This is a genomic window from Catenovulum sp. 2E275 (assembly GCF_025515275.1).
Taxonomy (GTDB): Bacteria; Pseudomonadota; Gammaproteobacteria; order Enterobacterales; family Alteromonadaceae; genus Catenovulum.
Genome location: NZ_JAOPFU010000001.1, coordinates 1 through 57671 on the forward strand (window position 1 = coordinate 1; position 57671 = coordinate 57671).

The window sequence follows — 57671 nt, forward strand, 5'->3', positions numbered from 1 at the left end:
TGCGTACGTAATAGCTGGCTATTACTAGCGAATTCAACGTAGTTATCGGGGAAAATAACCACTAGAAAGCAATTTGTTATCCAGAGTTGAGGTTAACTATCCCAACCTTTTTTCACTCGTGAATAACGGTATCGCCATACACATAAAGCAAATACGATAAAAGCGATATTAATAGCGATTGAATTAGGCACCAATGCATCGGGGTAATGTACCGCAAAGTGCGTCACTGATAGTCCAACCAACAACACAGCTAATATATTAAGCAAAGTTAAGTGGGTTTTAACCAAAGCTTTTTGCATTAAAGAGCCGATTAAAATAGCCACTAACACCAACCAAAACACGGGTTTAGTTGGTATCGCCAAGGTAAGCTCTAATAAAGCAGCACAAATAAACGCAATGGGTGTGCCCCATACAAAGCCCATCCACAATTGATTAAGCGCATCTTGCTTCTGCCTTTTTGCCAGCCATAAATTAATCCCAGTGACCGAGATAATGGTGAGTGCAAAACCCATTAAGCCAAAAAAGATTTTCATCGCTTCAGGGCCAAAATGACCAAAGTGGATACGATACACAGAAAAAATAGCCTGCTGCCCTGCTTCACCGTCTGAATAACCGACTTTATCTATATATTGGCCGTACGAGTCAAAACGGTACTGTTCTGAATATATCAGCTTGTCGAGATGCTGCGATCCAAGCAAGATGTATTGATTATCTTTGGTGGCATTTTCAAGAGTGATAAAAATAGGCTGAGTGTTTGGCTCCATCGCTCTAATTTCAGTGATAGCACGCGCCATATTCGCCACTTTTGGTTGGTTTTCAACTTGAATAGACGAACCATAAATATCAGCAAATAAATCCAGCTTTTTACCCTCGTAAAGCGTATCAGCATAAATAGAGGTTAAAAACGAGGCTAAACCAAAATACACCCCGGTTAACGCTATCATTAAATGAAATGGCAAACCCCATACACTCATTCTATTGTGTAAATCGCCTTGTGTAAGTTGCTCGTTATTACCTGTTCTTAGGCGAAAAGCATCTTTAAAAATCCGTCTATGAGCCACAATGCCTGAAATAATTAATGCACTTAAAATTGCGCCGAGCGTGCTTACCAGCATCATGCCAAGATCTTCGGGTAAGTGCAGCGCGGTATGCAAATCAACAATTAAATCGGTAATTGGCGTGGTTGATGGCTCGCTTAACTCACCGGTGGGCGATATATTCCACGCTTCACCGTCGGCACTAATCCTTGCACGGGGTAAATCTTGTGTAGGTAAGCGCAGCACAATATTGCCCTCTGTACTACCGCCTTTCATCTCTAAAAAGCGTTCATAAGCGGTTTGAATGCTGCTGGGGGTGTAATTTAAATCATCAGCAATATGCGGCTGTTCCCAGCGCAATAACTCTTGAGAAAATACAGACAAAGTACCTGAAAAACACACCCAGTACATCAGCACACTAACCGCAAGGCCTATCCAAGCATGGCTTTTTAAAGCACTTTTATTGGTATTTGGAGAAATAGAAAAACTCATACTACACACTATAAATAAACAAATAGCTCAACCCACTGAGCCCACTTAATACACAAACAGGGCGCCACAATTTGCTGTCAGCACACAACCAATACGCCGCAGCCCCCCATAAAATAGGCATAGTATAAATACCTAAAGCAATTTGATTTACTTTGCTCATGCTCAATGTGGTCGTCCACACAACTGTCACGAGCATAGCGCAAACGGCACTTAAACCAACACACGCAGCCGCTTTTATTAACGCATTCACACAAACGGCAAAACGAGGTTGAGTTAGGCCACCAACAAAAGGCAAGCTCACGCGTTTTATGTCTTTATCAATACGCTGGCGCGCAAAATAAATCCAACTCCATGCTTGTAAAGAAAAAGCCACCACCGCATAACAAGTGCCAAGTTCTGGGCCATATTGCTCAACCCATAACATTAAAGCGCCAAACATCAGTGCCAGCGCACCGAGTTTGGCTATACGTTTAAAAACGATTTGATTGCTTTGCCATGCATGGTAAAACAACCCAATCGCCAATGCGCTGCCAATAAAAGCAGCGATAGACAACAACATAATTTTCCTACTAGAAACTTAATATTAGAAGCTAAATGATGCCGATAACTTCATTGTGCGCGGTTCACTTAATACCAAGTAGTTAGAACCCGGATAGCCACCCACAGAGGCCCAATAATTGTTATCAAACACATTATCAATACGAGCACGTACCGTAATATCTGTCATACCAACCAAGAAGATATAACGCGCACCTAAATCAAAACGGTTTGATGCATCCACTTCTAACGAGTTATCTGCACTGGCATATTGTTCTGAGGTATAAGCCGCACGCGCATCAAGCGTTAAACCCGGTAGCGCATTAACGTCCCACTCAAGATTGACGTTAGCTTGTAATTCCGGCACCCCAATCGCAGTTTTACCATCAAGCAGACCGTCTTGTGTTTTTTTCATTTCAGCGTCAATCCAAGTAAAACCACCGATAACACGAAGATTTTCGGCTGGCATACCAAATACGCTGACTTCAAGCCCTTGGTTTTCTTGTTCGCCATCTGTGCTAAATACATTATTATTAATCACAGATGTTTGTTTTGAGGTATTAAATACACTTAACGAGCCGCCGTACTGACCAGCATCATATTTTAAACCAATTTCAATTTGCTCTGCGCGATACGGGTCAAACACTTCACCGGCGTTTTCAACCGCTTCACCGCCGCTGGTTGTCGGCGCAACTTCACCCGGTAATAAGCCTTCAATGTAATTTGCGTAATACGAAAGTTGCTCTGACGATTTTAAAACGACACCAACAACCGGAGTAAATTGTGACTCGTCATAACCCGAAAGTTCATCACCCGTGTTGTAATTATAAGTATTGGTTTTAATGTTCTGGAAACGACCACCTAAAGTAACTAACAATTTCCCGTCGTTAAATGACAACATATCAGCCAATGCAAAGCTTGAAAGTTCAGTTTTTTCAGTGACCAGAGGGTTATTTAAGTCGCCGCCAATAAAAGCATCCGCAACAGGCATTTCGGCTGTTGCTGGATTATCAAGTGTGCCAGCATCAAAACCTGCAAAGCTCGAAAACGCATACGCATTTTCTGCTTCAAGCGAGAATACAGACGCAGATGATATTAATGTATGCCCGACTGAGCCAGTATTAAATTCAATATTAATCCCGACTTCGCCCGACTGAACATCTTCATTACGCACGTTATCAAAACGGTAAGCAGTAAGATCACCGTTATCTTGTGCTGTTGGGTTAGCAAAACGGTTTTCTTCTTCGCCGTTTCTAAAACCATAAGCTGCCCATGCAGTGATGTTGTCGGTAAAATCGTATTCACCGCGTACGGCACCAAATAGCTGGCGCTCATTTGTATATGTCCAATCTTGAGCAAAATTAGTATCGCTATCTGGCGCGTCAAGAATAACACTTGATGGCGTTACAGCAGGACGAGGCGCATCAACTTGATGATCTTGAAAACCTAAATCAAGCGACACTCGAAATTTTTCGCCTTTATGATCAAGACCAATAGAGGCAACACTTAAATCTCGCTCCTGATTATCAACAGATGTTTCACCATTACGTTTAACTAAATTAGCACGTATACCTGTGCTGTTATCTTCGTCACCAAAACGGCGACTAACATCCGCAGCGCCATAAATATGACCTTTTGCTTCATACCCTAAAGTAATACGGTTAAGTGGCTCATCGCCTGCACGTTTAGGCACAATATTGACCGAACCACCTAAACCACTGCCGCCAGGTGCCGCACCGTTTAAAAAAGCACTCGCCCCACGAAATACTTCAACCCGCTCTAGCAACTCAGCCGCTACATATTGGCGCGGTAAAATGCCGTATAAACCGTTGTATGTCATATCGTCTGAATAAACAGGAAAACCACGCATAACATAAAGCTCTTGGAAATTACCAAACCCTTTAGCAACACGCACAACTGGGTCGTTTTGCAGCACATCGGCAACACTTTTTGCTTGCTGTTCACGAATTAACTCAGCCGTATAGTTGGTGCTGTTAAAAGGTGAATCCATCATATCCAAGTTACCTAAGATACCTGCGCGGCCACCACGGGAGACTTGACCACCGGCAAAACTATCACGCAGATTAACCTGTGATGCATTAATGCTAATACGCTCAATATCATCATTTTCATCTGGCTTGTTTTGCTCTGATTGCGCATAAACCGGAATACTTGTACAAACTAAACCAGCTATCACAGCTAAAGCACTTTTACGTAAATTCATCGAGGCTCCAAACTAAAAAAGAAATCATTTATCACTATATATATGATAAACGTTTTCATTTTCACCCTCAATTACATTGTTACATTAAACCCTCTGCTTCAACTTTAAGTAAAGCAGAGTGAATCTTGGCGAGATTTTAGTTAACCGCTTTACGAATTAAATGCTCAGGCAGCGTATCAGTCTGATTAAAATCTGATTTACGCCAGATTATTTTGCCTTGCTCAATTAATAATAAAACCGGTAACTGCTCTATTTTAAAATGGGAAAATAGTTGATTATTGTTATCTACTCTCATTGGAATAGTTGAATCAAATTTTTGTTGATATTCGATAATATCTTTCTGCTCTGTCCATAAATTAGACATCAGCCCGGTGATTTTAAGATTCGAATACTGTTTAGCAAGTTTATTGATAAACTGCTGACCTGCAATACAGCGCTGACTTTGCTCAGGACGGCTATCCGCTAAATACCAGTCACACCATGTTGCACTAAAGTACAGTAGCTGTGGCTGATTTTGCTTAATCCAGTCTGGCAACTGAGTGGGTTGAGCCGTAAGATGAGTTTCGGTTTGTGAACCCGATTGCTTTAACCCTGCTAATTTTTGTTCCAATTGTTGATCAACCGTATGTCCGCGATGAATCACTTTTTCATTTTTATCAATTAATACATGCATAGGTGTGCCGGATAAACCAAACAAACTGGCTAGCTGACCTGAGTGATCTTTAATAATTGGCATTTGCATATTATATTTTTGCTGCATCGCCAAAATAGCTTCGTCCGTTTCATTTAAATTAATATTCACCGCGATAAAAGCAATTTGTTCACCCAGTTTGGTATACGCTTTTTGAAAATGAGGCATTTGCTCGTTACATGGCTGACACCAAGTCGCATAAAACTTAAGGTAAACGGGCTTAACCCCAATAAAATCAGCTAATACGATTGTATTACCCTGCTGACTTGTAAATTTATGTTGCAAAATAGCCTCATCAGCCGCCCATGCAGGTATACAAACCGACAGCCAAATTAATGTGCTCGCTTTTGCCAATAATCGAATGATTTTAAACATTATGTATTCCTTAAATAATCGTTTTTAAACCGCATTATTTTCTAAAATAATGAGTTGAAATATTAGTTAACCTCAACTCTGGATAAGAAGTTAGTTATATTGCCCAACCTGATAACTGCCAACCTCCGCACCAAAGGCAGCAACAAAGCGATTCCAGCTATTGATAGTACAAATCGCCAATGTAATATCAACAATTTGTTTATCACTAAAATACAACTGCATCTGCGCTCTAAGCTGGTCTACCTGTGGGCCATGTTCTAACTGAGTTAACGCTTCTGTCCATGCTAATACTGCTTGTTCTTGTGGGGTAAAAAATTCAGTTTGCCGCCATGCACTAAGAGTATATAACCTCTGTTCAGTTTCGCCTTGTGCACGGCTATCTTTACTGTGCATATCTAAACAATAGGCACACTGATTTATTTGTGACGCACGCATTTTAATTAGTTCAATTAATGTTATATCTAAATTGGCTTGTTTTACCTGATTTTTAAGGTGAATTTCGATTTGCATTAATAGTTTGACCGCTTCAGAATTGGCTTGTAAATAATTTAATTTGACCGGCATAATGTTAGCTCCTAACTGTTAAGATTATGCCAAGCTTAATCAATCCCAACAGACTTGAATTGTAAATTTTCGACATGAGCCAAATGACAAATCAGACACAACTGGCACATTTGGGATTTTCCCGTTATCAGCCAAGTGCTGCATTAGCACCTTGGGTAGACTGGTTTTGGCAAATTGAACGCATCGACAGTCACTACAATCAAGTTGAATATATGCATCCGGAAGGTGGCAGTGGGATTATTTTTAATTTTGCCGATCCACTATTATTTAATTCATCTCGTCATCATTATGGTGGGATAATTAATGGCCCAGCCAGCAAAACAACTCAATTTCAAATTACCGGAACGGTGAATGCTTTGGGTATTAGGTTTAAACCCGGCGCTTTACCTGCGTTAATTAATATGCCGGCTTCTGAGCTAACTAACTTTAGCCTTTCGTTAACTGAGCCAAAAGTAGCGCCTGAGCTAAATAATTGGGCTGAACAGTTATCAAACCTAACGAACACACTCACTAAAATACAATGGCTGGAGCAAAAGTTATTGCCTTTGTTTGTTAGCCATAGTCAAAAATTGGCTAAATTAACACCTGCAATCCAACTCATTTGCCAGCAAAATGATAATGATGGATTAGCGCCTAACCTATTAGCCGAAAAAATTAATTTAAGTCAGCGCCAGTTTGAACGCTTATGTTTAGAACAACTTGGCATGTCAGCCAAAAAATTTTCTGGCGTTCGCCGGACCATAGCGGCCAGAAAATGTTTAAGAGAATCGAACCCAGCAACAAGCCTAACAGAATTAGCTATGATGCTTGGTTTTTATGATCAAGCACATTTTATTCATCAGTTTAAACAAGTGATTGGCATCACACCGGGGCAATTCAGAGATAAAATTAATAAACAATAACCCGCTTTTAATTGGTTTACGCTTTGCTCCGATTAATTGAAATTACGAGTATCAGAGCCATCACAGACGGTTCAATTCAAAGCATATCATTGTGGGAATGTAGACACCTTTCAAAATGATACAACAAAGAATTGGGCTGTCTGTGAGGCTCCTGAAAACGGGTATCGACTAAACTATTACTCTGCTGGTCGATAACGGCTTAACCAATGTGCGTAAGGCGCAGGTAATACCCAAGCAGGATCAGTTACATCAAGCTGTTTAGCTGCATGATAACTCCAGTTTGGATTGGCTAAATGAGCACGCCCGATCATCACTACATCAAGCTGTTGGTTTTGAACTGTAGTGTTTGCTAATTCAGGTGTATCAACACCCCATGCAGTCGCCACCGGAATATCCACCTGTGATCGAATTTTTTCAGCTACCGGTGCTAAAAATGCAGGCCCCCAAGGAATATTGGCGTCTGGCGTATTAAAGCCAATGCTCACACTAATAAAATCAGCACCGGATTCTTTAAACCATTTACATACCTGAATCGACTCATTCAACATAGTTTCATCATCGCCGTCGTATTCAATTACACCAAAACGAATGGTTAATGGTAAATGTTCCGGCCAAACTTCACGTACCGCTTGTAATGTTTCTAATAAAAACCGGCTACGACCAGCTAAATCACCGCCGTATTCATCTGTTCTTTTATTAGCATGTGGAGAATAAAAACTCTGAGCCAAATAACCATGGGCAAAATGCAGCTCTAACCATTCAAATCCTGCAGCTAAAGCTCGCTTAGTGGCCGCGACAAAATCTGCTTTGACACGCTCAATATCCGTTTTTTCCATAGCGGTTGGCACTCTGGGTAAATGCTCACCGAAAGCAACAGCAGATGGCGCAATAGGTTGCCAGCCAGTAGGATCATTTTCCGCAATATGATCATCCCCTTCCCAAGGTTTATTCGCACTCGCTTTACGACCGGCATGCGCAATTTGAATACCCGCTACTGCACCACCCGCTTTAATTGATTTTGCAATATTGGCTAAACCCTCTACCTGTCCATCTTCCCATAAACCCAAACAAGCCGGGCTGATTCGCCCTTCCGGCGAAACACCGGTTGCTTCAACAATAACTAAACCTGCACCACCGCGGGCTAAATTAGCATAATGTGCCTGATGCCAATCATTGGTATAACCGTCAACCGCACTATATTGACACATAGGTGGCACCGCAATGCGGTTACGTAAAGTTACGTCTTTTAAAGTAAATGGCGTAAATAACTCACTCATAATATTCCTCAGATCTCGCCTATTATTTCAATAATTTAACTAAAGCTTTGCCGACAGCCTGTGCAGACTGAGGGTTTTGCCCTGTTACAATTCTTTGATCGATTACAACTTTGCTTTGCCAAGGTTGCGCAGCTTCAAATTGTGCCCCTCGATTTTTTAACTCAGTTTCAAGTAGATAAGGTACAACTTTATCTAATTTAATTTGTTTTTCTTCTTCGTTGGTAAAACCTGTTATTTTTTTACCATCAATTAGATACTGACCATTATTTAACTGTATATTTAGCAAAGCTGCTGGACCATGACATAGCGCAGCCACAATTCCATTATTCAGATAAATATCACGTGAAATGTTATTGATATTCGGATCCTGAGTGAAATCCCACATTGTTCCATGTCCTCCACTATACAATACCGCATTATAATCCTTACCATTCACTTGGCTGAGCTTAAGAGTGGTATAAACTTTAGCCATCAAAGCTTTATCTTCTAGAAATGTCTGAGTATCTTTTTCATTTTGATTAATACTTCTAGGATCGATAGGCGCAGGCCCACCTTTAATACTCGCAATATCGACCTCTATTCCTGATTTAGTCAATTCATAATATGGATGAGTTAGCTCTGTTAACCAAAACCCAGTTTGTTCTTCCGTATCTCCCATTTGAGCGTGACTGGTTAATACAATTAAAACTTTTGGTGCGGCACAAACAGCTGTAGTAAATATGCTAAAAAGCATAAAGGTAAGTGTTTTGAAGTATTTCATAGATTGCTCCCACAATTAACGTTGACTTTAATATAGGGACAAGATTAACTTAACAAAAATGAATAATTTTTATTTGTAAGTTCCAAAAAATGAATATCGAGAATAAAGATTTTAATTTGCTATATTTATTGTCGTTTCTAACAAAAGGTGAGAACGATTATACTGATATAAGAATTAATTACCTGTCAAAATAAGGCTTACAGAGGGATCAAAACCACTCACGAAAAAAAATTATAATGATATGAGAATTTAAGCCACTCATCCTCATCAAAATCATTTAAGAGCAGTAATATATACTCAACGGTATTCTGCTGAGTATATTTGAAAGTTTATTCTAAATTATCAACTGAAAACCAAAGCCGATTATCTTCTAGTGGGGTCTCATCTGAAAGTAGTGGGTTTTGGACTTTTAAGACGACTCTGTCTTTGATTTTACTTTTAGAAAGTCCCGATTGAATTAAAGGATGTTGATAAAAAAATTGATCAAATTCACCTGACTCTATGGCTTTATATAAACCAGTTTCAATTGCTTTATATAATTTTGTATTGTTTTTATTCACAAAAAAATATGCAGGTAATGGGTAAACAATCATTAACTTAGCTTCAACTTGTAAAGGTAAACCAGGATGCGCATCCATTTCGGCCCAAGGTGAATAAACGCTACGTGGTAGATAATCAAACCGTCCACCTTCTAACATATAAAACAAATTTTCGTACTTGGTTGTACCAACTACGTTTAAACCGGCCTGCTTTAAAATTTCCGCATCGACCCAACTGGAAACCTGGCCAGCTTTAAGCTGGGCGAGTTGATGTAAAGAACTGATTCGGTCAAATTTAGCTTGTTCACCTTGACGAATCAAAAATATTCGATGACCAAGTAAACCTTTAAATAATGGCACTCGGATGGGTAAAAATTTATCTTCGTATTCTTTAGATGTACCAACCCAAGCAATATCAATATTGTCTTGCTCCAAGTCATTTAATAGTTTTGTTTGAGTTAAATACTCTGGTTCAGCTTTAAATTCATACTGGGTATCACTGTAAGATAAAGCAAGTTTAAGTAAACTTAACTGATACTCTTCTTTAGCAGAGTTGATTGTATTATGCCTGATAGTTTCAGCGTGCAGGACAAAAGCAGGTAAGCTCAATAAACAGCAAGCAACAACAAAATGTTTGATAGATTTCACTTAACCAACCTCATGATTATTTTTTAATAAAAGATAGTTAGCCCTTTGCCTCAGAGCCTAAATGAGACAAAGGGGTTAGGGTTTATACTTAGTTAAATGTCCAGTTGGTTTTAGGACCCACTTCAGTAGTCGATAGCTTATATAATTGAGTTAAATCAGCTCCGATACCGGACTGAGCACCAGTGCCACTAATAAGAGCTTGACTATTCACGCTAATAGCAGCTTCATCTAAACCACCTGATGTTGTTGAGAAATCAACCGAACCACCATCTGTTAATGCATTTACAAAAAAGTGATTGTTAGCAATAACTGAATTTGAATTGATTACACAGCCTGCACTATCAAAATCAGCCGAAACAGTCGCTTCAGATTTAGCACCATTATCGTTGGTCATTTCTGCTGCAATTAAATTATTAGTCGTATCTAACCAAGGGGATAAGTCTTTACATTGACCATCTTTATCATCGAATGCAATTGCTTGAGCCGTATTAAAAATAGTATTGTTATTCATCACTACTTTTAATTCAGATTCGGTATAATTAGCTATAAAGGTTTTATTTCCTGAGTTATCAAGGTAATCAGCATGGATAAAAAGTGCTCCTCTGTCACCTCCAGTGTAAGCATCATTTTCAACATAGTTGTTGCTAATCATGTGGCCTAAATTACTAAAACCAATACCACCTGATTTTTGTCCTGAAATAATAATGTTACTTTCAACTGTATTAAACGCACCATCTTCTAATGAAATCATGCCGATTGAATTTAAAATTGTATTCCCTTTGATAGTATTATTTGAGCCTTGTACTTTAATTAAACGCTCTTTTACCTCAATATCATCAAATAAGTTGTACTGAATTAAATGTTTACCATCACCAGTTGAATCATCCCCAGTTGAGCGCCCTAATTGAATAACATAAGACCCACTATGTGCACTACTGCTAGGTTTTATATTGGTAAAATGATTATACTGAACAATATTGCTTTCATTTTTGCCAATATCTGGATCAATATAAATAGAAATAGCACCACTTTTATCATTATCGGTATCACTACCAGAGAATAAATTACGTTCGATAATGCTGTTAGTGCCTTTTAATTCAATCCAGTTAAAACCTGTTGTACCTGTATGGTCTTTAAAGGTTGAGTTTTTTACAACAACATTATCACCATTCATCAGCAACATCGCATCGGTTGAACTTGATGAGTCACATTCAGTATCACCAGAACCGGCACCAACTAAAAAAGCATCATTATTTTCAAAAACTAGACCATCAATCACAAGGTTATTGGCTTTTAATGCAATACAAGTAGCACCCGATATAACTGCACTGCTGTCTTTAGTACGGGTTAATTTAACCCCATTCACCGCCACAACAACTTCATCACTAATGTCTGCATAACTTCCACCACTTGCGCTGGCTAATGCAACAACATCATTTTCAGCAATTTTAGTCATAGCATCCAATAATTCTGCACCATTTTTAACTACGTATGAATACACAACATCATTCGCTGTTTCAGTTAATGCTTTTGTGCCATTTTGATAATTCACTGTAACAGAGATAGTTTTTTCTAAATCAGAATTTTGCACTATATAGTTTGAACTGGTTGCGCCACTAATTTCAGTATCATCAGCAAACCACTGGTAAGTGGCTGTTGTATCGGCAACACTTAATGTTGCAGTTAAAGAGTCACCTAAAATAATATCTGTAGATTTGCTCAGCGTTAAACTATAAGAAGCAGGGTCAATAATTGGATTCGTTTTTACTGATATAGGCATTTCAACAAGCCCTAACGCATCTGTGTATTCTGCTTGTACAGAAATCTGCTGTCCTATATCTGTTACTAAAGTTGTATAAGTTTCCGTGGTTGCTCCCGCAATTTCCACATCATTTGAAAACCATTTATAACTGATTTCACTCTCAACCCCATCAGCATCATCTACTTGGGCACTTAAAACAGTGCCAAATGCAATTACGCCATCATCAGGGATCCCAGTAATAGAAACCACACCATCGCTAATCATTTCAGGAACTGCTTGTGTGGTTTTAATTAATATACTTTCGTTATTACCACTATCATCTTTATATTCAGCTTTAACAGAAATATACGCACCAACATCATTAGCAGATAACTGGTAAGTATTTCCTGATAAGCCATTAATCACCTCTGAATCCTGCATCCAAGTGTAACTTACAGATCCACTTATCCCATCGGCATCTGCTACATTTACAGATAATTCATTGCCAACAGCAACTTCCCCAGTTAATTGAATTGTGCCTTTAGCATTTGCCGGTTCAAAATCGTCATATACGCCATTACATCCAGAAAGTAATAAAGTGGCAATTGATATAGAAATTAATTTTTTATTCATCTTGATACCCTATGTGTTTAATTAAGACCAGTATAAAACCAACCAATGACTTACAATAAGTATCATTTTGTAAAACAAAAAAGTCAACAATTATTTAATACAAAGAAAACAAAAATCCAATCAACCCCGAGTTTAAGAGCTTTAATTGTATTTTTATTAAGCTAATTAATAGTTAAACCTGCTTTAAAAACAAAATAAACATGCAAAATCAAGTTTAACAAACAAGATAAAAACAAAAAATGTAAAACAAATTTAAATTTTAATGTATTAATAATTAACTTTATTGTGTAACATTAATTATTATTTGTTTTACAAGTAAGTCACTAAAGAGGTCTAAATGAAAAATAAAGTGCTATTCCCACCTATCATGATTGCAATACTCAGTGCGTGTGCCACAACTTCATCTGAAGATATTCAGAGCAGCTCGACTGTACCAGCAACTCAATTTGATTTAAGCCAGTGGAAGATTACACTTCCAATAGATGATAATAAGGACGGCAAAATAGATGAGGTAGATGTAAAAGATCTTCAAAAGTTCTCACATCCTGATTTTTTCTATTTGAATTCAGGTGGCGGTATGGTGTTTGCAGCGCCCAATAAAGCCATTACAACAGCTAATTCATCAAATACTCGCAGTGAATTAAGACAAATGCCTAGAGGCACTAATACCAAAATAAAAACAAACTATCCGTTAAATAATTTTGCAATCGCAGCACACCCACTTGCGAATCGTTTTGCCTCTGTCGGTGGTAAAATGCAAGCCACACTCAAAGTTGATCATGTTGCCAAAAGAGCAAAATATCCAAACAAGCCACCTGCCTTTTCTGTTGTAATTGGTCAAATTCATGCAGGTAAAGACCAAAATCTAATAGAAAAAAATTTAGGTTTTGGCTGGGGTAATGAACCAATCAAAGTTTATTATAAAAAATGGCCTGATCATCAGACTGGTTCAGTATTTTGGACTTATGAGCGAAACTTAGCAAAAGATGATCCTAACCGCACAGATATTGCTTATCCGGTATGGGGAAATACTTGGGACTTACCTGACGATCCAAAACAACAAGGGATCGCATTAGGTGAAGCGTTTAGCTATGAAATTAATGTATATGAAAATATTATGCATTTAACATTTTCAGCTAAAGGCAAGCCAACAGTAAAGTATGAAATTGATTTATCAAATAATATTGATGCTTATGGTAACGTCGACGAATTAGATAATCCATACGGTTATACTGGCGACTGGCATTATTTTAAAGCCGGAGCTTATAATCAATGTAGCTCAAAAGATGCACCAGGCGGTTGGTATACAGCCTGCCTAGGCACAGGCGATTGGGAGACAGACAAACAAAATGGGGATTATACTCAAGTTACTTTTAACCAATTAACACTTAGCCAAGCAACTAAACCAGAATAACCCCAGCTTTATCATGGCTGTATTTATAAATACTCTATTTTTCTGTGGCATGATTTGCTACAGAAAAATAGTAACTAAAGTAACCTAGCCGGCTTATTCCCCTAAAAGCATAGTTATTTTTCTACAAGATATAAAATTTAACTCAATTAATGTGGTATACAGCCAAAGAAAACCAAACACAATAAATAAGGGGCTAAATAAGAGAAAGGTTTAGGCTAATAATCAGATCTGAATATTAATGTTAAAATAAGTCTTATGTAATAGATTAAATCCGAGGCTAGCTGATATTCCAACTAAAAAACGACTATCATCCAAAGTTATAGTTATTCAATAAAAAAAGCTCGTCCCTGAGCTTACACGACACTACTCTTTACAAAAGTCTAAAATCATCATTGAGCATAATAAAATTGGCACTGCTCAACTTCTTCAGCCGCACCTAAAATAACAGGAACTCTTTGATGAAGCTCAGCTAACTCAATATCCAAAATACCTTGCTCACCGGTTGATGCCTTGCCTCCGGCATTTTCGATTAATAATGCCATCGGATAAGCTTCATATAACAATCTAAGTTTAGCGGGCTTATTGGGATCTCTTTTATCCTGAGGGTATAAAAATATACCGCCACGTGTTAACACTCGGTGAACATCACCAACCATGGCACCATTCCAACGCATATTGTAACGCTTTTTTCTGATCCCAACTTCACCTTTCAAAAGATCATTAATGTAGTATTGAATAGGTTCAAACCAAAACCGAGAATTAGCCATATTAATTGAAAACTCAGCCGTTGTATTAGGCACATTCACTAATTCAGAAGCAGCAATAAATTCCCCAGTGGTTTTATCAAGCGTAAAACTGTGGGTACATTTACCAACCGTAAGCATTAATACTGTTGCAGAACCATATAGTACATACCCTGCCGCTAGTTGGCGGCGACCAGATAAGTAAAATTGTTGAGGATCACCGGGGTTTAATGCGGAATTAGCAGGTAATATGGTAAAAATAGTGCCAATTTGCCCGTTGATATCAATGTTAGTTGAACCATCTAAAGGATCAAATGCAACATTAAAATGACCAGTTTGATTTGCCGCCACAACGCTTTCTTCTTCTTCAGAAGCAATAGAACAAACAAAGCGATTAGAGGTTAGGTAATTTTTTAATATATCATTGGCGATAATATCTAATTTTTTTTGGGTCTCTCCTTGAACATTCTGTACTTCTGTAACGCCGAGCACACCGCTCAAAGCCCCTTGCCCAACCCTAAATGAAATATCCTTACAAGCAGCAATTAAACTGAACAATACCGATTGAAGTTCAGCATTAATCTGCTCATCTTCCAAAATATTAATCAAACGCTTCATGCTGGTTTCTCTGTTCGGTTAAGACAATTCAGATCTTTAAATGTAGTAGCTAAACGATCAGCCATACTTTCTTCAGCTTTGCGTAACCAGACTCTAGGATCATAATATTTTTTATTTGGCTTATCCTCACCGTCAGGGTTACCAATCTGACCCTGTAAATATCCTTCATTTTCAAGGTAATATTGTTTTATACCGTCCCATGTTGCCCATTGAGTATCTGTATCAATATTCATTTTAATCACACCGTATGATATGGCATCCTGAATATCTTGTAATGCAGAGCCAGATCCACCATGAAAGACAAAATCTAAACTATTAGCATCCAAATCAAACTTTTCACTAACGTATGCTTGAGAATTTTTTAAGATCTGCGGAGTCAGTTTTACATTACCCGGTTTGTAAACACCATGCACATTACCAAACGAAGCGGCAATGATGAAATTAGGACTAACTTCACTTAATTTTTCAAAAGCATAAGCCACATCTTCAGGTTGAGTATACAAAGAAGCACTATCAATACCGGTATTATCAACACCATCTTCTTCACCGCCAGTACAACCTAACTCAATTTCAAGTGTCATTTCCATTTTACTCATTCGAGCTAAATAAGACTGGCAGATTTCAATATTTTCTTGTAAAGATTCTTCAGATAAATCAATCATATGTGAGCTAAATAGAGGTTTGCCATGCTGTTTATAAAAAGCTTCACCTGCATCTAATAAACCATCTATCCAAGGCAATAAATTTTTAGCGGCATGATCCGTGTGTAAAATAACAGGCACACCATAAGCTTTAGCTGCATAATGCACATAATGAGCACCAGCCACAGCACCAGCTACAGAGGCTTCAATACCTTGTAAACCAGAGCCTTTACCGATAAAAAAGCCTGCTCCGCCATTTGAAAACTGAATGATCACAGGAGAATTTGCTTTTTTTGCAGCTTCCAAAGTTGCATTGACCGAGTTAGTACCCACAACGTTGACCGCGGGGTAAGCAAATTGATTACGTTTGGCATAAGTAAAAAGCGCAGAAACTTGCTCACCTGTCATTACACCACCGCCAGCTATCATGTTTAAAATAGCTTGGTCTGTATAGTTCACTTTTTTAAAATTCATTTTTAGACTCCAGTTACCAGTTGTGTCTCTGCCTGAACACTTGCTTGCTGACAAATATTAACAAAGTGTTCAGGATCTAAACTTGCACCACCAACCAATAATCCATCAATATCAGGCTGGCTTAATAATTCTTTGGCATTGGTTTTATTCACGCTGCCACCGTACAATAAACGAATTTTTTCTGCGGTATCAGCCCCATAAAGAGCAATTAATTCCTGACGAATAAATTGATGAACTTCTTGCGCAATTTCCGGAGATGCCGCTTTACCTGTACCAATAGCCCAAACAGGTTCATAAGCAATACAAAGTGATTTATTTTTTAAGTCTAAACCTTCTAACCCTTCCGCCAATTGGCGAGTTAATACATCTCTTGTAATTTGATTTTCCCGCTCTTCACTATTTTCACCAATACATAGCACTGGAGTTAAGCCGGTGTTTAACGCACGCTGAACTTTAATTTGACAGCTTGCATTGTTCTCTCGAAACATAGAACGGCGTTCAGAATGGCCAATTAAACAATATTTACACCCTGCTTCTTTTAGCATCTGGGCAGATGTTTCACCGGTAAAAGCACCAGATTCAAATTTACTCACATTCTGACTACCTATTCTAATTTCAGAATGTTGTAAAAAATTCAGCATATCCCGAATATATATATACGGAGGGCAAACCACGATCTCAGCTTCGTAATGTTTACGAATAAAAGAAACCACCGAACTACATAACAAATCTATGCCGCCATTTAGTTTCCAGTTGGCAATAATGATTGGGCGTCTTATATGCATTTTTTAATACCTATAAATATCTATTAAGGGAGACATCCGTGTCATGTCGAGAAGACGACTAAATTTGGCTAGCCTGTTCACAAGCTTGGGTTATTTGTTGCCATTGCTCGGCATCAATCCAAGCTTTATTAGCTAACCAAGTGCCACCAGCAGCAGCTACATTAGGTAAATTAATAAACTCAGCTAAATTCTCAGGGTTGACACCTCCGGTTGGGCAAAACTTCACATCCTGAAAAACGCTTGAAACTGCCTTTAAAAATGCAACACCACCACATAAAGATGCAGGGAAAAGTTTCATTTCTCTAAAACCAAATTCGTGAGCTAACGCAATATCAGCCGTGTTAGATACACCCGGAACAACCGGCACACTGCACTGGCTTAACGCGGTTAATAATTTAGGGGTTATTGCTGGTGTAATAATAAAGTCCGCGCCCGCTTCAATGGCTTTATTTAAAGTATCTTCATTTAAAATTGTGCCTGCACCAACTTGTAACTTAGGAAAAGCTTGTTTAATTGCGCTTAAAGCAGTTAATGAGCCAGCGGTTCGTAAAACGACTTCAACAACGTTAATACCACCTTGCACCATTGCCTGAGCAGTTTTAACTCCCTGCTCTTCATTATCAACCTGAATAATAGGCAGCACTTTTTGATTGCCCATTAACTCGGAAAAAGTTTTCATTATTAATACCTTTTAAACCGTGTGTTAAATTTAAAACCATTTAACTCAGAACGAGTTAAGTGTTATTAAAACCATCTTCATTTAAATAAATTCAGATGGTTTCTAACGAGCTTTCAACTCAGAAAATACCCATTATCTTTGAACAAGCCCGTTTGAAACCGCTTGATTAAACCGAACTTAAATTAATCTCAGGCTATCGCTAAATTAAATGCGTGTTTTGGCACAATCGCGCCTTTATGTTGAATCACAATAGCAGCAGCTTTAGCCGCCAATAACACAGAATCTGTTATTCCTTGGCCAGATAATCTTGCACCCAAATAAACGCCATTAAATGAATCACCAGCCGAGGTCGTATCTACAACATGCTCAACTGCCTGTATATCAATTTGAATGGCCTGCTGGTTATTAACGCAATACACCCCATGCTCACCATTTTTAATAATCAATTCATCGACATTAAAAGGCTTACAAAACTCAGCAACTTGTGTAGCTGTTGTTATGCCATATAAGGTTTTAAAATCATCGACTCCAGGTAATAGCAAATTGGAATATGCAAACGCTTTTTCAAAATGAGATTTCGCTTCTTCTTTGTTATTCCAAAGTTGATGACGATAATTTGGATCAAAGGCTATTTTTACCCCTGCGCCTTTTAATTTATCTAGTAGCTCCCAAAACAGTGCTCGATCTTGTGGTTGGATCACAGCCAAAGAAATACCAGAAAAAAAGAACCAGTCGCTTGTACTCAGCTCAGCCAATGCGATTGCATCTATCCATTTCATCACTTGACGAACAGCAGCATCACTTCGCCAATAATTAAATGATCGTTCACCTTGCTGATCTAACTGAATCCAATATAAGCCCGCCAGTTTAATAGGATCCTGATAAACCAAGTCGCTTCCTAATGCCTCTTGCTTAAATAGTTGGATCATCTCGTCACTTAGTTTGTCCTGACCAACAGCGGTAAGTAACCTGACATCCACTTGCTCAAATGCTCTTTTTAAATAAACAGCAGCATTAAAAAAATCTCCGGCAAATGCTTGATTCAAACTATTGCTCTGATTAGAGGACAACTCAATCATGCATTCGCCAAATAAATAAATTTTACTCACGGTTTAGCTTTTCCTTCTCACTGGTTTTATCTTACCGCCAACCACTAAAACGGCTAGCAACATAAGAGGAACCAAAGACGCACCTAAAATAAAGAAAGGTAAATAATGTGTCCCGTCTTGAGTAATAATTGGAACAATTTGAATAGCCGTAATAACACTCACCACGCCAACAGCCCCACTAATACCCGCTAAAGAGGCAACACTCTTGCCAGAAAAATAATCACTAGGTAAAGTTTGAATATTATTTATCGCAGTTTGAAAACCAAATAGAATAATCGCAATTAATCCCATTGCCACCATAGGATGACTAGCAACAGATGTAGCTAATAACGCAGGCAACATGCAAATCCCACCTAGTGCAACAACAGATTTGCGAGCTTTGTTAACACTCCAGCCACGCTGTATTAAACGTCCTGATAGCCATCCGCCAAAAATAGCCCCGATCGCCGCGCCTACATAAGGGATCCAAGCAGATGCACCAATCTCTTTTACATCAAACCCAAATTTATCGTTTAAATACAAAGGTAACCAAGCAACAAATAACCACCAAATAGGTTCAATAAAAAAACGTCCTAAAATCACACTCCAACTTTGGCGATGTGATAGCAACTCTTTTAAAGTAGGGACATATTCATCTACTTTTAATTCATCAATTTTGTCATCTAATTCAACTGCTTTTTGACCAGTCAGAATATATTGACGCTCTTCTTCTGTAATCCAAGGGTGAGCATCAGGACCACATTTATACACAATTAACCAAGGAATTAACCAAACAAAACCTAAACTTGCAACAATAATGAATGTCGCTTGCCACCCAAAAAAAGCATATAAAGCAGCAACTAACGGCGGAGCTATAATACTCCCCATAGATGCGCCAGCCCCAAAAATGCCTTGTGCTAATGCTCGTTCACGAATAGGAAACCATTCGGCATTGGCTTTAGTGGCTCCCGGCCAGTTACCCGCTTCACCAAAGCCCAAAAGAATTCTAAATAAGCTAAATGAGGCAACTGAGGTTGCAACGGCATGTAGCGCAATAGAGATAGACCAAACAACAATAGATAATAAAAAGCCGATACGTGTTCCAACCGCATCAAATATTTTACCAAACACAGCTTGGCCAACAGCATAAGCAATTAAAAATACGCTCATAATATTGGCGTAATCATGGCTATCCATTCCTAGGTCTGCCGCTACACTAGGCCACATTACAGAAAGCGCTGTTCGGTCAATGTAATTAATAATGGTCGCAAACGAGACTAAGCTAACCACAAGCCATCTTAAATGTTTCATCTTAAATGTTGTATTTTTCACATTAAGCTCCTAAAAAATATTGCTGTACAGCGCTAAATGATTCAGATAAAACACCCGCACTACGACACATCCCCACCTGTTTTATATCAGGCGGAATACAAAGGTTTAGTTGACTATTTGAGCGAATCTCAAATGCTTCATCATCTAATACAAAAACGTTATTTTGACTCATTAGATTCTCACTTCTTAATTAATTTTAAACAATTCGGCACTGTGATTAAGCATGTATTGTTTTCCATTTATTTCAAATGGTTGAGGCTTAGTTAACTGATTTTGATAAGCAATCACAAACTCACTCATATCCTCTCGCTTAACATAAATCAGATTTATATTGTTCTGCTGCTCATAACGAATAGACTGAATGCTACTTTTGCTGTTCAAGGTAAATTCTTTCGACGGATTATATTCGCCATGGGCTTCTAAAATGCTGACAAACTGATGAGCTGATTGCCCATTCACTCTGAATATAAAAGCCTTATCTTCGCGTAAATTAAAGTTCGGATCATTAGCCCCTGTTTGAGTAAATAAAAATTCAAGATTTTTATGATTAACCGTTGAAAGCGTATAAAAACGACCATTTTGATTTAACCAAGTTAATTGACTAATTGGTTGATTTAACTCAGGTTGACCTTTTGCCGTTAACCAAAGGTGCTGATAACCATTGTTATCACCTAATGGTTTTAATTGCTCAGTATTAGGTTTGTATTTAAAATTTGACTCGATGAAGTCACCGTCATAATGATATGCCAAATCAAACTGGTGTTGCTTAAGAGATGTGACTTTAAACAGATCGACTACCCAATCAATATTTTCATCAGCTACCGTAACCAATGCGATTGTTCTGGCTAACTTAATACCCGAATAAGCGGTATCAATCGAAGCTGAAACCAGTTTTACATTTTCTGTATTAGCAAATAAATTAACTTTAGGATGATGCTGATTTCCAACTTTAGTATTTCCGTTAAAATGACTGGATTGATCAACAACTAGAGTATTATGAGCAATAGTTTGTTGAGCATATGAATCATTTTCAGGTAAATAACGACCACCGAATTTTGCCACTACATTTAAAAAGCGAGCGGCGCCATAATCAGTTAAGATTTCAGCCCCTTTATCATAAAAAGACAAACCTAACTTATCAAAATGGCCATGACCTAACCCTTGAGATGTTGCTTTAATTGTTGCTACACTTGCGGTGTTACGACTATCACTACGTAATACCACAAATGCACCTTCTGTTCCGTCTGCACCATCACCAAAAGCCTGAGTAACAAATTGATAATCAGTTTGTAGTTCTTTATCTAAAGCTGAGGCTACTTTTAAGCCATCTCCCGTTAAAATAACCTTATCTTGTTGTTTGGCAATATCTAATAAACCTGTATCACCACTAATCCCATACGCAATGGCGATCCCGTGCACAAGCTCAATGGTATCAATGCCTTTAGATTTAATCGCATCATTAATCGGAAAAAATAACCCGTTATAGCTAAGCTGTGCAGTTGTATTGATCGCTTTTAATAAAATTTGATCACGATACTCAAAAATCTGTCGTTCAGGCTGATTATTTTGAATGGCTTTTGCAAAGGTCACAAAAGGCATTAATGCATAACGTTGATAATAAGGGCCTTCGTTATAATATCCATTCGGAGAAAATAACTCGTCCAACTGGCGCATAAACCCGCCAGTGCCCGATTTATCTAAACCATAAAGTGCTTTTTCTACCCAGTCTGGTTTATTTAAAACATAACCTGTCATCCCAACTGCGCAAGTTGCCCAAGTCCCGTGGTTATGAATTTTATCAAAGGTTTGTGGCGACTGTTCTGATAAAAAAAGAGCGACAGGTTCAAGCACACCTTGTTCAATAATTTGCCTATCATCTACAGATAAAAACTCATATACATAATCGTATGCTTGAATCGTATGAACTAACCAGACGGCTTCATTTAAACCTTGCCAAAAAAGTTTACCCGGATTATTACTTTTAACCTCAGGATGCAAATCTAACTTGGGATATAATTTGGCATATTCAAATAAAATATTTTTCACAAACTCAGCATATTTAGCCTGTTGTGTAATCTGAAATAATATTCCTGCTTCATACATCAAGCGATAATTATTTTTATGTACCTCATGGGTATAACCACCACCAGCATCCTTAGGAAAGGGAACATTTATTGGTTGCTCTAATGCTTTGTCAACAGTTGCTTGACGATTCAAAAAAGCAGTTTGAAAACGACCAGGGTGATTAATCGCATTTCGCATTGAAACAATATCAGCAAAGCTATTAACTAAATTAGGATGCTGTTGTAGCTGCTGACGTTCAATTACATTTTGGAGTTGCGCATAAGCTGGAGCTACATAAGCTAAGTTAGCCGATGAAAACGCTAAGCTTAATAATAAAAATTGATTTAGTTTACATGTTTTCATTGCGCACCATTATTTAAATACATTTTGATGGAATATAGCTGTTGGTTTTTGGTCAAATATTAACTCAACCACTTCAGGTCTAGCTGTATTACTAAAAACGTTATGACGGATCAAAGTTTTGGGATCGCCTACGGTATGCTCTACTTTCACTAGAGCACTGTGTTTAAATTGGTTATATTCCATCAACGTATGTTGTACACCATGCAAATGTACCGCAGATTTCAATTTATTTCTTTTACCTAAACCAACTTGTGATAAGGTATTGTTTTTCATTTCTAAATGCGGGCCAAATGTACTTTCATCAGTACCACCTCGATATAAATCAAGCAATGCACCTTGTACTTGAGCAAACTGATTATTGTTGATTACAACATACTCAGCGTTATAAATGCCTTGATCATCAGTTTCTTGATTTAAACGCAATAAATCTCCGCTAATATCTCTAAATTGACTATTTTCAATTGAAATTAAGTCAGCAAAACTGCGAGCACCGGCATCAAAAAAATGGAATGAGTGATTAACATTTAAATCAGTTACCTTGCTGTTACTCATAACAAACTGATAGTTTTTATACATTCCCCACTTCTGTGTTCTAATCAAGACATTACCACTAGAATCAGGGCTTAAACGTCCACTTAAGTGCACACCATCTAGCTTTAACGAACCTGAATTTTGTATTTCAAATAAACTACTACGCTCAGGTAAAATTAAGACCTGTGCATTCGGCGCAGCTTTAAAGCTAATGGTTTTATTCACCGCTAAAATTTTATGCGCAATATACTCCCCAGCGGCTAGTTCAATAATATCGCCTGAATTTGCATGTGCTAAAGCCTCAGCTAACACACCGTCACCCGGAGCAATACTGATCACCTTACCCGTGTCAAATTCAATGGCTAGATCAGCTTTGCTATACCAAGCAGGACCGGTATCCGTTTTAGTTAATATCTTACTCAAGTTAGCACCAACTTGAGTATTGGCTAGAGTAAGCAATCCATTAGTATCTTGCTGTAAATCTAAATTAGTATAACTTAGTGCTTTTTGGCTAAAATCTGCCTTAAAGTTGGCTAAGTTATTGGAGAATTCAATGCCGCTAATATCATCCAAAATAGTAAATGGAGATGCCTTATTTTGATTATAAATCAAGTTATTTTTAAAACTTGAATTCTTAGGGGTAGATGTTCTTTCACTATCAGAACCTGCCCCCAGGTAAATATTATCGACATTAATGAGGGTATTATTTTCAATCACCGCATTAACAACTTGATGATAACGATTAATCGGAGAGTCAGGTACCCCATTCATCACGGTAAAACCACTACCAAAACGATATCCCGTTAGCCCTGACAAATAGTTATTGCGAATAACCTGATCCCGGTTAATTACCCGAATACCGCCAGTATGCTCAACACCATTCCCCAAAAACACATTATTCTCAATAACATTACCATTGCCATGACGTAACGTTAATGTGCCACGTGATTGATAAAATACATTATGGCTAATTTGATTTTTACCTGATTTAACTGAAATAATTTCAACTTCACCGTCGCATCTATCAAAATAATTGTGCTCAACCCGAGTAAGTGAATCTGTTAATGAATAATGACTGGTTCCAATGCGCAAAGTTTCACCACCGTTAGAACCAAATGTAGGGCGCGGACCAAAATAATTATGATCAATCAAATGGTGGTTATGCTGGCTTGCCTCAGTGTTGAGCCGAACAGCTATGGTCACACCTTTATTTCTTTTACCCCGTAAAAAGGAGTGGTCAAAACGATTATGTTTACCATAAAGTGCAACCCAATAATCAGATTCAAACCTATCTGGGTTACTATATTCATCAATCACAACCTCGCTAACTCGGCTATGATTTGCCAGTTCTTGATCATTATATTTAAAGGCAATAACCGCACTGCTGGGTGTATAACCATTTTTAAAAATTAAGCCTGAAACTACCAAATACTCTCCGGCCAAACGCAAGTTAGATTGTCCACTTAGAATCACTTTACCTTTGGTTTGAGCTGTTAAAGTAATCGGCTTATCCTTAGTACCCTTGCCTTTAAATACAATTTCAAAATCATGCCATACACCATCTGCTAAAATTATCGTATCACCTGGCAATAATTTTTTAGCAACCGCTTGATATTCAACCTGATTAACCACTTTATATTCAGCTGAAAAACCAACACTACTTATCAAACATAATAAACTACTTAGCAGTAGTTGACGCATTTTCATATTAACCCCTCATCATTTTAAGCTTAAAAAAGGAGCGCACTTAAAAGTAGGTATTAGTGCGCTCCAAGAGACTCGTTGGCAATGCCTAATGGCGGAGCATTGCCAACAACCGCTTAAAACTTAGCTTTAAAGCTTAGGAAATATTTAGGACCAGAACTAGAAATTAATGTAGGTGTAGTCTGAGTCCCGCGTGTCATATACTGAGCTTCGTCTAACACATTTTGTGCTTTAAACGACACAGAATAATTTTTACTGATCTTATATTTAGCAGTTGCATCAACATATTCAAACGGTTCAACATAGCGATTTGCGGTAGCACCAGAGTTAGGTTGGAAATATTTTGAACGAGATTTATACAATACTCTAAATTCAAAATCCCCAATATCCCAGTATACCGAGCCTGAAAAAACATTTTTAGAAAAACCAAATACGTTTGCAGGTTCAATAAAATCATAACCCTCTTGAGTTAATTCGCCCTCAGCATTATATGCATCACCAAACGCACCATCCTCATTTTCAAACGACGAACTTGCATAGTTATAAGATAACTTAGTGCCTAATCCATCAAACGGCTCAGGTAAAAATGCGAAATTATGTTGGTAAGACAACTCAATCCCTCTTAAATAAGCTGGATCGCTAGTATATGCACTCGAGTTAACTATAGTTGCAATTTCTTGCCCATCTATTGTTAATGTTTCATCTAACTGAACAGAACGGAAATTTGCAGCAAACTTTTTAAAATAAAACGCACCCGATAAATACATATCTTGTGAGGGATACCATTCAAGTGAAATATCAGCATTAGTTGACATCAGAGGATCCATATATGGATTATCACCATCAACTCGATTTATCAAATCAGTAGGATCGGTAATATCATTATCATCACTGGTTGAGATAATACGCCCGGCACCTAAATCTTGAAGATTAGGACGAGACAAAGCTTTATAAGCAGCAAACCTTAACATCACATCATTATCTAAATGGAAAGATAAATTAGCACTCGGTAATACACGAACCGATTTATTTTCACGTGTGTAAACATCGATTTCGCCTTCAATTGCCTGAATTTTATAATTAGTTGTACCGTCATCCTGTACTGTTGAAGTGATTTCATAAGCACCAGCATAACCAGTTGATTCAATCTGGGTTTCTACCACGCGAACGCCAATATTACCGGTCACATCATAACCAAACAGATTAGTATAAATATTCCCCATGGCATAAAGTGCTAAAATGTTTTCATCAATTAAATCATCACCAGCACTTCTGCGATCAGTGTACGGTTTGATGTCAACAAAAGAATATGTGCCGTCTGCTTGTAACTCACCTTGCTGAGAAATATTTGCAAAACCGCATCGGCCGTCAAATTGAGCCCACTGGTTTGCCGCAATTCCTAGATCAGAGTTACCGGATAATGCTTTACCATCCTCACTAGACATCCACTCAGGGTTAGACCAATCCTTAAAACAGTTTTCAATTAACAAATTACCAAGCACAGTATCATCTACTTGATATTCTGCGGTATCTTCGCCGGTAACAGGGTTAATAGCTCGATCTGTATCATTATCTGAATACAAAGACTCTTCTGAATAACGAACACCTGCTTTTACACTTGTAAAAATATCATTATCTAATACATATTCAGCATCAAATTTAACGGCTTTAAGACGGTCAAAACGCTCATCCATTTCACGCTCATAACGATTACGTGTGGCTTTGCCATTATTATATTCTGTTGACCAAGATTGCGGGCTAGTTGGATCAAACACTCCTACACCAGTATACCCAGCGTCGCCTTCAGCTTTTCGATTTTCATCTAAAAAAGTCAGCTCTGGTAAACGGTTATTACTTAGATCTAAAGCATAATTCCAGTAATCACCCGTGACCACTCTGGATTTCCAACTGGTGCGGTTACGCCATGATTTTGAATAAGATAAATCAAGTTCAACTCTTAATTTATCATTTACATAGTGCTCAACATTCAAACCTAAACCATTATAAGTTTCATCTTCTTCACGGTAATAACCCTGAGCTTCTAACTTAGCAATACCCGTCATGTACTGCAATGAGTGATCATCCCCAATAATATGATCATCCAATGATCTGCGAGCACTGGTTAAAATAAAATCGTGTCTATCTTCAAAATAAAAATTATTTGAATACTCTACATCAAGGTTAATATCCCAATCTGAATTTGGTTGCCATTGCAACGTCCCGACAAACGCTTCACGTTCATCTTCTTCTTCTTGATTACGAAATGTGTAACTTGACGGGGTGATAAATACCGAATCTTGATCAAACTGACTGATATTATCTCTGTCAACATTTGTATTGCTATCGTCTTCACAATCACCAGATGTTCTGTTTAACGGTGTGCCATCTGCTAATCTTGTTGCACATGAATACATGGTTGAACTAGATAACACGCTTTCTTCTGGGTTAGAAGAATCTGCTCTTTTATAACCTAATGAGAAACCAAAATCCCCAAATTGAGTGTCTCTGATTTGGTCAACATAAGATAAATTTAATTCACTGCCTAGCCCATTGTAATCATCTTGGCGGGCAGTATGAGAGTTATAAACTCCCTCAATCTCAGCAATTACCTGACGCTTGCCATAATCTAATGCTTTTAAAGGATCAACATTAATAGTACCTGCAACACCACCTTCAATCAGATCGGCCTGTTGTGATTTATAAACAACCACTTTATCACTTAACTCTGACGGAAATTTTTTAAAGTTAACCGCTCTTGAGTCACCCGCACTGGTTACAGTACGCTGGTTAAAGGTTGCATACCCTAAAAATGGTCCTAATCCACGAATAGACATTTCAGAAGCACTACCTTTACCACGGTGACCAGAAACACTGGTAATGTTTTCAATAACATCAGATAAAGATAAACCCGGTAGTTCGCCAAAATCCGCAGCGGCAATAGCATCTACAATAGCAACCGTATTTTTCTTTTCGCTTAAAGAGCGAGTCATAGTTGCTCGATTTCCTGTTACCTGTATGGTTTCAGTTGCTTCAACTTCATCGTTAGCTTGCTGAGCATAAAGCGGGTTAAAAGCAGATAGCAGTAAAATCGCAGAAATAGATTTACTAACAGCCGAAACGTTAAATTGTGTATTTATTTTTTTGTTAATATTTTTCATAGTGCTGAGCCTTAAAATTGTTAACGCCTTAGCGCGTCAAAATGACAGACACTATAATCTAACCAAAAGTTAAACATTATGTCAAACAGTATTTAAACAAAATGACTTACAATAATAAATCCATGTATTACAATAAATCCAGGTCAATTTGTATTACAAATTAATTCACATATTGCTAAGAATATGTAAAATAGACTATATTAAGTTAAAAACCATTTTTTAATTTTAGGAAATGAAATGAAAAACAGACGTATGTTTTGGAGTATAGTAGAAAAAATCGAAGCAAGAATCGATTCAGGCGAATTTGCTCCAGGCTCCAGATTGCCACCTGAGCGTGAATTTGTTGAATGCTATAATGTCAGCCGTCCTACAATCAGAGAAGCAATTATTGCTTTAGAAGTACGTGGAAGAGTGGAAGTAAAAACCGGTTCAGGTGTTTATGTGTTAGACAAAGCGAAAGAAACATCAACAGATACTAAAATCAGTGCTTTTGAATTAACCCAAGCCAGAGCTTTATTTGAAGGAGAAGCAGCAGCTTTAGCCGCTCTGTCAATAACAGATGAACAGCTAAGTGCGTTGGATAAAACAATGGAACAAATGGAAATTGGTAAAGACGTTGAACAAGCCGACCAAGAATTTCATTTGATCATTGCTAAAGCGACTAAAAATACAGCTATCCTAAACGCAATTTTAGGCCTGTGGAATGTGAGAACAACAAAAACAGAAGTAGTTGAAGCTTATAAAGAAATCTGTAGTCAAAGCAATCAGAAAAGGCTTGAAGAGCATAGAGAAATATTAAATGCACTCAAAGAACGTGATACCAATGCTGCTAGAACAGCGATGCATAAACACTTTCAACGTTTGATTAATGCACTATTTGATGCCAGTGAAGCTAAAGCATTGGAACAAATTAAAAAGAAAACAACTCAAACTCGCGGTTTATATTCACTAGACCATGTGGTTGTTGGCCGAGCAAATTAATCCCTGTTCGGCTTAAACAGCCTTTAAACCCTAATATCCTATGTTTGGATTATTTTCCTGTATTTAATAAGTTTCAGACTATTAAATACAGGAAAATACCCACCAAATAACCTCTAAACAAATCCGCTGTGTCAAGCTATAAATTACCGCTTTAACATGAAAAATGCCCTGCGCTAGCTACTTCACAGAGCATGAGTAAAAACTTAACGAGCATTAGAGCTTAAGTTACATGCTTTAAGAGAAAAGTAACCCTGCATTGATGTCAACGCAATTTCCTGTCATATACGATGATTCATCAGAAGCTAAGAAAGCAGCTAATTTTGCAACCTCTTCAGCTTTACCCTCTCGTTTTAAAGCAGTCGCACCAGCTACTTTAATTCGCACTTCATTGTTAGTAAAAGTATCATGGAAACCAGTATTGATCATACCTGGACACACACTATTCACTCGGATATCCGGGCCAAGTTCTTTGGCTAAACCACGGGTAAATGTCATGATTGCCCCTTTTGCTGTAGCATAAGCAACAGCGCCTGCACCACCACCATCTCGCCCAGCTTGAGATGAAAAGGTAACAATAGAACCACCCGTAGGAATGTGCGGTATACATGCTCGGGTTACTCTAAATAGAGAGGTTAAATTCACATCCATCACTTTAATCCAATGAGCATCTGACATTTCGTTAATTTTTACTCTGTCAATTAAGCCACCAGAAACATGAATTAAACTATCAATTTTTCCAAACTGTGAAATAGCTCGGTTGACCACTGCATCGACTTCTTCTTGTTGGGTTAAATCAGCCTGAATTGCAAGTCCCTCAACCCCATACGAACGCACTTCAGCTTCTGCTAATTTTGCCTCTTCGGCACTTGATAAATAAGTTAATACAACATTGGCACCACGTTTAGCAAACTCAATTGCACATGCTTTCCCTATATCTCGGCCACCGCCAGTAACTAATACAGTTTTACCTTTCATATTTTTCATTTCAACCTCCACAAAACATGATTGTATTACACTACAAAAACCAATGTTTTACAATAAAATATTTACACAACTGAGAAAAAATGAAATTATCATTATAAAACATATATTTAAGATGTTACAAAATATATTGTAAAATTAAACTCGATAACCACCTTGCCAAAACCCACTTAAAAATATAAATTCCACTAAAAATTGACTTACACACCATCACACAAGGTTGGAAATGAAATTAATTAATAACATGTTATTTTGTGCTTTAATCACCCCCATATTATTCGGTTGTAACACACAAAAAAGCGACCCCCCTAAAGAAACAGAAAATCAACCTGCAATAACCAACTGCACTCAGGTTTATCCTTTACGCATTATCAGTGCAACTTCAATATCTTACGAACAGCAATACCCAGCCAAATTAACAATTGATAATAATTTTTCAGACGATTCCAGATGGACAAGCACAGCTATAACCCCCTCACTAATTCTGGATTTAGGTGAAGACAGCTTATTGCACTCAATTGATCTAAGCTGGTATTTAGCTGATAAGAACATATATTATTTTGAGATACTAACCTCTCTAAACAAGACTGAGTGGGATTTACAGCTAACAAATCAAACATCTAATTTAAATACTAACCGTTTTGAAAATACAATTTTGACACCCCACTATGCTAGATACATTAAATTAACAGGCTTACAAAATATCCAAACCAGTCTTAAAGAAATAAAAGTAAATGGATGTAATAGCTCAGGCTCAGCCCCTTGGTTTAATTTGAATCCGGCAGTAGCGCCATCGGGCAATTTCGATTTATTAGACTGGAGTCTTAGCATACCAACTGACCAAGATAATAACGGCAGAGCAGATCATATTTATGAAACCGAACTCGCCAATGATTATACTCACCCCGAATATTTTTATACTGCAACTGACGGCGCTATGGTATTTAGAGCACCGATTAATGGATTTAAAACTTCAACCAATACGAGTTATACCCGCTCAGAACTCAGGGAAATGCTACGTCGCGGACAAAATAATATAAATACTCAAGGCATTAGCAAAAATAATTGGGGTTTTTCAACTTATTCCGAAGCTGTTAAACCTTTGTACGGTGGTATAGATGGCATGCTCACAGCAACTTTAAAAATTGATCACGTCACAACAACCGGTGACGATTATCAAATTGGCCGAGTTATCATAGGTCAAATACATGCATCAGATGATGAACCAGCTCGACTCTATTACAGAAAATTACCCAATAATTCAAAAGGTTCTATTTATTTAGTACATGAACCTTTAGGGGGCGATGATATTTATTATGAAATGATAGGCAACCGCTCAAATATAGCCAATAACCCCCTAGATGGTATCGAATTAGGGGAAGTTTTTAGTTATACCATTCAGGTATCCGGACATGAGCTCATTGTCACTATTAGCCGAGCAGGAAAACCCGATGTGATTCAGACAGTCGACATCTCAAACAGTGGCTATCATTTAGCGAATAATGAGTATATGTATTTCAAAGCCGGAGCATATAATCAAAATAACTCCGGTGACGAAACAGATTATGTGCAGGTTTCATTTTATTATTTAGATAATCAACACACGGGTTACCACTACTAAAAAATTTTCAGGCAAGTAGCTCGGTGACTTGCCTGAAATCACTCACTCCATTATTTAATATAAAGCTCATATTCACACACAAAATAATACCAAAAGGTTATATATTACAAACAAAATGTAATACCAATTAACATACCAAATCAAACACCCACAAAAAAACCAATATAAAACAATAAAATATATACGAAAAAATAAAAAACATTCCGACTTGATTTTTTAAAGGATAAAAAACAAACCAAAATGTAAAAAAAATGAATATTTTATATTTCCAAATGTTGACCAATTAAAGTTACTGTGAAACACTATGTCATACATGAAAAACAAAACATGTATGACACACGCAACAAAAAGTTCTAACAAGAGGTTATTATGAAATACAAACTATCTAAGATAGCTATGTCACTTCTTTCAATAACAGCAATTTCAATGACAGCTAATGCCGCAGAAGAGCAAGAAAACATTGAAACAATTGTAGTTAAAGGAATAGCAGGTAGCTTGGCGGAATCAGCAAGACAAAAACGTTTTAACGTTAGCATCTCTGATGCAGTTGTTGCAGAAGATATTGGTAAGCTGCCGGACAATAACATTGCAGAAGCTTTGCAACGTATTACTGGGGTTTCAATTAAATCAGATTTCGGGGTTGGTGAATCGGTTACTATTCGGGGTGTATCTGAAAACCTTATTTTGTTAAACGGCCGCTCAACAGCTGGCCCTGGAAGAGGTGGGATTAGTTTAGACGATTTTCCATCCAGTTTTTTAAAAAAAGTAGAGGTTATCAAGTCACCTACACCTGAAATGATTGAAGGGGCTTTAGGTGGTACGGTTAATATGGAAACCGTACGTCCTTTAGAATTAATGGAGCCTTTAATCGCTTTATCAATTGACGGTGAATATGCAGATAAAACTGAAAATATCGCGCCTAAGCTTAGCGCAGCTATGGGGCGAAACTGGAATTTAGGTGAACTAGGCACATTTGGTGCCAGCATTAATTTTGCTTATCAAGATCGAGAATTACGCCGTGATGAATTTTTTAATAAATTCAGTATGGTCGACGATATTGACTTAGATGGTGATGGTACAATTGATACTTCTGGCGGTCCAAACGGTAAATTCCAACTGAGAACAGAAAGTACGTCAGAACAAAAAACCGAGCAACGTGAAAGAACTGCGTATGGTATTTCACTACAGTGGGCTCCAGCTAATGTTGATGCAAACATTTATCTCGACTTTAACAACTCGGAGCTAGATGGTGGCCAACAAGCTTATTCTATTTTAGATGTAGGCGGTTCAGTTGTACCTATGACCAGTTCGTATTATGACGGTAATGGTATGCTACAAAACTATCAATTAGATGGGGTATTTACGATCCCTAAAACTTGGAGTGATTTTACTACATCAGAATCTTCATCCAATGCAATTGGCGGTGAATGGTATGTTACCAACAACTTGAAATTATCTGGGGAATATTCAACTTCTGAATCACAAGAACTGCAAACGGCTTCTGAGTTTAACTTACGCCCAATCAAACGAGATGATTATTTAGCAGATAATAGCCTTAATAATAATACCAGCACAGCAACCATTACCCAAAGTGGTGGTATTCCATCTATTGTTTATGCAGATCCTATCCTTTTAGATGAAGATAACATGGTTTTTAGAGAGCTATTCCATAAAACGCTTTCTTCAGATAACCAAGAAACAGCCTTCCGTTTTGACGTTGAATATAGCGACTTTGGGTTAGATTTTGTTACTAAGATTAAAGCAGGTGTTCGCACAACAGATCGTGAATTTTCAGCAGATCGCTATGACTTAAAATTTGATGGTTCAACCACACTTAAAGATGCCTATAAAAATGCCAAAGTGGATGGTATAGCCAGTCCTGTTTGGGTAGACAATGAGGTTATCAGTGGTAGTTTTGTCACCCTCAATCCAGATAATGTATTTGAGCAAAATGGACTTTCTGGTCAAAACGATTTATTAACATATCATGTTTATAATGCTGATATTTTAAGTAATGACATAGAAAAAACGTTCTCTCAAGTTAAACAAATACTTGAAGGCACAAGTTATGCTATTACTGGCAGTTTAGCCGACAATATGCATGAAGATAACAGTGCTTATAAGTTAATTGAAGAAAAAACCAACGCATTTTACACCCAATTCCATTTAGAATATGAAGATATTAGTGCTGTAGTCGGCGGACGATATGTCGAAACCGAATTAGACTCAAGCATTGTAGTTTCAGTTGATGCAAATGGTAAAAAAACCCTTGAAACCAGAAGTAATGAATACTCAGACTTTTTACCAAGTTTAAACGTGACTTACACTTTATCTCAAGAAACGTTATTACGTTTTGCGGCAGCAAAAGTAATGCGCCGAGCTGATTTTGATAACTTAAGTCCTTCATTAGTCATTAATAATGATCGTACTTCTGGCAGTAGTGGTTCATACGATTTAGAACCTTACCGCGTCACACAATATGATTTTTCACTTGAGCATTATTTTGGTCAAGGTGGTTTAGCATCAGCCGCTATTTTCTATAAAGATGTAGCTTCTTTTACTGAAAACCGTACTACCTGTGTAGCAGACTCAAGCACAGTGACCAACCAAAATACAACCCAATGGGATACTGTTTGTATTCTTGATGAAGCAGGTGTGAGTAAATCTGAAATTGTGACTAAACCTATAACAACCGCTAATGGTCAAAGTGTTGTGGACAATTTAAGAGTAGCAGGTTTAACCGGTATCCAAATCGCTAAAGATGTTAATGGCGGTAGCGGTGAGGTCACAGGTTTAGAGCTAGCTTATCAGCAACAACTCGATTTTCTACCGGGTTTAGGGGTGAATGTTAACTACACTTATGCAGACAGCTCTCAGCCAGACGGCAACCCTTTATTAAATATTTCAAACCATACTTTTAATGGTCAGATTTATTATGAAAATCAAGGCTTTCAAGCGCGTTTAGCTTATAACTGGCGTGATAGCTATTTATATTCACAAATTGAAAAACGTGTTGAAACTGTTGGTGCACTTGGCTTGGGTATTAAAAACTCAGGCGATCCAGAAGCCGATGGTTACGATCCAACAGTAGGTAATAATTACCAAAATGAGCGTGGCCAGTTTGACTTTTCAGTGAGCTATGACATTGATGATAATTTCACTGTATTAGCAAACGTAGTTAATTTAACTGGTGAACCAACCACTTATTCAAACGAACTCGGTTCAACTTGGAAATATAGTGAGTCAGATCGCCGCTTTACTGTAGGTATGCGTGCTAAGTTTTAAACTACTTTAGCATCCAAAAACCTGAATCTCTCAGTTATGAGATTCAGGTTTTTAATTTACCCCTTAACTTTAATGTTAAATAGTACCGTTTTCATAATTGTATCTGTTCATAGATAGGCTTTAGCCCGATATATCCCCCCGGAATCAGGAGATAAAATAATGTTGAAAAACATAAAATTTAGGTTTTATCCAATTGCATTAATTTTTGCCCTTGTTGTGTTTCCGCAACTGAGCTATGCGCAATTGGTTAACAACATACAACAATATAATCAGGCTGTATCATCATTAAAACCAGGTGATCAAATCATCCTCGCTAATGGTATTTGGAAAGACGTAGAGTTTGTCTTAGATGCTAAAGGTACCAAGCAGCAACCCATTCAACTAAAAGCCCAAACACCCGGCAAAGTCATTATTACTGGCCAGTCAAATTTAAGCTTATCTGGCGAACATTTAATTATTTCAGGTCTGGTATTTAAAGACGGTTATACTCCAACCGGAGAAGTAATATCGTTTAAAACTTCAGATGAGAAGCTAGCTAACCACAGTCGCGTTACAAATATTGTCATAGATAACTTTAGCCATCCTCAACGTAATTTAGCCGACCTTTGGGTTGCGATGTATGGTAAACATAATCAATTTGATCATAACACTTTAATCAATAAACGAAATCGAGGTGTCACACTCGCAGTTAGGCTGAACTCAAAAGCCAGTGAAAATAATCATCATATCATTGAATACAATTATTTTGGTCCTCGCCAAATTTTAGGCGCAAATGGCGGAGAAACACTGAGAATTGGGACGAGTCATTTTGCTACTGCAAATTCAAATACCTTGGTTAGATACAATTTTTTTGATCGAGTAAATGGTGAACACGAAATCATCTCCAATAAATCTGGCCGTAACGAATATCGTGGTAATGTTATTTTTGAAAGTCAGGGAACATTAACCATGCGTCATGGAATGCATACCCTAGTTGAAAATAACTATATTATCGGCAACCGCAAACCAAATACAGGCGGTATTCGCATTATTAACGAGTATCAAACCGTTAAAAATAATTATTTAAGTGGCTTAACTGGTCACCGTTTTCGTGGCGCGCTTGTGATTATGAACGGCGTACCAAACTCATCACCAAACCGGTATAACCAAGCAGTAGAAGCTGTAATGCAAAATAATATTGTACTCGACAGTGACTATATAAACTTTGGTGCTGGCAGCGACGCAGAAAGAACGGCGACTCCAATAGACTCCTTATTTAAAAACAACCTGATCTTAAGCCAATATAATTTAACCCCATTTACCTTGTATGATGACGTTTCAGGCATCCACTTTACCGGCAATTTAGTCAATAACGAAATGATGGTCCCAGAAAAAATTAGTTCAGGATTTAAGAAAGTGGGCTACAAAGTGTCAAAAAATCAGTATGGTTTAAATGCACCTATTGATGCTTTAACAGACAAGGTAGGCTTTGGAGAAATAAAACTTCCTGTTGAAAAAAATGCAACGGGTGCTAATTTCTACCTTAAAGAACTGTCCCCTATTCAGTTTCAAAGTGGCCAAAAAATCACTGTCCCTGCTGGAACAAACACCCTGTTAACAGCTTTAGAGAATAGCCAACCCGGAGATGTTTTGGTGCTACAAAATGGGGCTGAATATTTGCTCACGAAACTCGCCAAAATCCACCATCCAATTACGATTATGGCAAATAAAGGCTACAAACCTGTTATTCGCTCACAAAAACCAAGCTTTTTAGTGATTGAGAACGGTGGCGCACTCGAAGTAGAAAACCTCTGGTTTGACGGTGCTCAATCCCCCGATTATAAAGGCAATAATGTGATCAGAACCAGCGCTAATTCTATGAATATTAACTATTCATTATCTGTCAAAAATATCAAAGTCACGAATTTAGATGTGAATGGTTATTTTGATTTTTTCAAAGCAACCACCGGGACATTTGCTGATTTTATAGAAATTTTTGACTCTGAAATGACTAATATCTCTGGTTCGGTTTTAATTTTAAATAAAGAAACCGATGATTTAGGCGTATATAGTGTCGAAAATTTAACCCTTACCGGTAACAAATTTACCGATATTAAAGGCGAGATAGCAACTGTTTATCGTGGCGGACAAGATGAAAGTACATTTGGCCCTATGGTTAAAGTTAAACATAATCGGTTTATTAATGTTGGCAAAGGCTCAACCCACAGATCTCAAGCCTCTTTATATTTTCATGGTGTACAACAACTTGAAATTTCAGACTCGGTTTGGCATAACAGTGCCCCTCTAAGCCTTTATCTCACTAATGGCGAGCCTATCACACTTATCAAGAATGTGGTGATGAAAAATACTGGCGAAATTCAAGCAAATAGCCAAGCTTATCAAGCTGAAAATATTACTTACCAATAATACCCAAATCCATTATCAACCTAACGACTGCTTTTTTGCTTAAGTTTAACCGCATAAAAGCAGTGGAGAGTTACATGAATAACAAATTAGTAGGCAAAAATGTACTTATTACTGCCGGTGCACAGGGTATTGGCGAAGCGATTAGTAAACAATTTATTGACTGTGGAGCCAATGTCGCCATCCATTATTTATCTAGTGCAGAAACCGCTAATCGATTGGTTAAATATGCACAAGATAAAGGTCAAAAAGCGATAGCAATTAGCGCAGATTTAACTCATTCAGCACAAGCCGACAAACTAATCAAACAAAGTGTGATTGCACTTGGAGGGCTTGATATTTTAATTAATAATGCCGGTTCATTAGTGGCTCGAAAATGGCTAAATGAAATCGAGGCTGATTTCTGGCAAAAGGTGATGGATATTAACCTAACTTCTATGATGTTAGTTACTCAGGCAGCAGCACCTTACCTTGCACATAATCCTCATAGCAGTATTGTTAATTTAGCGTCATTAGCCGGACGTAAAGGAGGGCATCCAGGTTCGCTGGCTTATGCAACTAGTAAAGGCGCTATTTTAACTTTCACCCGTGCGCTTTCCGCTGAGCTAGGTGTACAAGGCACCAGAGTAAATGCAGTAGCTCCTGGATTAATTTTAGGCACTTCGTTTCATAACACCCATACCAGCAAAGAATCTGCTGAGCAAACAATTGCAAGCATCCCAATACAACGTGCAGGCAATGTAAATGATGTTGCTCGTGCGGTGATTTATTTAGCCTCTGAATATGATGGTTTTATTACTGGGGCAACGCTCGATATTAATGGCGGCGTTTACAATATGTAACGCCGCTTTAAAACCTAACAAGCTATTTTAAATATTAACCACTGAACGGGCTAACATGTATTACCCATGATGGCCTGCAACACAGGGGATAGATCAGTGTCAGCATTAATTAAAACACTTCTCAGCTTTGGACCGGCATTTTTAGCCATAGGTTACACAATAGGTACCGGCAGTGTTACAGCTATGATAGTTGCAGGTAGCACATTTGGTATGCAATTACTTTGGGTTTTACTATTAAGTTGTTTATTTTCAGGAGCGCTGATTTATGCCTACGGAAATTTTGCATTAGTCACTAACGAAACAGCACTTTATAGTTTCAAAAAACATCTAAAATTTGGTAAACCGATTGCTATTTTGATTATTGTTGGCGTTAGTTTCGGCCAATGGAATTCATTAATTGGCATATTAGGGATTTCAGCCAACATTATCTTTGAAATGATAGCAATGTACTTTCCGGCTGTTATAGCGCATAAATATCCTGTCGTAATAGCCATTGCTGCGATTGTAATTGGTATTATGTATGCAATTTTATTAATTGGAAAATATTCACTTTTTGAAAAAGTGCTCGTTATCTTTGTCTCCTGTATGGGATTATCTTTTGTATTATCTTTATTTGTTGTTCACCCCCTGCCATCAGAAGTAATAAAAGGGTTAATGCCAGTCATCCCTGATGTTGAAGGCGGCAAAATGATGGTGGCAGCATTTGTAGGCACAACAATGGCTGCCGCAACTTTTTTGTCTCGTCCTTTGTTTATTCAAGGCAAAGGCTGGGGCATGAATGATAGACATCAGCAGAAAAAAGATGCAATTCTTGCTTCTGTCTTGGTCTTTTTTATCAGCGCTTCCGTAATGGCTGTTGCATCTGGTGCATTATTCCATAATGGACAAAGAGTGACCGAAGTATTAGATATGGTTAATGCGTTAGAACCAATAGCAGGTAAAACAGCTTTAACTGTATTCTTTTTTGGTACTTTGGCTGCTGGCTTATCTTCGGTTTTCCCTTGTATGTTAATTGCCCCTCTGTTAATTGAAGATTATCGCTCAGGTAAGTTAGATACTCAGTCAAAACAGTTTAGAATCATTACTGGGATTGCAGCTGTGTGCGCATTAACTATCCCAGTGTTAGGTTTTAACCCCATAAAAGGCCAATTATTAACACAAGTATTTAATGTATTTGTTTTACCATTGGTGGTATTTAGCATTATTTTAATGATTAATAACAAACAGCTAATGAAAGAGTATAAAGCTGGATATCTGCTTAATTTTATTTTAGGACTCGCCTTTTTATTTTCAATCATGATCTCTTATAACGGCGTATTAGCTTTAGTTGAATAAATAGGATAAGCACAGATGATCTTAATTATAGGCGGGGTATCCGGTACCGGAAAGTCAACCATCGGCCAGCTATTAGCTAATCGCTTAAACCTGCCATTTTATGATGCGGATGATTTTCATCCGCATGCTAATCTATTAAAAATGAATAAGGGAATTCCACTTAACGACTCTGACCGCCAACCCTGGCTTGAAACTTTATCAAGCCAAATATCTGTTTGGGCGAAAGATGAAGGCGCTGTTTTGGCTTGCTCTGCGCTTAAACAAAGTTACCGGCAAACGCTTTCTTCTCAATGCCGTCAACAGATTAACTGGGTGATGCTAAATGGTTCAAAACAACTGTTAATGCAAAGGTTGAAAAACCGCAAAGGACATTTTTTTAAACCCGCGTTATTAACATCTCAACTTGACACACTAGAGTTACCAGAATATGGGCTCGTGATGGATATTGCGCAGCAGCCTGAAGTGATCATCAATCAAATTGTAGATAGCTTAAATGAGAAATAAATCAGCGGTATAAAGTGGGATTTAAGCTAACTTCTAATCAAGAGTTAAAGTGGAAGTTAAGTAAAAAAGAAGCCGGTAATATATTTACTGGCTTCTTTTTAAGATTAAAGATCGTCAACAAAGTCTTCACGCGCAGGACTAAACGTATCAATCAAAATGCCACCCGTTGGGCATGTTGCACCATGATCGGCATAAGGTGGAATAAAACAGCTATCACCAGCTTTTAATATTTGCGTTACGCCGTCTATATTAAAATGGAACTCACCTTCTACTACATAAGTCACTTGAGAATGGCGATGTGCATGATTATAGCCAATAGCACCTTTATCAAACCAAATTTTAACAGCCATTAGCTCTTCGTTATAACCCAACATTTGACGTTTTAAACCACCACCAATATCTTCAATTGGCGTTTTATTGCCAAAAGAAAAGTGTTCACTCTGACTCATCACTAAACCCTATAAAATTGATTAACCCGAATTCAGATAAACCTTTTCAACCAACTATTTAAATATATTAAATCCTGTTAATAAGCAATATAGCCTATCTAAAAGGCTTGAGCACTGAACTCAAAATTAATGGATAACACAATAGAATGAGCGTATTTAATTGGTATATTTAAATACGCTTTCGAGATTGCAAATACAATTTTGTGCAACCGGTAGACAGCCACAACTAAAAATAAATTACTGCTCTAGCTTTAAAAAGTAATCAAAAATTTCAGGCACATTGCCATTACCTAAGCCCGATTCAACAGCGGCTTGTAGGTTAGCAGACGTACCTTCTGCAATTTGTGCTCTAGTACCTAAATCTTTAACCATTTCAAGAAAGTAACCTAAGTCTTTATTAGCATTATTAATGGAGAAACCTAAATCACTTACCCCATCCACCGCATAGTTTTTACAAAAATGCATAAACGGAGAATTAGATGGTCCAGTCGACATGATTTCAAATAATTGCTTTCGATCAACTCCAGCTCGGTCTGCAACAGCAAAAGCTTGCGACATTGCAGTCACAGTCGTCATACCAATAAAGTTATTAATTAATTTAGTAGTGTGACCCGAACCTAAAGCACCCAAGTAAAACACATTTTCACCTTGCTGCTCTAAAACTGGTTTAACTTTTTCAAATATAGCTAAATCACCTGATGCCATAATATTAAGTAAACCATCTTTGGCATGTGCAGGAGTACGCCCTAGCGGAGCATCAATCATGCCAGCACCTTTTTGAGCTAAATCAGCACCAATTCTACGAGTAGAAGCTGGAATAGAAGTCCCAAAATCAACAACGACAGCACCTTCTTTGATACCCGCTAAAATACCCTCTTCACCATAAATTACTTTCTCAACTACATTAGATGTTGTTAGACAAAGCATTATAATATCGCTTGCTTGAGCAAGTTCTTTGGCTGTCTTAGCTTCGGTTGCACCACGTGCAACAATTTCTGCAACAGCATCTTTATTCAGATCCATTACAACTGGCTTAAAACCTTTATTTTGTAAGTTTTGAACCATGTTGCTGCCCATAAGGCCAAGACCAATGAAACCTATAGTTGGTTTTGCCATGTTAAACTCCTAAGTCAATTAGCAAATTTTTATCTGGGTCTTAAATTATTTATCTACAGTTGCTTTGACACGAATGCCTTACCCCACCGTAAAATAACCCAACACAAAAAATACTAACCAAACAAAACAAAATTGTCAATCACATTGTAAGTCAATCAAAAATAAATCCGTAATACAAAAAATATTGAGTTTATTTTTATGATTAGCTTTTGTTTAACCTATATTTTTTGATTTAAAATAAACGCTAGCGTTGCTTATCCATGTAAGAAACTTATTTTTATATAGTTTTTTTGGTGAAAGAGGATGAATACCAAGTTGGTGATAGGTTGGATAGTTTCAAACTTTAAAATGATAAAAATCAAATTAATTGTAAAACAACAATAGAATAAAAACGAAACTAAGATTGACAGGTTCGCAACTTACTTACGAACCTGTCAATTAATTAATAGCAAAAGCTTTAGTTATGAGTTTGTTCTAAAGCATAAAAAGTGGCTTGTACATAATCACTGCCGTTACCAGTATTATTTTGATTATAAACACCAGCTTTGAAATACATCCAATCATCTGCATCATCATAGCCGCTGTTATTCATATCAACTGTTTCCGTTACCGTAGGTTTACCCTCCCGTAAGATTTTTACAGTCAATAAATTTCCAGTAACATTAATTTCATAGCTGAATTTTTCATTTAAGGATATACCATCAGCTGGATTTGACGCACTGCTACTTCGTGAACCAATCATCTCATACCATTGTTCGCTATTGCCATTACCTGGCTCATGAGCAAAATAAATTGAGCCTTTACTGTTACCAGGAAGTTTACGATAATACAATCTAACCGGTTCATCATCTTCGGCATGAATTTGTCCAATAATAACCCGACCAACCTGATCAGAATTACCTGTTGTAGTTACATAATTCACCGCAAGAGTAGCCTCTAAAGTCCCATCAACACCGCCAGCTGCATTTTTAGCAGAACTGGGCGCCGAGCTAAATACCCAATTATTTTCATTTACACCAGAAGTATCAATAGAGGTATTGCCTGCACGTAACATTTCACGTAATTCAGTTCGAGTATAGCTAGTATTAGTTGACGTTTTATAACCGTCTACCGGGCATTTAAACACCATGCCACCATCAGATCCGGTATAAAAATACGCACTACTTTGGTAACCACTATTTAGTTCATTTTCTTTAATACTATCGGCAGTACCACTATTGTCAGTATCAGTCGGCACACTCAAATACCATCTGGACAAATCAAAATTTTCAGAAGGTGCTTTAGTTGGGTCTAAATCCGAATTGCCTCCGCTATTGCTATTTTCCTGCCCAAAAACTTTAACTTCCGTAATATTAGTCCAGCTACTACCTGCACTATTAGAAAATGTTTTAATACGAATTTGCTGAGCATCGATATCTGTAATGTCAAACAATTCAATATTAGTAGTATTTCCACTACTCACATCGTCAAATACTTTAGTCCAGCTACCACTTGTACCTGGTCTTGCATAGACTTCAAAAGTATAAACTCTTGAATCTCCCTGTCCCCATGCAATACCAAGCTGTGTGATAGGTGTAGTTTCATTTAACTCAACGGTTAGATTGACAGGGGATCCAGCCCCAGCCCACCTTGAAGCCCAATTGGTATTATTGTCTATCACATTAGTTGCAGGATAACTGCCATGACCACTGCCATCATCAAAAGCATTATTAATTGTCAGCTCACCATTACCAGCTTCATCATAGAGTTCAACTTCTTTTATATTGGTCCAGCTACTACCTGCACTATTACCAAAAGTTTTAATTCTCACTTGTTGAACATTAGTGTCAGGAATATCATATACTTCAAAACTTTCGGTATTACCTGAACTGTAACCATCATAAACTTTGTTCCAACTACCAGAACTCTCAGCCCGAGTCCAAATTTCAAACTCATAACTTTGGTTGTCTCCCAACCCCCAAGCGATTCCGACTTTTGAAACTGTTTTAACTGAACCTATATTAAGTTGTAAATTAACAGGAGAACCTGACGCAGCCCAGCGGGATGACCAACTCAAACTACCATCAAGTACATTTGATGCAGGGTAATTAGCATGGCTGCCACCCCAGTCTTCTGCACTGTCAATATTAATCGTTCCGGCTTGCGTCATGGCACTAAAAGCAAACCCAGAAACAAGCATCAATAGATTTGATATTTTCAATTTAAATTTCCTTCATTTAATTAATCTTAATCCACTCAATTTTCGATTTACAAAAAAACGAAACATTGCAATACAAAAAAACAAACAAAATGTATTACATCAATTCAGTAATTTAGTTTAAAAAGTTAAAATATCAAATAAAAAGTCAAATAAAATTAACCAAAACACACAACTAAATTAATAAAATAAAAACAACAAAAATCCATAAAATGCTGTTTTATAATTAAAAATAAAAACAACAAAATGTTTAACAAAAATAAATTGAAAACTTACAATAAGACTTACAATGTGACAATCAACGACAAACAAGGGTTATTATGAAGCTTTTAAAAAAATTTTGGATTAGTCTACTTTTTTCTCAAATTAGCGGAGCGTATGGTAATGATTGGATTAAGATAGATACTTTTGAAGAATCAGAAAATATTCATAGCTGGCATCAGATTGACACTAAAAACGAAACTAGGCCTTTTATTAATAATCCTCAGATCACCGAAATAAAAACAGAAAACGCCAACAATAAATATTTACTCAAAAAACCAGCAGAAAATGGCGTGATCGGTAACAGAAAAGCACTCACTTTCAAGAAGTTGCCCATGCCTGTACAAGTAGGGGAAATTTACACATTTTATACTAGAATAAATGTCGAGTCTTTTCCAAATAACCATGCTTTTGGGCTTAGTAATTTAGACAAACAAGGCATAATAAACCATGACTACAACGCTTTTGAACCTACCTTGAGAGTAACAGATAAAACTGAGTCTTCGGGGTTAGTCAATACAGGAGCGCTTATGGTAAAAACAGATCAAGGTTACGCTAATATAATCAATCCAGTTAGCCAAAAATCGGCCAAACCGTTGCAAACTAACACTTGGTATGAAATTTGGTATATCGTTAATAACTCCCCCAAATCGCAAGGGGGGCAGACTTATGACGTGTTTATGAAAGGTGGTGCAGAGTTTCCAAATCAAACCCAAGTTTATCATCAAGCAACATTTAGGATGAAGCGAGAACAAACTTTAACCCACTTTTTGATGAATTGTAATACAGGTCCTCATAATGCCCCGTATGGAAATGGAGGATTAAAATATGATGATATTTTCATGGCGAGAGGTGTTAACCTACTCTCTCCAAAAGAATTAAATAATCAAAGTTTTTAGCTTGTTTTGTTATTGCTTTTTTAAGTTAACATTGACTTTTATATAACTGTCAATGTTAACTTGAAAATAGTATCCCTAAAGCGATAACTTAAAAAATGAATATCGAGAATAAAGATTTTAATTTGCTATATTTATTTAGCGTCTTGTATGAAGAACGCAGTTTAACTAAAGCATCAAAAAGATTAAACCTAAGCCAACCCGCTTTAAGTCATAAGCTCAATAAACTCAGAGATGAATTTTCAGATCAATTATTTGTCCGTACTGGGCGGGGTTTATCCCCGACACCAAAAGCAGACCAAATGGCTCTGGAGGTATGTGGTTTAGTTAAATCCATCGAGCAATTTTATCAACAGACAAAAGACCAAGATTTTTTTAATAAACCCGATAATATTCATATATTTACTACAGATTTCATTGAGCTGTTAATATTGCCAGAGCTAATTAAACGGGTAAGAAAAATGGCACCAAAAGTGAAAATTATCACCCGAAATACAGGTGGAGGCCTACCTCTAGATGCGTTTGAGCAGGGTAAATGCGATATTGCAATAGCAGGTTTTTATCAGGATTTACCTAACCATTATTATCGTCAAAATCTGGCAGAATATCAGTTTCATGTTTTGTATTATAAAAATAACCCACACTGCCAAACTCAACTGGATCTAGAAACCTATATTAATAGTCAACATGTAGTAACCAGTTTAACTGGCGATTTAAATGGAGTAGTTGATAAAACATTAGCAAAAATGGGAAGGTCGCGTGAAGTTATTGCTGGTGCATCCAGCTTTTTAGTACTACCTCATGTTATTCGTAATTCCACTTTAATGTTAACTTGCTTAACACCAATCGCTCGGCATGCTACTAGCCTTTATAATGATTTAGCTTGTCAACCACCCCCATTAAATTTGCCAACAGTACAAATGGAGCAAGTATGGCATCCAAGAACACAAACTGATCCTTTGCGTAAATGGATACGTAGCCAAATAAAAGAAATATTTGAAACTATTAAAATAACCTAAATTACGATAACCAGAATAATTACATGTAATATAAACTCATCCTAGCCATCAATATTTTTGAGTTAAAGTACTCACCCGCAAGGTAATTGAATTTAATAGAGCTAAGCCAATAATGATTAAACTAGGCTAATAATTATTGGCTTTAACATATAATTATCTGTAGTCAGACTACAGTGATAATGACTCTGCGATATGCATATAATTGAGGTTCACCATCATCAATAATTGACAATATAATATGTATTTCTTTCCCTTTGGCATCGCTTGGGATCAATAAGTGGGTGTTAACCTCGGTCGGCTGTAAGATCACAATTTCTTTTTGATAATCACTTGCTTCTTTATAAAACTCCCATGAATATTGAATTTTATCTCCGTCAGGGTCTGAACTTTCACTAGCAGACAAAAAAATTGAATCACCAGCTTTTGCTTTAACATAAACAACTTGCTCAGATTTAATTCCGTTAACAACTGCATACGGATGATGGTTTGCATCCTTATACTGAGCTGATATTGTCCAGTCCATACGGGCTTGAAAATCATTGTTGTATGCAGTTTTCCAACGGCTAATTGCTTTGCCACCTTCCGCTGCATCACCATACATGTAATAAGGATCGAATAACTCATCCTCTCCTTTCATACATTCCATGCCTCGTATAGCAGGCTGCTTTTGCTTAGCAAAACGACCTCCCCAACCGCCTTGAGCTACTTTATTCGGATCATTTAAAGCTGGGTTTATTAAATGCATAAATGCGGGTGTATCACCTTCAGTTGCCCATTGGCGATTTGGGTAAGCTCTTCCTAAAGGACCATGCCTTTGGATATGTTCTGCTAAATAATCGTCAGACGGTTGCCAGCTATAGACGGCGAGGCTTCGAATATATAAAAGTTCAGGGAATGTTTTCGCTATCCAAGTACCAGCATTATCTTGACCTAGTACATCATATACTCGAATTCGTTTAATAATCTCCGAAAACTCTGTATCAGTCCGATTATTTTTTAAATCCCATAAAGATTGAGCTATGGTGTTACACCCTCCCCAACAAGTTAACCACAAAGGTCTGGTATCTTTTTTATCTATTGCAGCGATAATCAAATCCGATCCGGGAGAATTTTTTCCTGTACCTACATCACTCATCCCATAACCAGTTTGTCCCATAACTGAAACTGATTGTAAAAATTCAGGGGTAGGAAAGCCTTGTGCATGTTGGATGAGGTTTGGATACACTTGATCATACACTTGTAAAATTTTATCGACGTAATCAGTATTTTGTTGAGACTTTTTCCAGCAACCTGTTGAAGTAATAATTCCCTCAATATCAACTTCGTTAGCCATAACTAATTGCCGAATTAATGATTGTTGATCATCTGGATCAGCCCCCATATCAGTGGTATGAATCACTCGAGCTTTTGACGTGACCAAATTTTCGTTTCCAGATTTAGTCGATTGGGAACTACAACTAACTACCAATATCGTTAATACGAATAAGTTAATAAAGCATATCTTTTTTTTATTAATCATATATAAATTTTCCTATTCACTAGATTATATTAGTGATGAATAGTGGGTGAGATACTCTGCTCAAGGTTTAGAATGAACTTATCCAGTACAACACCAGGATCCACCATCCAGACTTTTATATCTTGAATACCGGCTTGATTTATTTGATGCTCAGATATACCAATTGATACAGCTCTCAAAGTATTTACAGTCCACGAAGTAGAATATTCTTTAGCGTACAAATCAATAATTTGTGGATTTTCTCCATTCAGAGATATCGCATATCGAACACCTTGATGCTCAGAAGTAAGTTTATGAGTTGGTAAAGCATGCGTATGTATTTTTATTTTTCCAGTACTAACTGTATAAAATTGATAACTCAAAGATGGACTTTGATTTTTTAGCTGAGTAACATCAAAGCTAGCGACTGTAAAAGGTTGAGTAGTCATAGCATGCTTTGAAGCCGCAGCAGAATTTAACTGATACCAGTAAGTTCCATTTTCCCCATCAGTTTGAGAAATATAGTTTTCAGCTTCTATTTCAACTACGTTTTTATTCTCAACCGCTATTTTTAAATTATTTGTTACTACGTTTGTCGGATTAAAAATATTAAGTGTAATATCATATTCACTATTTTTATCGGATATGGTTATCTTTGCTGGTATATCTTTACCGCTAGGTGCTAACTCCCAGTCAATACTGACAATAATCCGATTATCATTTTGACCGTTTGTTTGGCTTAATTTGACCCATGATTTATTTGCAGTTGCAGACCAATGAATCGGCTGAATACCTTTGTTAAATACATCAATAAAGCAATGAGTATCTGCAATTTTGTTAAATAAAGGTAATAGCCCTGTTTTGCCTTGTTCGAGTGGCGCTGCATTTCCCTCAATAGCAACCAATAGTTGGCCTTTGGTTTGCGCCTGATAACTGCCGACTTCCGGCATACGCCAAGGGTTTTGAGTTTCATAGGCCCATTTTGGTAAATCGGTTACAGGCATAGGACTTATCATATATTTCCATTTACCATCGGAATTGATTTCATTATAGAATTTATTTTCGTCCATTAAGTCGTTATGCGCCTCTCTAGCCTGCTCTGCTAATATATGAGTCGCAGCACGCTCTTGTTTTGCCCATAAACGACTCCGTTCCGCTAATAATTCCTTTTTATTAATCAGATATGTAGCCCTTATCGGATATAATACCATTTGATAAAATGAACTTTTATAGGTTTTAGCTAAGCGTTGATAAATTTGGTTAGCAAGCTCAGTGGTTTTTTCAAACTTGTTCAATCTTTGCATTGCTTCATCACCTTTTGCGATCATACTGAAAGTATTTGAACCACTAGTATGCATATGCTCTGGCCGCTTAACGATATTTAAGCTGAAATAGCTTTGCATAACGTTCGCAATATCTTTAGCATATTCTTGACCAAAAGTTCGTTCTGCCCATTGGCTAAAATATTTATGTTGGTCAAAATTTCTGAATGCTTCAGGATTTCGAGCCATGCGTAGGAAGAATTCAGTGCCAAACTCATGTGGTTTGATATCTCCAACATTGACAATCCACATTTTATTAGCATTAAAATCCCAAGCTTTGATCATTTCAGCATATGTCATCCCCGGCGGGGTACTATTAAACCAAAGATAGCTAGCAGGTACACCCCAATATGAAAGATGGTAATACACACCTGAACCACCACTACGTTTTTGCTCTTCAGGTGTTGAAAGTTGGCGAATATATCCATGATTATCATCAGGCCACACAATAATAACGTCATCTGGCAACTCTAAACCTGATTGATACTGCACTAGGGTTTCTTTGTAAGGAATAAAAATTTGTGGTATTTCTTTTGGATTATGGTGTACGTGTTCTGAGATCATTTTCCGTTGGTCTGGGATAATATCATGCTGAATCTTTTTTGCTTTTCCTTGTTCTGTTGTGCCTTCAGGCGCCAACATACCTACATCTGTACGACCACGCATTCCAATCGTATAGATGTTTTCGTAAGGGGCTGTTTCTTTAACTCGATTTTCCCAAAGCTTGTATATAGTGCTCTGATTCGTCCAATAATTATATTCACCATGTTCATCATTTTTGAACTCATGGCTATTAGTTAACATGGGCTCGTGATGCGATGTACTGATGATAATTGCATATTTGTCAGCCATTTCTTTATTACCTGGCATTAAATAAAATGGTGTCGTTTCACGAGGAAATTCATGCATTCCAGGCCAAATCATATTCGCATGTAACCTCAGTAGCAATTCATAAACAGAGGCATAAGTTTTAGGGCCAATATTTCCTATTTCTGGTTCAAATGTTTTACTTGCCCAAGGCAATAATCCCCAGTCTTCATCATTGATAAAAATACCGCGATACTTAATACCTGGTGATCTTTGAATGTATTGACCGGCAACATATAAAGCGGTTTTTTTGGTTGTAGGGACATCTCCCCAAAAATGCCAAGGTGAAATGCCGATTGCCTCAGATAGTGCAAATACTCCATAAGCAGTACCGCGTCTATCACTCCCAGCGATCACTAATGCTTGGTCTACGTCTTTAAATGGATTTTGAACTACTTTCGCAAAATAGGCCTCCCATTTACCAGAAATAGTAGAAACATCTAATTTGTTACTTGCTATCAGTTCATCAATCAAGGGGTTGTCACCAATAGTACCAATAATAATTGCATTTTTATTATGCGGCTTTGTTGTTAAAACCTGTGCTTTGCTACCAGTAACAGTCTCTATATCCTTTGCCAATGCATTAGCGGCTATTGAGACGACTTGTGCGTCAAATTGACTATAATAGATTGTGGAAGCTGAGAAGTTGTCTGCAATTTTAATAGAATTTTTTGTTTCGGATGATGTTATTGGCATAAACGGAATAGTTAAGTAATCGGTTTCCTGAACCAACTGCATACCGTCATAAGGCTGCCACTTACTATCAGAGGCATATTTAGAATTGGGGCTACCTTGCTCATGACTATTTATAATTCCGCACCCGCTTAATAAATTAATAAAAATATAATATGCAAATAGTTGCGCTTTTTTAGTACAGAATATATTCATATTTTCATGTCTTATTTTATTCAATTAATTTCTTAAAAGTGAAGCTCTTTAGCCTGCATTATTTATGACAGGCTAAAGAAACAGATTCAGAGCCTAAAATTTCCTTGCATGTAGCCCTAGCATAGATCCAACAAAACCTCCGACTTTTTCTGTGCTTAAAATGGTTGCATCTGCACCCATTAACACAGGTTCAGTTACTTTATTTTGACGATAGCTAAAGTTGATTTGGTCTTTATCACCCGATATAACCAACTCAATTGCAGCAACTTGATCGGGTAAATAAACATGTTTAAGCACTTGCCGTTTGCCTTCAACAACAGACTCAACAAATAAGCGGTAAGCTGTATCTATTTTTTCTAATCCCAAAAAATAATGAAATTTTTCATTTTGATAAGCCGTGATACCGAGTTGTAAACCTGTTTGTTTTGGTAGGAGAACTTTTGTACTTGCTTGATAAGTTTGATGCTGAACACGTCTTGCTAAATAAACAGGCTGCTCTAAACTCATCAAATTTTGTTTATTTGCTTTTAATTGCGCATATCCATTATTTAACCTTAACCAACTAGCATTATTGTGACTACCTAACCAACTCCAATTTAAATCAAGTCGTTTAGTTTCAAATTCATCCGTCCAACTAAAATTACCAGTTGTTTGCTCTGCATGTGTAATTTTTTCACCACTGGTAGGCTTTTTAAGACGGTAAGGGATGGTTTCACCTTTAGGTAAAATTTCTGGCCAACCGTCATTTGTCCAGGTTACAGGTAATAAAAAGGTTTCACGCCCAGTATTGTACAAGGTTTTGTTATATGAACGAGTTGCTAAAAATACAGCCCACCATTGCCCTTGCGGAGTTTTAATTAAATCAGCATGCCCAGCGGTTGTAATTGGATCCGGTCGGTCTATATCTAAATCTCGTTGAGTCAAAATGGGGTTAGCTTGATAAGGGGTAAAAGGTTCATTTAAATCTTTGGTTCTAAACACCACCGCTGAATGATTATAGCCTGTCCCTCCCTCTGCACAGACTAAATAGTACCAACCATTAATTTTATAAATATGAGGGGCTTCTATCCAGATTGGTTTTTTACTGATGTCTGTGCCACCATCGACAATTAATTTTCTCGATTCTGGTTTTACTTTTTGGGCAACGGGATCATATTCCCATAACCAAATCGCTCTATGACCTTCATATAAAGGTTTACCCAATGGGGCATCATTATGCGCAATATAAACTTTACCGTCATCATCAAAAAAGATATCTGGATCAATACCACCTACCTCCGGTAACAGAATTGGTTTTGACCAAGGTCCTGCAGGGTTTTGCGCTGTAATGATAAAGTTTCCCCCTGAATATACAGCAGTAGTAATAATATAAAACAAGCCATTGTGATAACGGATAGTAGGTGCATAAATACCACTGGATACGTCGATACCAGATAAATCAAATTGGTTATCTCGTGTTAAACCATGGCCAATCAGAGTCCAATTAACCAAATCCTTACTATGAAAAATCGGTAACCCCTGATTATAAGCAAACGATGAAGTAGCAATATAATAATCGTCGCCTTTACGGGTAATACTCGGGTCAGGATAAAAACCTGAAATTATTGGATTTTGAAATTCGTCAGCAGCAAGTGGTTGGTTAAAAACAGTGTCGTTACCTTGATATTTAAACCAATCAAAATAAGCGGTATCAGCTTGTTGATTAAATTTAAGATTCGGATCAGATTCAGTTTCGTTATTTGAAGAGCAGCCAGCCAGCGCCAATAAGGCGCAAACTGACAATACTTTTAGAGGTTTTAAATATCTCATTATTTTACCAATGTTTTAAATTCAAAATATAAAACTTGAATTTATTCACCTTGCCCCGGCGCAAACGGGAATTGCATGGCTTTATATGCTTCTAATGTACCCTTTGGTTTCTCTAATCCTTCAGGTATAGGCTGATTAGAAAAAGTTTGGAAATACAATACACAAGCATTGCGCCACCATATTGCTTCTTTTAAATGGATAGTATTAGCCATTTGCACTTGTTTAAATTGCAGCGGATCAATTTGGCCTTTTAAACTGTCCCAACTTTGATTAATTTGTGCAACTTGCTCAACCCCTAAATAATACCGGTGAACGATTTCATTCCATAAGGTTCTACCAGAAGACTCCACTTTGTAATCCCAAGGTAAATGATGGAACCATAATAAATATTTTTCTGGCGTTGTTTTTGGATCTGCTAATTGCTCTTTTAATGGTGAAAAATATTGTTCAACTGCATTAACACCACTTGGTGAACGATCAAAACCAATACCGTCTTTTGCCGCTCTGTGATAATAAACCGGATTCCAATCCGCTCGGCCTAAATCATCAACCCAAGGGCCCGGACCATAATGATGACCAGTGCCCATAATATGATGCAAGCCTAACGGCGTCATATAGTTTACAGTTGCTTCATGCGATAACATCATCATCTCAGTGACCTTTTTAACAACCGCTGGTTTATTACTCAGAGTCATTCTAGTCCACTCTTCGGCAACCTGCTCTGCACTGATATTATAGTCCCACGCCATGCGGCCAAATACATACCAGTTAGATTGCAAAATAATATGTCCGGTCCAGTTTCTGTCAGAGCCAATATTAGACACCCCTGCCATACCGGTAATGGGATAATCATAAACTTCACCTGCCACTACTTTACCAACAGTTGACCCTTTACCTTTTGCATAGGTATCTGTTTTTAAGACTTCTTCATACATTGGTCCTAAATAAACAAAGTGGGTACTAAATCCTAAATACTCCATAGTGATTTGAAATTCCATCATCATTGGAGTTTGTTTAGTTGCCCCAAATAATGGACTAATTGGCTCTCGTGGTTGAAAATCTATTGGACCATTTTTAACCTGCACCATCACATTTTCACGGAATTTGCCATCTAAAGGTTTAAATTCTGAATAAGCTTGTTTCGAGCGCTCTTCATTTTTTTCATTGGCGTAAACAAATGCCCGCCACATCACAATACCGCCATGTGGTTTTAATGCATCTGCCAGCATATTTGCGCCTTGTGCGTGAGTTCGGCCATAATCGCCCGGACCAGGCTGCCCTTCTGAATTTGCTTTAACTAAAAAGCCGCCAAAATCTGGAATCAGCTGATAAATTTCAGCAACTTTTTTATCCCACCATACTTGAACATCTGGATTTAGCGGATCTGAATTTTTTAAGCCACCCAATGTTGCAGGCGAATTAAATTTAATCGATAAATAAACTTTTAACCCATAAGGGCGAAATAAATCTGCCAGTGCTTTTACTTTTTCAAGATAAGCGGGGGTCAGCATAATAGGATCAGCATTTACATTATTTAATACTGTGCCGTTAATCCCAATAGAAGCATTAGCGCGCGCATAATCTGTATATTTCTGATATTTGTAGTCTGGCAATTTATGCCAGTCCCAAATTGACTCGCCAGCAAAACCGCGTTCTACATGCCTGTCTGGATTATCCCAGTGGTTTAAGACCCGCACTTTGGTTTTAGGTGCAGTTGCAACATTGATATGACTTAAATCTGACTCTGTTTGTACTAAACGCAATAAGGCAAATGTACCGTACAATGCACCTATATCCGTATTAGCTGCAACGAGTACAACTGGCTTGTTGTTATAACGCATTTGACGAATGACATAGCCTTCATCCCCTAACTGGCTTAGCTGCTGATTTACCTCTGGTAAAAATTGGCTGGCCGTTTTAGCAGTCGCAACCACTAAATTCGCAGAGTTTAAAACGGTTGGATTAGATGCTTGTAATAAACCATTAAAGGCATAATCTAATTCATCACGAATAATCTGACTGGTTTTGGAGTTCCCCTCGACATGCCAATTTACCAACCATTTTTTATACTCAGGTAAAATACCTTGATTTTGAATGGGGTCATATTTTAGCCACAACCGGTAGCCATCTTCACCTGTTACAATACTGGAAGCATTTGCATAAAGCGCAGTTAAGCTCATTATGCATACCCACACCATAGATAATAATTTTTTCATATTTAAAGCTCTGTTAAAGATTATTAGCACTAATTTGAATACTGTCTGACGCTAAATCTGCCGATTTTGCGATTAGTTTAAATACGCCATCCGTGCCTGGTTTAGCTTTTACAATCACTAAAGCTAAGCCATTAAATGCATTGCGCTGATGTGAATTAAACGGGGTAAAATCAGTCTGGTCACCATTGTCGGTTGCAACAATTTCACCATTACCTTCAATGCTAAATTCAATTAAGTGATGGCTTTTAGGTACAGTCAATCCATTTTTATCCTGTATTTTTACCGTAATAAAAGATAAATCTTTGCCATCTGCACGAATATTTGTGCGATCAGCAGATACAGCTAATTGAGCAGCTGAACCTGTGGTTTTGACCTCTGATTCAGCCCATTTTTTACCGTTTTTATAAGCAACCGCTTTTAATGTACCAGGTTGATAAATAACCTCATCAAAACGCATTCGATATTCGTATTGCGCTTTATGCTGACGACCTAAAGATTGTCCGTTTAAGAACAGTTCAACCTCATCACCCGACGTAAAAATGTGCACAGGCGTCACTTTGCCTACTCTGTCTGGCCAATTCCAGTGCGGTAAAATATGAACCATAGGTAAATCAGGACGCCAGTGAGACTGATATAAATAAAATCTGTCTTTTTTAAATCCGGCTAAATCTATCATCCCGTTATATGAACTTCGGGCTGAGTAATAAGGGGTCGGCTCGCCTAAATAATCAAATCCGGTCCAAACAAATTCACCACCAACAAATGGATGGCTTTCAACTGCTTTAAACACCTTGTCTGCGGATGAACCAAAATCAACCGCGTACAATTCATAACTGCTCACATGCATAGCTTTAGAGTCGCCACCCATACCATCACGAGCTGGCGAACTGATTTTATCTGTCACCGGAAACGTATAAAAACCACGGCTACTTAAAGCAGATGCTGTTTCGCTCCCTAAAATAATTTTGTCTGGGTGCGCATTATGATAAGGCTGATACTGAGGTTTAGTTTTTATTCTGTCTTTAATTTCATCAAAAATAGGATCTTGGCGAATACCTTCACCTTGATAATTTAAGCTAATTACATCCATCCCATTAGCAAATGGCATATCTGGTTTTGCCCAGTTTTTCGAGGCCGTTGTCGGGCGATAAGGGTCTTCACTTTTTACAATATCCGTTAAATGTTGCGCGAGTTTATAACCTGCTTCACCATCGTATTGCTCACCGACTTCATTACCTATACTCCACATAATAACAGATGGATGATTATAGTCTCGGCGAACTAAAGCCCGCATATCCTGCTCATGCCAATCATCAAATATTAAATGAAAATCATGCGGTGTTTTTTTCTTTTGCCATACATCAAATGATTCATCCATTACTAAAAAGCCCATTTTATCAGTCAATTCTAATAGCTCTGGATCAGGTGGATTATGAGCCATACGAATTGCATTTGTGCCCATCTCCTGCAAAATTTCTAATTGACGCTCAGCCGCTCTACGATTAAATGCAGCGCCTAATGCCCCTAAATCATGATGCTGGTTAACCCCTTTTAGCTTAATCAGTTCACCATTAACATAAACACCGGCATTCGGATCAAATTTAAGGGTGCGGATCCCAAATTGAGATTGGTACTGATCAATCAGTTGACCATTTTTAAATACCTTGGTGATCGCAGCATATAAATGAGGCGTTTGCTGTGGCTTTGGCCCCCACAATTTAGGGTTCATTACCTCAATCCCCGTTTGACTGGCCGCTGTGCTATTGCCACTAATACGCAATGTCTTTTTAGGTGATTGAGCAACAGAGTTACCTTGAATTTGCCCTTGGCTGTTAAGCTCAAAAATTTCAGAGCTTACTTCTACCATTTGAGTATCTGCTGTAGTATTTTTTACGTTCACTTCAAAATTAACCAGTGCCCGTTCAGTCGTTGCAGACTCGGTATGAACTTTAGTTCCCCACTGGTCAACATGTACAGGATTCGTTTTAACTAACCAAACATCCCGATATAACCCACCACCTGGATACCAACGAGAAGAATGATTTGGATTATCTAGACGAATCGCAATTTGGTTTTCACCGCCAAAATTAATATAAGGCGTTAAATCTAACCGATAACTTGAATAGCCAAATGGCCATCCTCCCACTAAATGACCATTTAACCAGACCATTGAATAAGACATAGCGCCTTCAATATCCAGATAGATTTTTTTAGTTTTATCCACTTCCGTTACAGTTAAATCTTTACGATACCAAGCAATACCCGGGCTAGGTAAACGCCCCATACCCCCACCAACTTCTGGATTTTCACCTTGGTAAAATGGCCCATTTATGGCCCAGTCATGTGGTAAATTAACTTGTTGCCATCCACTGTCATTAAAGTCGTTTTGAACAAATTTAAAATCACCGCCTGGGTTACCCGCAGGACGTTGATGTCGTTTAGCAGGATCAGCAATAAATTCATTACCTGTTGGTAAAATCCACGGTTTTAATACCGTTTTATCAGAGGTTACCTCAACCGCATCGGTCGGTTTGGTATCAGCGTCTTTATCATCTTTAAAATGTTCAACTGCAGGGCGAACATCATAAATCAGCTCATCGGCTAATGCTGCATTGTCATATTTATAAAATCGCCAGTCTTGGTTTAATGACAAAACTTGCCGTGAGGTTTGCGGCAATATTTTAACCTGATCTACATCTGACGGATTATCCGGCGCTTTTGAACAGGCGCATACAGCAAGCGCACCTAAAATAGCCGTTACTAATTTTTTCATTACTGATTCCTATATCGAAAAAAAGCCAATAAAAATTGGCTTTTAACAGAGTATTCAATCTCAATAAAATTTAAAAATGTGTTTTACTTAATTCTATTAATGCATTAACAGCGGGTTTTGCTTTATTCTGGCGATCAAACAATAGCGGATAATCTGTACGACCTTCAATCGGCCAACCATTACGCCAAGTCTGACTATCATTCACCCCCCAGAATGTCACACGAGAGATAGATTCTTGATGACGGGCAATAATTTTGAACATATCAACCAAAAGTTGAGTAAATTCAGTTGAAACAGATTCAGGTAAACCTTTGCTATACGGATTAAACTTATCTTGAAGCTCATAACTAATTGAAATATCTGCACCTTGGTTTTCTGCCCCCGGGAAACGGAT

Annotated in this window: 40 protein-coding genes (1 of these 40 running past the window's edge); 11 read left to right on the forward strand and 29 right to left on the reverse strand. The window is 37.6% G+C overall.

What is annotated here, in order from left to right; all coding sequences use genetic code 11:
* Positions 1-92 precede the first annotated feature (92 nt).
* From N7931_RS00005 to N7931_RS00025, 5 genes are all read right to left on the reverse strand, one after another.
* Positions 93-1529 carry a PepSY-associated TM helix domain-containing protein gene (locus tag N7931_RS00005; RefSeq protein WP_262791186.1) on the reverse strand — a complete coding sequence of 479 codons (1437 nt, stop codon included), beginning with the start codon at positions 1527-1529 and terminating at the stop codon, positions 93-95.
* A 1-nt stretch (position 1530) separates the two neighbouring features.
* Positions 1531-2088 carry a hypothetical protein gene (locus N7931_RS00010; protein WP_262791187.1) on the reverse strand — a complete coding sequence of 186 codons (558 nt, stop codon included), beginning with the start codon at positions 2086-2088 and terminating at the stop codon, positions 1531-1533.
* Positions 2089-2112: 24 nt separating this feature from the next.
* Positions 2113-4290, reverse strand: coding sequence for a TonB-dependent receptor (locus N7931_RS00015; RefSeq protein ID WP_262791188.1), 2178 nt, complete (start codon positions 4288-4290; stop codon positions 2113-2115).
* Between the two features lie 136 nt (positions 4291-4426).
* Positions 4427-5356 carry a TlpA family protein disulfide reductase gene (locus N7931_RS00020; RefSeq protein WP_262791189.1) on the reverse strand — a complete coding sequence of 310 codons (930 nt, stop codon included), beginning with the start codon at positions 5354-5356 and terminating at the stop codon, positions 4427-4429.
* A 90-nt stretch (positions 5357-5446) separates the two neighbouring features.
* Positions 5447-5920 (reverse strand): carboxymuconolactone decarboxylase family protein, encoded by a 474-nt coding sequence (locus N7931_RS00025; protein WP_262791190.1) that lies wholly within the window; start codon positions 5918-5920, stop codon positions 5447-5449.
* Positions 5921-6003: 83 nt separating this feature from the next.
* On the opposite strand from N7931_RS00025, the gene N7931_RS00030 reads away from it, so the two are divergent.
* On the forward strand, positions 6004-6822 hold the full coding sequence (locus N7931_RS00030) for a helix-turn-helix domain-containing protein (RefSeq protein ID WP_262791191.1): 819 nt from the start codon (positions 6004-6006) through the stop codon (positions 6820-6822).
* Between the two features lie 176 nt (positions 6823-6998).
* On the opposite strand, the gene N7931_RS00035 is transcribed toward N7931_RS00030, so the two are convergent.
* The 4 genes from N7931_RS00035 to N7931_RS00050 form a co-directional block, all read right to left on the reverse strand.
* Positions 6999-8099 (reverse strand): NADH:flavin oxidoreductase/NADH oxidase, encoded by a 1101-nt coding sequence (locus N7931_RS00035; RefSeq protein WP_262791192.1) that lies wholly within the window; start codon positions 8097-8099, stop codon positions 6999-7001.
* A 22-nt stretch (positions 8100-8121) separates the two neighbouring features.
* Positions 8122-8859: a type 1 glutamine amidotransferase domain-containing protein gene (locus N7931_RS00040; protein ID WP_262791193.1), complete on the reverse strand. Its 738-nt coding sequence runs from the start codon at positions 8857-8859 to the stop codon at positions 8122-8124.
* A gap of 329 nt (positions 8860-9188) precedes the next feature.
* The gene (locus N7931_RS00045; RefSeq protein ID WP_262791194.1) at positions 9189-10046 is read right to left on the reverse strand and encodes a transporter substrate-binding domain-containing protein; all 858 of its coding nucleotides are present in this window, start codon (positions 10044-10046) and stop codon (positions 9189-9191) included.
* An 88-nt stretch (positions 10047-10134) separates the two neighbouring features.
* Positions 10135-12420, reverse strand: coding sequence for a chondroitinase-B domain-containing protein (locus tag N7931_RS00050; RefSeq protein ID WP_262791195.1), 2286 nt, complete (start codon positions 12418-12420; stop codon positions 10135-10137).
* Positions 12421-12757: 337 nt separating this feature from the next.
* Between N7931_RS00050 and N7931_RS00055 the strand changes: the two genes are divergently transcribed.
* Positions 12758-13834, forward strand: a complete 1077-nt coding sequence (locus N7931_RS00055) for a polysaccharide lyase family 7 protein (protein WP_262791196.1) — start codon at positions 12758-12760, stop codon at positions 13832-13834.
* 389 nt (positions 13835-14223) lie between these two features.
* Here the strand turns inward: N7931_RS00055 and N7931_RS00060 are convergent, their stop codons facing one another.
* From N7931_RS00060 to N7931_RS00105, 10 genes are all read right to left on the reverse strand, one after another.
* Positions 14224-15195 (reverse strand): class 1 fructose-bisphosphatase, encoded by a 972-nt coding sequence (locus N7931_RS00060; RefSeq protein WP_262791197.1) that lies wholly within the window; start codon positions 15193-15195, stop codon positions 14224-14226.
* Positions 15192-16310 carry a class II fructose-bisphosphate aldolase gene (gene fbaA / locus N7931_RS00065; RefSeq protein ID WP_262791198.1) on the reverse strand — a complete coding sequence of 373 codons (1119 nt, stop codon included), beginning with the start codon at positions 16308-16310 and terminating at the stop codon, positions 15192-15194. Before fbaA ends, N7931_RS00060 begins: the two co-directional genes overlap by 4 nt.
* 2 nt (positions 16311-16312) lie before the next feature.
* Entirely contained in the window at positions 16313-17095 is a 783-nt protein-coding gene (gene tpiA, locus N7931_RS00070; RefSeq protein ID WP_262791199.1) for a triose-phosphate isomerase, read from the reverse strand.
* Positions 17096-17153: 58 nt separating this feature from the next.
* Positions 17154-17774 (reverse strand): bifunctional 4-hydroxy-2-oxoglutarate aldolase/2-dehydro-3-deoxy-phosphogluconate aldolase, encoded by a 621-nt coding sequence (gene eda, locus N7931_RS00075; protein ID WP_262791200.1) that lies wholly within the window; start codon positions 17772-17774, stop codon positions 17154-17156.
* A 188-nt stretch (positions 17775-17962) separates the two neighbouring features.
* Entirely contained in the window at positions 17963-18883 is a 921-nt protein-coding gene (locus N7931_RS00080) for a sugar kinase (RefSeq protein ID WP_262791201.1), read from the reverse strand.
* 3 nt (positions 18884-18886) lie between these two features.
* The gene (locus N7931_RS00085; RefSeq protein WP_262791374.1) at positions 18887-20173 is read right to left on the reverse strand and encodes an MFS transporter; all 1287 of its coding nucleotides are present in this window, start codon (positions 20171-20173) and stop codon (positions 18887-18889) included.
* Positions 20174-20195: 22 nt separating this feature from the next.
* Positions 20196-20366: a hypothetical protein gene (locus N7931_RS00090; protein ID WP_262791202.1), complete on the reverse strand. Its 171-nt coding sequence runs from the start codon at positions 20364-20366 to the stop codon at positions 20196-20198.
* Positions 20367-20380: 14 nt separating this feature from the next.
* On the reverse strand, positions 20381-22621 hold the full coding sequence (locus N7931_RS00095; RefSeq protein WP_262791203.1) for a heparinase II/III family protein: 2241 nt from the start codon (positions 22619-22621) through the stop codon (positions 20381-20383).
* Between the two features lie 9 nt (positions 22622-22630).
* Positions 22631-24859, reverse strand: a complete 2229-nt coding sequence (locus N7931_RS00100) for a polysaccharide lyase 6 family protein (RefSeq protein WP_262791204.1) — start codon at positions 24857-24859, stop codon at positions 22631-22633.
* Between the two features lie 113 nt (positions 24860-24972).
* Positions 24973-28014: a TonB-dependent receptor gene (locus N7931_RS00105; RefSeq protein WP_262791205.1), complete on the reverse strand. Its 3042-nt coding sequence runs from the start codon at positions 28012-28014 to the stop codon at positions 24973-24975.
* A 237-nt stretch (positions 28015-28251) separates the two neighbouring features.
* Between N7931_RS00105 and N7931_RS00110 the strand changes: the two genes are divergently transcribed.
* Positions 28252-28995: a FadR/GntR family transcriptional regulator gene (locus tag N7931_RS00110; RefSeq protein WP_262791206.1), complete on the forward strand. Its 744-nt coding sequence runs from the start codon at positions 28252-28254 to the stop codon at positions 28993-28995.
* Between the two features lie 234 nt (positions 28996-29229).
* Here N7931_RS00110 and N7931_RS00115 read toward each other — a convergent pair whose 3' ends face one another.
* Positions 29230-29979, reverse strand: a complete 750-nt coding sequence (locus N7931_RS00115) for an SDR family NAD(P)-dependent oxidoreductase (protein ID WP_262791207.1) — start codon at positions 29977-29979, stop codon at positions 29230-29232.
* A 223-nt stretch (positions 29980-30202) separates the two neighbouring features.
* Here N7931_RS00115 and N7931_RS00120 point away from each other — a divergent pair, with 223 nt between their 5' ends.
* The 6 genes from N7931_RS00120 to N7931_RS00145 all read left to right on the forward strand — a co-directional run bounded on the left by N7931_RS00120 (position 30203) and on the right by N7931_RS00145 (position 39966).
* On the forward strand, positions 30203-31597 hold the full coding sequence (locus N7931_RS00120) for a polysaccharide lyase family 7 protein (protein WP_262791208.1): 1395 nt from the start codon (positions 30203-30205) through the stop codon (positions 31595-31597).
* A gap of 369 nt (positions 31598-31966) precedes the next feature.
* On the forward strand, positions 31967-34882 hold the full coding sequence (locus N7931_RS00125) for a TonB-dependent receptor (RefSeq protein ID WP_262791209.1): 2916 nt from the start codon (positions 31967-31969) through the stop codon (positions 34880-34882).
* A 159-nt stretch (positions 34883-35041) separates the two neighbouring features.
* Positions 35042-37288: a polysaccharide lyase 6 family protein gene (locus N7931_RS00130; protein ID WP_262791210.1), complete on the forward strand. Its 2247-nt coding sequence runs from the start codon at positions 35042-35044 to the stop codon at positions 37286-37288.
* A gap of 74 nt (positions 37289-37362) precedes the next feature.
* Complete coding sequence (locus N7931_RS00135) at positions 37363-38127, forward strand: SDR family NAD(P)-dependent oxidoreductase (RefSeq protein WP_262791211.1); 765 nt, start codon at positions 37363-37365, stop codon at positions 38125-38127.
* Between the two features lie 96 nt (positions 38128-38223).
* On the forward strand, positions 38224-39462 hold the full coding sequence (locus N7931_RS00140; RefSeq protein WP_262791212.1) for an Nramp family divalent metal transporter: 1239 nt from the start codon (positions 38224-38226) through the stop codon (positions 39460-39462).
* 15 nt (positions 39463-39477) lie between these two features.
* Positions 39478-39966, forward strand: a complete 489-nt coding sequence (locus tag N7931_RS00145) for a gluconokinase (protein ID WP_262791213.1) — start codon at positions 39478-39480, stop codon at positions 39964-39966.
* A gap of 104 nt (positions 39967-40070) precedes the next feature.
* Here the strand turns inward: N7931_RS00145 and N7931_RS00150 are convergent, their stop codons facing one another.
* From N7931_RS00150 to N7931_RS00160, 3 genes are all read right to left on the reverse strand, one after another.
* The gene (locus N7931_RS00150) at positions 40071-40415 is read right to left on the reverse strand and encodes a cupin domain-containing protein (RefSeq protein WP_410369316.1); all 345 of its coding nucleotides are present in this window, start codon (positions 40413-40415) and stop codon (positions 40071-40073) included.
* 237 nt (positions 40416-40652) lie between these two features.
* Entirely contained in the window at positions 40653-41531 is an 879-nt protein-coding gene (locus tag N7931_RS00155) for an NAD(P)-dependent oxidoreductase (RefSeq protein ID WP_262791215.1), read from the reverse strand.
* 457 nt (positions 41532-41988) lie between these two features.
* Positions 41989-43731: a polysaccharide lyase family 7 protein gene (locus N7931_RS00160; RefSeq protein WP_262791216.1), complete on the reverse strand. Its 1743-nt coding sequence runs from the start codon at positions 43729-43731 to the stop codon at positions 41989-41991.
* 317 nt (positions 43732-44048) lie between these two features.
* Here N7931_RS00160 and N7931_RS00165 point away from each other — a divergent pair, with 317 nt between their 5' ends.
* On the forward strand, positions 44049-44888 hold the full coding sequence (locus N7931_RS00165) for a hypothetical protein (protein WP_262791217.1): 840 nt from the start codon (positions 44049-44051) through the stop codon (positions 44886-44888).
* A gap of 95 nt (positions 44889-44983) precedes the next feature.
* Positions 44984-45904, forward strand: a complete 921-nt coding sequence (locus N7931_RS00170) for a LysR family transcriptional regulator (RefSeq protein ID WP_262791218.1) — start codon at positions 44984-44986, stop codon at positions 45902-45904.
* Positions 45905-46067: 163 nt separating this feature from the next.
* Here N7931_RS00170 and N7931_RS00175 read toward each other — a convergent pair whose 3' ends face one another.
* The 6 genes from N7931_RS00175 to N7931_RS00200 all read right to left on the reverse strand — a co-directional run.
* Positions 46068-47324: a DUF1593 domain-containing protein gene (locus N7931_RS00175; RefSeq protein WP_262791219.1), complete on the reverse strand. Its 1257-nt coding sequence runs from the start codon at positions 47322-47324 to the stop codon at positions 46068-46070.
* A gap of 128 nt (positions 47325-47452) precedes the next feature.
* Complete coding sequence (locus tag N7931_RS00180) at positions 47453-50503, reverse strand: glycosyl hydrolase 115 family protein (protein WP_262791220.1); 3051 nt, start codon at positions 50501-50503, stop codon at positions 47453-47455.
* A gap of 69 nt (positions 50504-50572) precedes the next feature.
* Entirely contained in the window at positions 50573-52288 is a 1716-nt protein-coding gene (locus N7931_RS00185; RefSeq protein ID WP_262791221.1) for a glycoside hydrolase family 43 protein, read from the reverse strand.
* Between the two features lie 41 nt (positions 52289-52329).
* Complete coding sequence (locus N7931_RS00190; protein ID WP_262791222.1) at positions 52330-54504, reverse strand: alpha-glucuronidase family glycosyl hydrolase; 2175 nt, start codon at positions 54502-54504, stop codon at positions 52330-52332.
* Positions 54505-54517: 13 nt separating this feature from the next.
* On the reverse strand, positions 54518-57277 hold the full coding sequence (gene galB, locus N7931_RS00195; protein WP_262791223.1) for a beta-galactosidase GalB: 2760 nt from the start codon (positions 57275-57277) through the stop codon (positions 54518-54520).
* Positions 57278-57347: 70 nt separating this feature from the next.
* Positions 57348-57671: the 3' end of an endo-1,4-beta-xylanase gene (locus N7931_RS00200; RefSeq protein WP_262791224.1), read on the reverse strand. It continues 894 nt past the right edge of the window; the window shows 324 of its 1218 coding nt (coding positions 895-1218); its start codon lies off the right edge, out of view — the gene reads right to left on this strand; its stop codon occupies positions 57348-57350.

What these genes read in the sequence shown, in the direction of transcription:
- N7931_RS00145 (WP_262791213.1), top strand. Translation starts at nt 39,478, where the DNA reads ATGATCTTAATTATAGGCGGGGTATCCGGTACCGGAAAGTCAACCATC.
- N7931_RS00130 (WP_262791210.1), top strand. Translation starts at nt 35,042, where the DNA reads ATGTTGAAAAACATAAAATTTAGGTTTTATCCAATTGCATTAATTTTT.
- N7931_RS00085 (WP_262791374.1), bottom strand. Translation starts at nt 20,173, where the DNA reads ATGAAACATTTAAGATGGCTTGTGGTTAGCTTAGTCTCGTTTGCGACC.
- N7931_RS00055 (WP_262791196.1), top strand. Translation starts at nt 12,758, where the DNA reads ATGAAAAATAAAGTGCTATTCCCACCTATCATGATTGCAATACTCAGT.
- N7931_RS00060 (WP_262791197.1), bottom strand. Translation starts at nt 15,195, where the DNA reads ATGAAGCGTTTGATTAATATTTTGGAAGATGAGCAGATTAATGCTGAA.
- N7931_RS00115 (WP_262791207.1), bottom strand. Translation starts at nt 29,979, where the DNA reads ATGAAAAATATGAAAGGTAAAACTGTATTAGTTACTGGCGGTGGCCGA.
- fbaA (WP_262791198.1), bottom strand. Translation starts at nt 16,310, where the DNA reads ATGAATTTTAAAAAAGTGAACTATACAGACCAAGCTATTTTAAACATG.
- N7931_RS00155 (WP_262791215.1), bottom strand. Translation starts at nt 41,531, where the DNA reads ATGGCAAAACCAACTATAGGTTTCATTGGTCTTGGCCTTATGGGCAGC.
- N7931_RS00110 (WP_262791206.1), top strand. Translation starts at nt 28,252, where the DNA reads ATGAAAAACAGACGTATGTTTTGGAGTATAGTAGAAAAAATCGAAGCA.
- N7931_RS00170 (WP_262791218.1), top strand. Translation starts at nt 44,984, where the DNA reads ATGAATATCGAGAATAAAGATTTTAATTTGCTATATTTATTTAGCGTC.
- N7931_RS00135 (WP_262791211.1), top strand. Translation starts at nt 37,363, where the DNA reads ATGAATAACAAATTAGTAGGCAAAAATGTACTTATTACTGCCGGTGCA.
- N7931_RS00150 (WP_410369316.1), bottom strand. Translation starts at nt 40,415, where the DNA reads ATGAGTCAGAGTGAACACTTTTCTTTTGGCAATAAAACGCCAATTGAA.
- N7931_RS00095 (WP_262791203.1), bottom strand. Translation starts at nt 22,621, where the DNA reads ATGAAAACATGTAAACTAAATCAATTTTTATTATTAAGCTTAGCGTTT.
- N7931_RS00030 (WP_262791191.1), top strand. Translation starts at nt 6,004, where the DNA reads ATGACAAATCAGACACAACTGGCACATTTGGGATTTTCCCGTTATCAG.
- N7931_RS00015 (WP_262791188.1), bottom strand. Translation starts at nt 4,290, where the DNA reads ATGAATTTACGTAAAAGTGCTTTAGCTGTGATAGCTGGTTTAGTTTGT.
- N7931_RS00005 (WP_262791186.1), bottom strand. Translation starts at nt 1,529, where the DNA reads ATGAGTTTTTCTATTTCTCCAAATACCAATAAAAGTGCTTTAAAAAGC.
- N7931_RS00105 (WP_262791205.1), bottom strand. Translation starts at nt 28,014, where the DNA reads ATGAAAAATATTAACAAAAAAATAAATACACAATTTAACGTTTCGGCT.
- N7931_RS00040 (WP_262791193.1), bottom strand. Translation starts at nt 8,859, where the DNA reads ATGAAATACTTCAAAACACTTACCTTTATGCTTTTTAGCATATTTACT.
- N7931_RS00020 (WP_262791189.1), bottom strand. Translation starts at nt 5,356, where the DNA reads ATGTTTAAAATCATTCGATTATTGGCAAAAGCGAGCACATTAATTTGG.
- N7931_RS00125 (WP_262791209.1), top strand. Translation starts at nt 31,967, where the DNA reads ATGAAATACAAACTATCTAAGATAGCTATGTCACTTCTTTCAATAACA.
- N7931_RS00165 (WP_262791217.1), top strand. Translation starts at nt 44,049, where the DNA reads ATGAAGCTTTTAAAAAAATTTTGGATTAGTCTACTTTTTTCTCAAATT.
- N7931_RS00185 (WP_262791221.1), bottom strand. Translation starts at nt 52,288, where the DNA reads ATGAGATATTTAAAACCTCTAAAAGTATTGTCAGTTTGCGCCTTATTG.
- tpiA (WP_262791199.1), bottom strand. Translation starts at nt 17,095, where the DNA reads ATGCATATAAGACGCCCAATCATTATTGCCAACTGGAAACTAAATGGC.
- N7931_RS00050 (WP_262791195.1), bottom strand. Translation starts at nt 12,420, where the DNA reads ATGAATAAAAAATTAATTTCTATATCAATTGCCACTTTATTACTTTCT.
- N7931_RS00120 (WP_262791208.1), top strand. Translation starts at nt 30,203, where the DNA reads ATGAAATTAATTAATAACATGTTATTTTGTGCTTTAATCACCCCCATA.
- N7931_RS00025 (WP_262791190.1), bottom strand. Translation starts at nt 5,920, where the DNA reads ATGCCGGTCAAATTAAATTATTTACAAGCCAATTCTGAAGCGGTCAAA.
- galB (WP_262791223.1), bottom strand. Translation starts at nt 57,277, where the DNA reads ATGAAAAAATTAGTAACGGCTATTTTAGGTGCGCTTGCTGTATGCGCC.
- N7931_RS00090 (WP_262791202.1), bottom strand. Translation starts at nt 20,366, where the DNA reads ATGAGTCAAAATAACGTTTTTGTATTAGATGATGAAGCATTTGAGATT.
- eda (WP_262791200.1), bottom strand. Translation starts at nt 17,774, where the DNA reads ATGAAAACTTTTTCCGAGTTAATGGGCAATCAAAAAGTGCTGCCTATT.
- N7931_RS00035 (WP_262791192.1), bottom strand. Translation starts at nt 8,099, where the DNA reads ATGAGTGAGTTATTTACGCCATTTACTTTAAAAGACGTAACTTTACGT.
- N7931_RS00010 (WP_262791187.1), bottom strand. Translation starts at nt 2,088, where the DNA reads ATGTTGTTGTCTATCGCTGCTTTTATTGGCAGCGCATTGGCGATTGGG.
- N7931_RS00100 (WP_262791204.1), bottom strand. Translation starts at nt 24,859, where the DNA reads ATGAAAATGCGTCAACTACTGCTAAGTAGTTTATTATGTTTGATAAGT.
- N7931_RS00190 (WP_262791222.1), bottom strand. Translation starts at nt 54,504, where the DNA reads ATGAAAAAATTATTATCTATGGTGTGGGTATGCATAATGAGCTTAACT.